This is a genomic window from Rhodococcoides kyotonense (assembly GCF_900188125.1).
Classification (GTDB): Bacteria; Actinomycetota; Actinomycetes; order Mycobacteriales; family Mycobacteriaceae; genus Rhodococcoides; species Rhodococcoides kyotonense.
Window position 1 is genome coordinate 56,933 of record NZ_FZOW01000006.1, and the last position, 57,671, is coordinate 114,603.

Genomic DNA, 57,671 nt, shown 5'->3' on the forward strand with positions numbered 1-57,671 from the left:
CGGTTCTGACGTTCGTCATCGCGGCGTCGGGAATCGGCATCTTCGGCATCGGCTCGGCGTTCTGGGCGCTCGTCGTCGGCCTCGTGATTCGCTGGGTCCTGAAGCCGAAACCGATAGAGTAGGCCGATATGACAGCTTCTGCCGGTCAGCGCGCCGAACACAACACCGCAGCCGACTACCCGGCCCTCTGGCCCGTCGCGACGCGATGGGACGACAACGACCACTACGGGCACGTCAACAACGTCACCTACTACTCGTACTTCGACACCGCGGTGAACGGTTGGCTCATGTCGACCACCGGGGTCGACATTCGGGACCTTCCGGCGATCGGCGTCGTCGCCGAGACGTCGTGCCGATACAGGCGCGAACTGTCGTTCCCCGACCGACTTCAGGTGGGACTGTCCGTCGAGAAACTGGGCACGCGCAGCATCGTCTACTCGCTCGCGCTGTTCCGCGAGAGCGACGAGGACGAACTACAGTTGGCGGCGACGGGCAGGTTCGTACACGTCTACGTCGACGCCACCACCCGCACGCCGGTGACTATTCCCACCGAGATCGAGGCTGCCGCACGCACTCTCGTGGTACCGAGCTAGAGACCGATGTCGTCGGCGATCGATGTCGCGCGCGCGAGGATGTCGTCGACCAACGTCGTCGTGGGTGCGCCCGCAGCGGCACGGTTGCGCGCGTCGGCCTCGGCGCGGCGCATCACCCCTTCGGCGATGATCGCCAGCTTCCACAGTGCGAGCACCTGCCAGTAGTCCGCCGCGGACACGTCGCGGCCGGTGGACCGCGCGTATTCGGCGACCAGCTCGGCGCGCGTCGGGAAACCCGGAAGAGTCGACGCCATGAACGGGCCGGCGACATCGTCACCAGCCTCCGGCCAGTACGCGAGCAGACCGCCGAGGTCGGCCAGCGGATCGCCCAGCGTGCACAACTCCCAGTCGACGACGGCCACGATCGACCCGTCCGTCCGAGACGTGATGACGTTGTTCAAGTGGAAGTCGCCGTGCACGAGCGAAAGTTCGTGCTGTTCAGGTGCATTGGCCGCGAGACGCCTCGCAAGCGAATCGATCGCGGACACGTCGCGCGTCTTCGTGTGCTCCCACTGCGTCGTCCACCGCTTGAGCTGCCGCTGCGCGTAAGGCTTGTGACTGGCCAGATCGAGCAACCCGACACTCTCGAGGTCCACCCGGTGGATCTCGGCGAGCGCATCGGCCATGCCGAGGCCGACGGCGCGTCGAACATCGGTATCGGTTGTGTTCGCGACGGCGACGGAGTCGATCACGACACCGTCGACGTGACTCATCAACACCAGTGGAACGTCCGAGACCGCTGGGTTCTCCGACAGCGCCAACATCTTGGGAACCGGAACTGCCGTGTTCTGCAGAGCGGACAGAATCCGATACTCACGAACCACGTCGTGAGCCGACGCCAGAAGCGTGCCGAGCGGGGGCCGTCGCAGAACCCACCGCGACCCACTGGCGTCGGAGACCGCGAAGGTCAAATTGGATTGGCCGTTACCGATTCGCTGGAAGTTCAGCGGCGAGACCGCTCCGATTCCCAGCGACCCGATCCACTCCGACACCGCGGATTCGTCGACGCCTGCAGACGGCATTCAGTCCCCTTCTCACGACTACTCGTATCCCGAGTGGATGGTAGCCACTCGGGATACGTTCAGGGTCGTGATCGAAAAGGGTTGCTCAGCTTGCGCGCAGGAAAGAGGGAGAGTCCGACGCTCCCGCCGACGTCGTGTCACGACGGGCAGCGATCTCGTCGACATCCCCGACGAGAAGCGCGACGAGAGCCTCCGGCTCGCTGATCCAGGCCTGTGCCATTGCCCGAAGCTCGGACGACACGAAGAACCCGCTCATCTCCAACGCCCCAATCCACTCCGCCACCACCTCGGTGGTCGGTTCGGGGAGAGCGCTACGGTCGAGCCGAGCGACGTCGAACTCGTAACAGAAGAAGGCGCGCATCATGTCCAGCTGGCCCTGCGACAGCGAGGGCCCGGCCTCGGAGGGGGCCTCGACGGCAGGGGGTGCATCTGCCAGAGCGGGTGCATCTGCGAGAGTCATGGTTTCTCCTTCGATCGGCTTCGCTGAGCAATCGGCGTCGTTGCGCGACCACTTTCTGTGCGAGATCCGGTCAGTGCAATGTCCGGTCAGCCACGAGGCTGGACGTGCCCGGTACCGTTTTCAGATCGTTACGATCGTCGGTGTAACGATTTCTCAGTTGTCCGCGATGCTTCGAAGCTACGCTCTGCCCAACCCGCACCACCAGACCAAACCGGATGATGTGATAAGCGTCACAGTTTGTCTTTCCATCCAGTCACTTTCCAGTTACGAATCATCTGTCACGCTCGCCCGTTTCCGGAGGGACCGCCCCGATCCGTCGAATAGATGCAGGTAGCGTGGTTTCACGTGGTGAACGAAGCAACGACCCTCCCTGTTCGCCTACGCCGGGCCCGAGCAGCGATATTCGGCGTGTTCGCGGTCAACGGTTTCGTCTTCGCTATCTGGGTCGTGCACATCCCCAGCGTCGAAGATCGCGTCGGGATTTCGCATGCCACGCTCGGGTCACTGCTGCTCGTTCTCGGAGCCGGCGCGATCGTCGGGATGCAGACGGCGGGCCCTTTGTCGGACCGCTTCGGGAGTAACCGTCTCGTGACCATCGCGGGCATCGTGTTGTCGATCGCCGTGATGGGTCCCGCTCTGTCGACGAGCCCCATGGCGCTCGCGGCGTCACTGTTCGTGTTCGGGATGTTCAACGGTGCGCTGGACGTGTCGATGAACTCCCAAGCCGTCGACGTCGAGCGTCTCTACGAGCGACCGATCATGTCCGCGTTCCATGCCTTGTTCTCCGTGGGCGGTGTCGTCGGTTCACTCGTCGGCGCGGCGACGCTGGCCGCCGGCGTGCGCATCGAGGTCTCGATGGGCGCAGCGGCGATACTGGGCATCGCGTCGATCATGGTCTGCAGCCGCTTCCTGCTCCAGGCGTCCGAACACATCGCAGAGACACACGACGCGCCCGGCGGGAAGTTCACCCCTCGGGTCCTCACGCTCGGTGCGCTCGCGTTCTCCCTGATGTTGGCCGAAGGCGTCGCCAACGATTGGAGCACCCTGCAGGTCAAGGAACACCTCGACACCGCCGACGGCACGGCAGCGTTGGCGTTCGGATTCTTCGCCGCGATGATGACGGTCGGTCGATTCTGCGCGGACCGCGTCAGCGCGAGGTTCGGGCCCGTCGCCGTCGTGCGGTACGGAAACCTGATCGCGGCCGTCGGGATGCTGGCGGTCTTCTCGTCCGAGTGGCTGCCGCTCACCCTCGCCGGATGGGCGGCGTTCGGGCTCGGGTTGTCCGGCAGCATTCCGCAGATCTTCACCAGCGCGGGAAACCTGGGGTCCGGTCCGTCCGCAACCAACATGTCCCGCGTCGTCGGGATGGGGTACGTGGGTCTGCTCGCCGGGCCCGCCCTCATCGGGTGGCTGTCACATGCGATCCCGCTCACGACCGCGATGCTGGTGCCCTTGGCTCTGACGGTCGTCGCGGCCGCGTCGGCCGGCACTGTGAGACCGCCCCGAACGCACGTTCCCCAGTAGCCTCACGGCCGCTTCACATGCCGCGTTCAGACTCCTGCTGCATCCTCTAGAGTCGTGTCGCTTATGAATGAGGGGGTGTTCGGGGTATGAGCGCAGATACGGACAGCATGGAGCTCGTCGAGCTCGAGGAATCCGAGCTGTACGAGGAGGATTCGGACGCGATCGCACGGCGTCGACGAATACTGGCGAGAGTCGTCGCCGTCGGTGCGGCGGTCGCAGGACTGATCGTCCTGCTCGCGGTATTACCGTTGGCCGGCATCGACTATCCGCACTCGCGGGCCGTCGTTCCGAGTCTGGTGAGTCCGTCGGACGCTGTGCTGACGGCGTTCGGCATCACGCCGGTTCTCGTGGCCGTCGCGGCGCTGACCGTCGTCGCGTTGATGCGAAAACTTCCGTACGGGATCGGGGCGGTCATCACGCTCGTGATCGGCGCGTCTCTGACGACCGCCGGAGTTCGCGCGTGGGCGAACGGCTGGGTTCCGGCGTCGGCGTTACCGAACGGCTACGTCACGGCTGCGGTCGCACTCGTGTGCGCGACGACGCTCGTGGCGTCGAGCAGATTCCTGCCGATGGTGTGGGGGCTGGGCGGTGTCGGAGCTGCGACGGTATGCGCGGCTGCGGTCATCGGAGGCGCTACGTCGGTCGTGGGAGTTCTGACCACTGTGCTGATCGTGCTGGGCTGGTGGGCCGCGTCGTCGGCAGTGATGGTCTACTCCCCCGTCGCAGCGGAACGGGAGAAGCAGAATCCGTTCGATACTGCGGCGCTCGCGTTTCGCAGGATGCGCTAGCGCGCCTGTGCGTGCGTAGTTTGCCTATGGACCAACTACGCACGCACGGGCAGCGAAGCTGCACTACAGAGCTTTGAGCTCCTCGATGACCGAGTTGACGGACTTCTTGGCGTCACCGAACAGCATCGACGTGCGATCTGCAGTGAACAGCGGATTGTCGATACCGGCATAGCCGGAACTCATCGACCGCTTGAGCACGATCACCGAACGAGACTCGTCGACATTGAGGATCGGCATCCCATGAATCGGCGACGACGGATCATTACGCGCCGCCGGATTCGTGACATCGTTCGCACCGATCACGATGGTGACATCGGTGCGATTGAACTCACCGTTGATGTCGTCCATTTCCTTCATCGCGTCGTACTCGACATCCGCCTCCGCCAGAAGCACATTCATGTGCCCCGGCATACGACCGGCGACCGGGTGGATCGCGTACTTGACCTCCACACCCTTGCTCTCGAGGATCGACGCCATGTCCTTGACCGCATGCTGCGCCTGCGCCACCGCGAGCCCGTACCCGGGAACGACGATGACCTGCGAGGCGTACGCCATCTGAATCGCCGCATCCGCAGCCGAGGTGGACCTGACCGTGCCGCCCTCATCCCCCGGACCGCCCGCAGCAGCAGCGCCGCCGCCACCGAACGACCCGAACACGATCGCCGGGATCGAGCGGTTCATCGCCGTCGCCATCAGATTCGTCAGAATCGAACCCGACGCACCGACGATCATGCCCGCCACGATCATCGCGGTATTGTTCAGCGCCAAACCAGCTGCGGCAGCCGACAATCCAGTCAACGCGTTCAGCAGAGAAATCACGACAGGCATGTCCGCGCCGCCGATCGGGAACACCACGAACAAGCCCATCAGACCCGCCGCGATCAACACCACGACGATGGTCCACCACGCCGTACCACCACCCGGGGTCGCTTCGATGCCGATGTAAATCGACACCGCGACCGCCAGCACCAACAACACGATGTTGGTGAGCTGGAAGATGCGCGCGTTCTTCACGAACGCCTTCTCCACGTTCTTGTTCAGCAGTTCCTGCAGCTTGAGGAACGCCACCAGCGAGCCCCAGAACGACACCGAACCGATGATCGCCGCGAACAACGAACCGACGACGATGTGGACCGTCGGCTCCTCACCGTGATGGAACACCGAGAACCCGTCGGTCTCGATGAATTCGGCCCACGCGATCAACGCGACGGTGCCGCCGCCCACACCGTTGAACAGAGCCACCAACTGCGGCATCGCCGTCATCTTGGTGCGCTTGGCCGGCGGAACACCCAACAGCACACCGATCCCCAGACCGGCCGCGATGAGAATCCAGTTGATCGCGGCCGCGTCGCGCACCTCGATCAGGGTCGCGACGACGGCGATACCCATACCGACCGCCGCGATCCAGTTACCGCGCACCGCGGTCTTCGGGCCCGTCAGACCCATCAGACCGTAGATGAACATCGCAAACGCGACGATGTAGAGAATGTTGACCAGGTTGTTCATCAGGAATCAGCACCCTTCTCGACTGCAGCGGCAGGTGCCTTCTTGGACTTGAACATTCCCAGCATGCGATCGGTGACCAGGAAGCCACCGACGACATTCAAGGTGCCGAAGATCAACGCGACGAACGCGATGATCCGCACACCCCACGACGCATCCTCCGGCAACCGGCCGAGCACGATCAGAGCGCCGAGCACGACGATGCCGTGAATGGCGTTGGTACCCGACATCAACGGCGTGTGCAGCGTGTTCGGGACCTTGGAGATGACAGCGAAGCCGACGAAGCCGGCCAAGACAAGAATCGCGATGTTCGCGAGCAGAGAGGTGTACATCAGTTCTCGGCCTTCCGGGTGACGCAGGACTGCGCGAGGACCTCGTCCGAGAAGTCGGGCGCCACAGCCCCGTTCTCGTCGAGCAACAACTCCAGCAGCGCGGACACGTTCTTCGAATACAGCTCACTGGCATGCTCGGGCATCGTCGCCGGCAGATTCAGCGGCGAAGCGATGGTCACGTCGTGCTTGACGACGGTCTGCCCCGGCTCGGTCAACTCGCAGTTACCGCCCGTCTCACCGGCAAGATCGACCACGACACTGCCAGGCTTCATGCCCTCCACCGCAGCAGCGGTCACCAAGCGCGGCGCGGGACGACCCGGCACCAACGCGGTGGTGATCACGACGTCGAAACCCTTGATCGCCTCTTCCAGAGCCTGCTGCTGCTGCGCACGCTCGTCCTCGGTGAGCTCACGGGCGTAACCGCCCTCACCGGCAGCGTCGATACCCAGATCGAGCCACTGCGCACCGACCGAGCGGACCTGATCGGCCACCTCCGGGCGCACGTCGTAGCCGGTCGGGCGGCCACCGAGCCGCTTCGCCGTCGCCAAGGCCTGCAGGCCAGCGACACCGACCCCCAGCACCAGGACAGTGGCCGGCTTGACGGTGCCGGCCGCGGTGGTGAGCATCGGGAAGAACCGCGTCGACTCCGACGCCGCGAGAATCACCGACTTGTAGCCTGCGACATTGGCCTGCGAGGACAACGCGTCCATCACCTGGGCGCGGGAGATACGCGGAATCGCCTCCACCGCGAACGCCTGCACACCCGCATCCGACAACGCGCCGATCTTGTTGTCGGCGTTACGCGGCGCCAGGAAACCGATCAACGTAGACCCGGACTTCAGCTTGGCGATCTCCGCATCGGTCGGAGGCGCGACCTTGACCACTACATCGGCCGACCACGCATCACCGATCTCCGCGCCCGCCGAGGCGTACAGCTCGTCCGGAATCAGCGCCTGCACACCCGCGCCGGACTCGACGACGACATGCACACCCTTGCCGACCAACGACGCCACGACCTTCGGCACCAACGCCACCCGGCGCTCGCCATCTCCGGACTCGCGCACGACGCCGACACGCGTCGTCACCCCGCTGCTCGTCCCGCTCTCTGTGCTCTGCGATGTATCCAATTCTCCGACTTTCCTAAGTTGAATGGTGCCTGTGGATCGGCGAACGGGGGTAACCGTGCGGCGAAGAGGCGGAGCCCAGCGTCAAGGCACAAGGTCACTGATGATAGCCAGAGTAGGCATCCCTTAGGTAACCCACGCCACAGAGTTTTCGACTCTGAATCGAATCCGAAGCGGCCCCACGTGCGCCTAAGCAGCATGTTGTGATCGACATCATACGACGCGAAGCATCTACAGTTGCGGCCGTGGCCCACAACGAGGAGGACGACCGGTGAAGCTGTTCCTGGCGTCGTACCGCTTCGGCGCGCATGCCGAGAAATTCGTCGCGATGACGGGAACGCCCGGGCGCATCGCCGTCATCGCGAATGCCGCCGACAGCTGGCCGGATGCAGCGCGCGCATCGGCGGTCACGAGTGAAGTGCGGGGCCTTCGAGAACTCGGATTCAGTCCCGAGGAGCTCGATCTGCGGTCCGGCGACGTCGAATCCGCGCTCGATTCCGTTGCTGCAGTGTGGGTTCGAGGCGGGAACACGTTCGTGCTTCGGTCACGCCTTCGTCTCTCCGGGGCCGACGAAGAGATTGCCCGACGCGTCCGCGACGGCAGGCTCGTGTACGGCGGCTACAGCGCCGGCGCGTGTGTCGCGTCGCGTTCGCTGCGAGGAATCGAGGCTGCCGACGACCCGAACGAGGTTCGGCCCACGACCGGCTCCGACGTCGTCTGGGACGGGCTCGGATTCGTCGACGTGGCGCTGATTCCGCATTTCGGATCGATACTCGACGACACGCAGACGGGTGCAGTGATGGTCGACCGATACAGCCGCGACGGGACGCCCTACCTCACTCTCGACGACGACCAGGTCTTGCTCGTCGACGGCGATCGCCAGGAGAGGCTCTAGCCGGACTGCGCGAACGGTGCCAGACGGTCGAGCGAGATCCACGCCATGTCGCAGCGCTTGCGGGTCATCTCGTCGGCGTCGACGAGAAGGATGTCGAGCAACAAGCGCGGTTGACGCTTCCACTGAGTTCGCGCGTCGGCGATGGTTGCACCGTCGAACAGCCCCGAGTGCTCGAGCGCCTCCACCCATTCGCGGACGTCGCCGCGGTGCAGAGTTTCCAGGGTGTCGTAATCGATTCCGCCGCCTTGGAATTCGTACGAGAACATCGCGGCCACGTAATCCCACGACGTGCTGTGTGGATTCATCATGCTGGGCCTCCTTCATTCCACTTGCTGGGACGCTAGACCCCCGAGCCACACGATTCCGTGTCGTCGCCGCATCGATCAGGTAACAGAAGTGACTGATGTGACGATTGGGACTGACGCGCGGCTCGATGCGTCGGGCAGATCCGGCGTCGAATCGGTAGGGTCACTGCTCGTGTGGAAGCGTGGAATTCGCGTCGGCGCCTGCGTGCTGGTGGTCGTCGCGGCCGGATGCGGAACCTCGCCGCAGGACTCCGAGGACACGGCAACGACAACCCGGGTGCCGACACCCTCCACCGAGGAACTGTTCGTCGGCGAGTGCGGGTCGATGACCGACGCGCAACTATCCGACATCACCGCAGTTCCCGGCCTCACCGCGATTTCCAAGAACGGAATTCGGTGCCGCTGGGAAGCCGCCGACAGCGGCGCGTACGCGATGTTCACGTGGTACCGAGGCAGCCCTATCGCCCGCGAACGCACCGTCGCCCAATCCATCGGGCGCGAGATCGGGGTCATCGACGCCGACGGGCACCCAGGGTTCACCGCGAAGGGCAACGACGCATCGTGCGAGGCCGGGGTGGAATCCGGAGACGGGTTTCTGCATTGGTCGGTCAACTACGTGTACGCGACGCCTCCACGCGACATCTGTGAGGTAGTCACCGATCTCGCCCGTGCCACCGTGGCCAACGCGAAGTAGGAGCGCCGGACATGAAACGCCTTCTGATCGCAGCCGCGTCGTCGATGGCTCTGCTCGCCGGCTGCAGCACTGCCATCACCGGAACACCGACAGCCGAGGGCTTCGGACCGAACCCGGAATTCGACAAGCTCCTGCAGGAATGCACGGCCGTCCCCGACGACAAGATCGCCGAAACCGTGCAGGCGGACGCGGTGTTCCAGTACTTTTTCGGGGCCGTGTGCATGTGGGACGGCACCGGCCCGTCGGGGATCGTCGACGTCACGTTCGCATGGTTCGAGAACAATTCCCTCGGACGCGAGAAAACCCTGGCAGAGGAAGTCGGATACACCGTAGAGGACGCCTCGGTGGCCGGTGCCACTGCGTTTCTGTCGCGACGACCTGCGGATCCGGCGTCGTGCGGCATCACCGCGGCATATTCCGGGACGATCACGTGGTGGGTTCAGTACCGCAGTGGCGCGGGCGACCCGTGCGGCGCCGCGACTCGGCTCGCAGAATTGACGCTCCAGCGAAACCAGTGACGCCGTACGGCTCCTGCCAATAGTGTTTCTTCACATGACGCACTCTTTCGACGCGGCTCTCGCCGAGCTGCGAGACCTGCTCGCCGACGGGGCCGTGCTCGTCGATCCCGATGTGACCGAGCGCTACCGCCAGGACTGGGCGAAGGACCCGAACGCAGGTACCCCGATCGCCGTGGTCCGGGCGCGCACCACCGCCGACGTCCAGAGCGTCATGAAATGGGCAGGCACACATGGCGTTTCCGTCGTACCGCGTGGTGCCGGGTCCGGATTGTCCGGCGGCGCAACGGCAGTCGACGGTGGCATCGTGTTGACGACCGAGTTGATGCGCGACATCACTGTTGATCCGGTGACGCGCATAGCCGTCGTACAGCCTGGTCTGTTGAACGCCGAGGTGAAGAAAGCCGCAGCCGAACACGGTCTGTGGTACCCACCCGATCCGTCGTCGTTCGAGATGTGTTCGATCGGTGGCAACGCGGCGACCAACGCGGGCGGTCTGTGCTGCGTCAAGTACGGCGTGACGACGGACTACGTTCTCGGCCTCGAAGTCGTGCTTGCCGACGGTACCGCCGTGCGCTTGGGCGGGCCGAGACTGAAAGACGTTGCGGGACTGTCGTTGACGAAACTGTTCATCGGTAGCGAAGGCACGCTGGGGATCATCACCGAGATCACCGTCCGACTGATTCCCGCGCAGCCGCCGGCGAGTACCGTCGTCGCGTCGTTCTCGTCGGTGCGGGATGCGACGACGGCCATCCTCGCCATCACCCGATCACTTCGTCCCGCGATGCTCGAATTCATGGACCGCGCGTCGATCGGTGCCGTCGAGGACGCGATGAACATGGGACTCGACCGCGACGCGCACGCCATGCTGATCGCCCGCTCGGACTCCCCCGGCGCCGACCGTGACCGCGAGATCGAGATCATGGCCAGCGCCTGCACCGCAGCCGGAGCGTCGGACGTCTTCACCACCGACGACCCGGAGGAAGGCGAAGCGTTCGCTGCCGCACGACGTTTCGCGATTCCGGCCGTCGAACGTCTCGGCAGCCTGCTGCTCGAGGACGTCGGAGTGCCGCTACCCGCGCTGCCCGATCTCGTCGAAGGGATCGAACGGATCTCCGAGAAGTACGACGTGCTGGTCGCGGTCATCGCACACGCCGGCGACGGAAATACGCACCCGCTCATCGTGTTCGACCCGTCGGACGCGGACATGGAACGGCGCGCGAACCTCGCGTTCGGGGCGATCATGGATCTGGCGATCTCGTTGGGCGGCACCATCACCGGCGAACACGGCGTGGGTCGACTCAAGAAGGCGTGGCTGCCGGATCAGGTCGGCGAGGACGTCATGAAGCTAACCCAGCGAATCAAGACGGCCCTCGACCCGGACGGCATCCTGAATCCGGGGGCTGTGCTGTAGGCAGCTTCGCTGCATGTGCATGGAAATACGTAGCCCTCTATGTATTTCCATGCACATGGGGTATTACCTTCTCCCCGTAGGCCTCCAGCGTCTCGGACTTGTTGTCGTGCTGCAGGTAGACCGCGAACTGATCGACGCCGAGCTTCCGAAGATCCTTCAGCTTCGCCACGTGCTCGGCGGGGCTGCCGAGGAGACAGAACCGATCGATCACCGAATCCGGGACGAACTCGGCGTGGGTGTTGCCCGCCTTGCCGTGCTCGCTGTAGTCGTAACCGGTGCGCGCGTCTATGTAGTCGGTCAACGCGTCGGGCACGCCGCCACCGTGGTGTCCGTAGCGGGCAACGATGTCGGCGACGTGGTTGCCGACCATGCCGCCGAACCACCGGACCTGATCGCGTGCGTGGGCCAACGCCTCCTCACTGCCGTCGGTGACGTACGCGGGTGCCGCGACACAGAACTTGATCGACGACGGGTCCCGCCCGGCCGCGTCGGCAGCAGCGCGCACCCGGCCGATCATCCACGACGCGATGTCGGGGTCGGCGAGCTGCAGAATGTAACCGTCGGCGACCTCGCCCGTCAGGTCAAGCGCTTTGGGCCCGTAGGCCGCGACCCAGACGTCGAGAGTCGACCCGTGAGCCCACGGGAAGTGGACGCTGGTGTCACCGAGGTTCACGGTTCGCCCGTTGGCCAGCTCTCTGATGACGTGGATCGACTCACGAAGCGTCGCAAGAGTCGTCGGCTTCTCACCGAGTGTCCTGACGGCCGAATCACCCCGGCCGATACCGCAGATCGTCCGGTTGCCGTACATCTCGTTGAGTGTCGCGAACGTGGACGCCGTGACCGTCCAGTCTCGCGTTGCGGGATTGGTGACCATCGGCCCGACCATCACTCGACGCGTCTCCGCGAGAATCCGGCTGTGAATGACGTACGGCTCCTGCCACAGCAGGTGCGAGTCGAACGTCCACACGTGCGTGAATCCGTGTGTCTCTGCACGACGAGCGAGATCGACGACGCGCGACGACGGTGGCGTGCACTGAAGGACCACTCCGATATCCATGTCTCACAACAGATTCTGCGCTAGGGAGCGCTTGACGAACCGGCCGTGGCCTGCGCTGCCACGATATTCACCGTCGTCGACGATCACCCTGCCTCGGGAGATGACGGTGTCCACGTGTCCGTCGATCTCGAATCCCTCGTACGCGGAATAGTCCATGTTCATGTGATGGGTCTTCCCGAGTCCGATGCTGGTGTGCCCGTTCGGGTCGTAGATCACGAGATCGGCGTCGGCCCCGGGTGAGACGATGCCCTTCTTCGGGTACATGCCGAACATGCGCGCGGGCGTCGTGCAGCACACCTCGACCCACTTCTCGAGGCTGATCTTGCCGCTGACGACACCCTGATACATCAGGTCCATGCGATGCTCGACGGACCCGATTCCGTTGGGAATCTTGGAGAAGTCGCCGATGCCGAGTTCCTTCTGGTCCTTCATGCAGAACGGACAGTGATCGGTGCTGACGGTCGAGACGTCACCGGTGCGCAGATAGCGCCACAGTTCGTCCTGATGCCCCTCGGCGCGGGCACGCAGCGGCGTCGAGCACACCCACTTCGCGCCGTCGAAACCCGGCGCGCCCAACTGTTCTTCGAGTGAGAGGTAAAGGTACTGCGGACATGTCTCACCGAACACGTTCTGCCCGTTGCCTCGTGCGCGTGCGATCTGCTCCAGCGCCTGCTTGGCCGACACGTGGACGACGTACAGCGGCGCGCCCGTGACGTTCGCGAGCATGATCGCGCGGTGCGTGGCTTCTTCTTCGAGTTGCCACGGTCTGCTCGTGCCGTGGAAGTAGGGCGCCGTGTCCCCGCGAGCGATCGACTGCTCGATCAGAACATCGATCGCAATTCCGTTCTCCGCGTGCATCATCAGAAGCGCGCCGGTGTCGGCGGCCGTCTGCATCGCGCGTAGGATCTTCCCGTCGTCGGAATAGAAGACGCCCGGGTAGGCCATGAACAGCTTGAAGCTCGTCACACCCTCCGCGACGAGCTCGCTCATGGCTTTCAAGGAATCGCTGTCGACGTCACCGATGATCTGGTGGAATCCGTAATCGATGGCGCAGGACCCCGCGGCCTTCTCGTGCCATTGCGCGAGCGTGTCCTGAACCCGTTGTCCCGGAGTCTGAATCGCGAAGTCGACGATGGTCGTCGTGCCACCCCATGCCGCCGCGCGTGTCCCCGTTTCGAACGTGTCGGATGCGAACGTTCCGCCGAACGGCATCTCCATGTGGGTGTGGCCGTCGACTCCGCCGGGCAGAACATATTTGCCCGACGCGTCGACGACGGCGTCCGCGGACTCCGTCAAGTCCGCCGCGAGCGCTGTCGAACCCGGTTGCAGCACAGCGACGATGGACTCGCCGTCGATCAGGACGTCGAGCAGTTGCGAACCGGTCGGCGACACCACCGTGCCACCGCGGACGAAGGTGATCACGGCTCCACCAGGGGTCCATAGGCATCCGGTCTGCGGTCCCGGTAGAACGCCCAGCGATCGCGTACGACCTTGATCAGGTCCATGTCCAGATCGCGGACGAGCAATTCGGGTTCGGTGTCCGATGCGACATCGCCGACGAACGAGCCCTCGGGATCGACGAAGTAGCTGGTGCCGTAGAAATCGTCGTCGCCGTAGTCGGCCTCGACACCGACACGGTTGATCGCGCCGATGTAGTACTCGTTCGCGACGGCGGATGCAGGCTGCTCGAGCCGCCACAGGTAGTTCGACAAGCCGCGCGACGTCGCCGAAGGATTGAACACGATCTCCGCTCCTGCCAGTCCGAGTGCGCGCCACCCTTCGGGGAAGTGCCGGTCGTAGCAGATGTAGACACCGATTCGGCCGACGGCGGTGTCGAACACCGGCCAGCCGAGATTGCCTGGCCGGAAGTAGAACTTCTCCCAGAACCCGTTGACGTGCGGAAGGTGGTGCTTGCGGTATTTGCCGAGGTACGTGCCATCCGCGTCGACGACGGCGGCGGTGTTGTACATGACACCGGGCATCTCCTGCTCGTAGACCGGCAGGATCATGACGATGCCGAGCTCCTTCGCCAACGCCGCGAACCTGTCGACGGTCGGGCCTGGAACGGACTCGGCGTAGTCATAGAAGGACGCGTCCTGCAACTGGCAGAAATACGGTCCGTAGAACAGCTCCTGGAAGCAGATGACCTTCGCGCCCTGTTCGGCGGCGCTCCGGGCGTAGTCCTCGTGAGCTTTGATCATCGTTTCTTTGTCCCCTGTCCAGTTGGTCTGGACCAGGGCCGCTCGAACCGTCGACATATGCGTCACTCCATCCTCAGCTGGCTGGCCTCCTCAACATAGGCACTCGGCGAGACAAACGTCGGTGCAATCGTGTTACAACATGGCTCGATCGGTTTCGGACGGGTAACACCTCACGACGGCAACAGCGCGCGGACGGCGTCGATGGTGTCGGCTTCCGCATGCGTCTTGTCGGGCCGATACCGCAGAACCCGCGCGAACCTGAGCGCAACACCGCCGGGATAGCGAGAGCTGACCTGGACTCCGTCGAGTTCGATCTCGACGATCAAATCCGGTTCGAGGTACACCGTGTGCTCGTCGCGACTGCGTTCGTGTTTCGGGAATTCGTCGGTCTGCCACTGCAACAGGGCATCGGTGAGTCCCTTGAAGGTCTTGCCGACCATGATGGGATCGCCGCCGTCGGGGTCCCTCGCACCGAGGTGAAGGTTCGACAACCATCCTGTCCGACGGCCGTATCCCCACTCGGCACCGAGGACCACCAGATCCAGCGTGTGCTCGGGTTTCACCTTCTGCCACGTCCGGCCGCGCCTGCCTGCCGCGTACGACGACGACAGCGCCTTGATCATGACACCCTCGTGGCCTTCCTGGAGAGCCTGATCGGCGTGTGCGGCGGCCGCGTCGGCGTCGGGCCTGATCAGTGCGGGAATCCGATGCCGAGGCGCGACGCGCTCCAATGCGTCGAGCCGACGTTCGAGTGGTTCGTCGATTAGGTCGACGCCATCGAGATGGATGCAGTCGAAGAAGTACGGCTGCAGAAGGAGGTCGTGCGCACTCTGCGCGCCGAATCTGCTCATCGTCTCCTGGAACGGCCGCGGCCGACCACTGTCCGTCAATGCAAGCGTTTCACCGTCGAGGACCACACTGGTACAAGGTAATTCGCGGATCAGCTCGACGAGTTCCGGCACGCTCGACGTGATGTCGCGCAATGTGCGGGTGTAGACGTGCACGTCGTCGCCCGACCTGTGAACCTGGATGCGCGCGCCATCGAGCTTGTACTCGACACTGACGTCACCACCGAACTCCGTCCAGGCCTGCGACAGCGACTCGGCGGGCGAGGCGAGCATCGGGCGCACCGGCCTGCCGACCGTCAGGACGAACTCGGCCAGCGCCGACTCACCCCCGGTCAGTGCGGCCGTCGCCGTCACCGACAGATGTCCGGACAGCATGAACGCGCGTCGGACAGGCTCGACTGGCAGGCCCGCGGCCTTGGCGATGGCGTCGGTCATGACACCTTCCAGCGCTCCCTGACGGAGCTCGCCTGTCATCAGTCGAATCAGGAAGTCACGTTCTCCCCGCGTGCAGCGACCGAACAGGTCGGTGAGCAGGTCACGGCGACGTGTGGTGGACCCGGCACCCGACGTCGACGCCACCGCGGTGATCGCGTCGTGAACCTCGGAGACCGTGAGGACTGCATCGTCCGTGGACGGCGCATCGATGTCGGAGAGGGTGCGCCAGCCGATACCGATGCGGCCTTGCGTCATCTCACCGGACAACCACGCGACGACGGTCTCGACCTCGGCCGGCTCCGCATCGGCGAGCACAGTCTGCAACGCCTCGGTCTTCGCCTTGCGTGACCGCGTCGCACCCACTGCCGCGGACGTGTCGACGATTCGTGTGAACAGCACGGTGTCAACGTAACCCGAAGCACCGACACCTAACCCCGCGTTCTTCGATCAGCTGAAGCCGAGCACCCTGTCGCCCCACGCAGCTCGCAGCGCGGCGTCGGGATCGTCGACGAGTTGATCCTGTGAGTCGATCACCAGCGTCGAACGGGTCGGTTCGGCGTAGGGAGCCCAGTGCTTGGCCCCGTCGAGCGTCGCAGGCACGCCGTGACGCGCGAACGCGACCCACCGCTTCATCATGCGAGCCGACACCGCCATCGCGGATTTCCTGCCGCCGAGCCAGAACGTCGGATCGCGGTTCAAGGTTCCGAAATTGCCGAACACATAAGGCAATTCGGTCGCATGGCCTGCGCCGATGCGCGCCGCCTTCAACATCGGAGTCGCGTGGTCGAAGCGGTACATCCAGACCGGCGCGTGCCTACTGTGCGCGTCGGCGATCCACAGACTCGGCATTCGGAAGCCTGCATCGCGCGACATCGCCAGTGCGCCTGCGGTTTTGGACCGGTCCGGGTATGCCGACATGATCTCGGCGACGCGGAACGCCGGGAGATCCGCGTGGTCGTTGGCGATGGCACGAAACATCTCGGACACGGTGTCGGACGTGACGGGCATCAACGGCGATTTCATGAGCCGAAAGATGGACGCCTCGTCGTGATTCGTGCCGATCATCAACGGAATTCGATGCGCGTACCCCTTCTGGAACGCAGCCACCGGGTACCGCGGCACTACGTCACCGTCGACGACGGGTGCAAGACCGAGCGTTCCCGGCGCGCGCGTCGGGACTTCGTAGCAGAGCGTGTCGCTCGCGGCGACCAGCGTCATGAAGTCCATCGTCTTCAGCTCGTGGATGCGCTCGGGTGTGACGTCGATCAGTTCGAGAAAACGAGAGGCGACGACGGCAGCTCGCTCCGGCCCGTAGACGGACGTCGCCGGCGCGCTCTGAACGATGGCCTGCGCGAACAGCCCTTCCGCCTTCGGTGAGGTCATGAGCGACGTGATCGATGCGCCACCCGAGGATTCACCGAACACCGTGACCTGCGCCGGGTCTCCCCCGAACGAGGCGATGCACTGCTGCACCCACTGCAGCGCGGCGATCTGGTCGCGGAGGCCCAGGTTGGTCTCGAAGACGTCGTCTTCGGTGGAGAACGACGACAGGTCGAGAAATCCGAACGCGCCGACGCGGTAGTTGACCGTGACGAGTACGAGATCGCCGAGCTCGGCGAGGTGTCTGCCGTCGTAGACGCTTTGCGCCGACGACCCGATGGAGTACGCGCCGCCGTGGATCCAGACCATCACCGGCCGCGGCGTGCCGTCGGGCTCGGGTGCCCACACGTTCAGGGAGAGGCAGTCCTCCGACATCGGGATGGACTGATCGATCGGAACGGGACTGTTGCGGCTCTGCGGCGCGATTGCTCCGAAAGAGCGGCAGTCACGCGGTTCCGTCCACGGCTCCGGCGGGCGCGGTGCTCGAAAGCGATGTTCGCCGTCGGGCGCGGCCGCGTACGGAATGCCCTTCCACGCGAAAACGTCGCCGTCGCGGTGGCCGATCGCCTCCCCGTACGGTGTGTTGACCGACCGCGTCGTCTCGTGAGTTGTTTCGACTTCGGTCATGACACCTCCCCCTTCGGACCGACGTTCGCCAACGTACCAACTCCGGCCGACATGACGATCTGTTTAAGCTGTGACGATGTATCGACGTCAGGTTCACGGTTGTACCGCGGCAGCCGTGTTCGCGGTACTTCTCGCTGGATGCGGCGGAAGCGTCGACGGCAGCGCGACGGCCCCGTTGGCCACCGTCGATACCGATCCGCCGTCGGTCGTTCGCACGACGACACCGCATGTCACGACGACTCCCCCGAGTACGACGGCACCCTCGACGACCAGCCCGACGACGAGCACGACGACAACCACTTCGGCACCTCGGACCGCCGACGCCTCCCGATTCCAGGCCCAGCCGGGCTTCTACTTCTTCACCAGCCCGAGCGGCAAGTTCGAATGCGGGATCGCCGTGACCGACACCTCGGTTGCCGGATGCCACGGCGACTTCCCGTCGACCGCCCCGCGGGTGGAAGGAAGCGGCGCACCGGGTTCGACGGTCGCGCCGAACACCGTCGAACTCACCGTAGGGTCCCCCGCTCGCTTCCTGAGTTCGGGCGATCCGCGGTTCCATCGGTTCGACGGCGCCGCAGCCGCGCTCGACTACGGCGACACTCTGTCCATCCCCGGAAGCGGCGAGTCGAACGGTCTGTACTGCCGCGTCGACGAGAAGACCGGCGTCACGTGCCGAGATCAGGTCGGGCACGGATTCACGGTGTCCGACTCTGCATTCGAGCTGAAGTGACGGTGTTTCGCACAGCGAACTATCGGGCATAAGGTGACTCGGTGCGTCGAACTCGGCGTGCACACTTGTCGCGGCCGAGAGCGCTGAGCTTCCCGACCGGGAAGGAGAGCATCCCCATGTCAGAGCAGCCGACGCGCCCCGCAACGGGCAATCACAGTGCGAAGGTCATCGGCGTCAGCGTGGCCGCCGCGGTCGGTGGATTTCTGTTCGGATTCGACAGCTCGGTCATCAACGGAGCCGTCGACGCGATCGAAGGACGCTTCTCGCTCGGGTCGTTCACCACCGGATTCGTCGTCGCGATCGCACTCGTGGGTTGTGCCGTCGGCGCGTGGTTCGCCGGTTCGCTGGCCGATCGGTGGGGTCGCAAGAAAGTAATGGTGCTCGGCTCGGCGCTGTTCACCATCTCGTCACTCGGGTCCGGTCTAGCGTTCAGCGTGCCGGACCTGATGCTGTGGCGCATTCTCGGTGGCCTGGGCATCGGTATCGCATCCGTCATCGCACCCGCGTACATTTCCGAGATCGCGCCGGCCAAGTGGCGTGGCAGCCTCGCGTCGCTTCAGCAGCTCGCGATCACCGTCGGCATCTTCGCGGCGTTGCTGTCCGACGCGCTGCTTCAAGGTGCGGCCGACGGCGCGTCGAACGACCTGTGGCTGGGCCAGGAAGCATGGCGCTGGATGTTCCTCGTCGGCGTCGTTCCCGCCGTCGTGTACGGGCTGCTCGCAGTGACCATTCCCGAGTCGCCCCGCTTCCTCGTCGGCAAGCACCTCGACAAGGAAGCAGCCGAAATCCTCGCCAACATCACCGGCGAACTGCACCCCGACGAGCGCGTCCACGAGATCCGACTGACTCTCCGCAAGGAAGAGCGGTCGTCGATCCAGGACATCCGCGGACCGAAATTCGGGCTGCAGCCCATCGTCTGGGTGGGTATCACGATGGCCGTGCTGCAACAGCTGGTCGGTATCAACGCGATCTTCTACTACTCGACGACGCTGTGGAAGTCGGTCGGCTTCAGCGAGGACCAGTCGTTCGCGACCTCGGTGATCACGTCGATCATCAACGTGACCATGACGTTCGTCGCCATTCTGTTCGTCGACCGAATCGGTCGACGAAAGTTGTTGCTGGCCGGGTCGATCGGCATGTTCGTCGGTTTGCTGATGGCAGCAGTGTCGTTCTCCCAGCAGATCGGTAGCGGCGACGACGTCTCACTCCCCAGCCCCTGGGGTGCAGTCGCGCTGATCGGTGCCAACCTGTTCGTCATCTTCTTCGCCGCAACGTGGGGTCCCATCATGTGGGTTCTGCTGGGCGAGATGTTCCCGAACCGCATGCGCGCCGTCGCCCTCGGCATCGGTACCGCAGCGAACTGGGTCGCCAATTTCGCTGTGACGCTCGCATTCCCGCCGCTGACGCAGGCAATCGGGCTGTGGGCCATCTACGGCTTCTTCGCGTTGATGGCGGCGGTGTCCTTCTTCTTCGTGAAGTCGAAGATCCCGGAAACCAAGGGCATGGAACTCGAAGACATGAAGTAGGACGCTGCCGACGGTTCTTGTCGGTGGTGGGTGAGGGAGGTCCGGGGAAACTCCTTCACCCGATGCCGGGGATGAATCCTGGGTAGACGAAGTGCTGCGGACCTCCGCCAGGCAACGACGAACCGGTCACGTTCGGGAAATCGAACGGCAGCGAGATCAGTTTGTGCGGGTTGCCGTTGCTGTCCGCCTGCCAGCACTCCAACAGCACACCGTGGAATCCCGTGCACACGATTCGCGTGCTGTTGCCGTACGGCGACGTCAGACGATTCGCGGCGATGAAGGGGTTCCAGTAGTCGGGATCGGTCGGCGTCAGAAACCCGGTGACGTCCATCGGCGCAGTGGGGCTCGGGTACGGCGGAACGGGTGGCCACTCGTCGGCAGCAGCCACCCCGCTCCCGGCGATCATCACTGCTCCCGTGAATCCCAGTGCCGCCGCGAGTTTCGTCCACGTGCGCATAGTGCTGCCCTTCGTCGTCGGGATGACGTGCCTACCGTATGCCTCACCGACGGACCTCCGCAGGATATCGAGCACCGCCGGAAAGTACTCCTTCGGCCAACGTCTGCACCGAACAAGCCAGAACGACCGATTTCGGCGATCGGAGCATGACCGGGGCCCGGTGCACGCACTAACTTCCACTCGGTAGCTCGGATTCCACTAGAGAAAGTCGGCAACGGATGCCATCCTCGTTCCGCGTCAACGCCTCGTTGGCCCTACTCGCCGTCGTCGGCCTCTCGCTCACCGCGTGCAGCTCCGACACCGGCGACACAGCTGGCGTGCAGTCTCCGGCCTCGAGCATCACGGAGCCCGGCGCGTATCCGGCAACCATCGAGCACGCGTACGGGTCGACCGTCGTCGAGGAGAAACCCGCCCGCGTCGTCACGATCGGGTGGAGCAGCCAGGACGCCGCCCTGGCGCTCGGAACCATTCCGGTTGCGATGGAACGGTTCTCCGGTGACGGAATCGAGAACGACGTACTCCCCTGGGACGCCGAGATCATCGGCGACGCACCCGTCGAGCTACTGACCACCAACCCGGACGTCCCGTTCGAGCAGATCCTCGGCCTCGAACCCGACCTCATTCTCGCCGTCTATTCCGGAATCAGCGAGGAGGCATACCAGCGTCTGTCCGACATCGCTCCGACGGTCGCGTTCCCCGAAAGCCGTTGGGAGACGAGCCTCACCGACCAGACAACGATGATCGGTGCAGCCCTCGGCCGCCCGGCCGAGGCACAGAACCTGCTCGACGGCGTCGACGACTACCTCGCCGACGCAGCCGCCTCGCATCCCGAATTCGCCGGCAAGACAGTCACTTTCGGTATGCGAACGGATGACGGGCTGATCGTGTTCTGCCCCAACGATCCCCGCATCGAACTGCTGGGACAGCTGGGGATCGTCTCGTCGCCAGGCGTCGTCGCGGCGTGCAGTTCCGGCGACTCGTCGGTATCCGTTGCAGGCGAGGAGGTCGACACACTCGATGCCGACGTCCTCGTACTCGTCGACGCCGACGGAACGAATCTCGACAAGGCGATGGCATTCGCACCGTTCGCGAGATTGACCGCCGTCAGCGAGGGCAGGCTGGTACGTCAGGTCGGTATGGATTACGCGATGGCCGTGTCCGCTCCGACCGTCCTGAGCATTCCGTACGCTTTCGACACCTTCATCGGGCAACTCGAGGACGCGCTTGCCTGAATCGGTCAGCCCAGGGCGTCGGCGATCGGTGTCTTCCCGTTGTCGAACTCGATGAATCGCCGTGCCGTTCCGGGGCTGTCGATGGTGGCTGCCACGGCGGCTGCGACGTCGTCGCGCGTCACCGACGACCCGGTCGCACCGGCCTCCTTGGTGTCGATCAGGCCAGTGCCCGGATCGAGCGTCAGTGCACTCGGACCGAGGATCGTCCAGCTGAGCGACGTCGACTTCAGATAGTCGTCGGCCTCTGCCTTGGCCTGCGCATAGGCGTGGAACGCATTCTCGGAGTCGACGCCGTGGTCGAGGCCGGCACCGAAGTAGGAGACCATGACGTAGCGCGAGATACCTGCTCTACCTGCGGCGTCCATCGACCGGATCGCGGCATCACGATCGACCGCGTACGTCCGCTTCGGGTCACCGCCACCGGCACCCGCCGACCATACGGCGACGTCGTACCCCTCGACCAACGCGGCGATCTTCGCGACGTCCAGGTATTCGATGTCGGCCACGATGGGCGTCGCACCAGCGTTTGCGACGTCACCGACGTGCTCCGGATTCCGCACGATCGCGCCGACCTCGTGGCCTGCTGCGACCAGCAACGGCGACAGCCGGAGTGCCACTTTCCCGTGACCTCCGAAGATGACGACTCGTGACATGAACGCTCCTTCGACGACGAATGGGACCTCGGGTCCACGGTAGCCGACGATCACACGCGACCACGGCCTCACCGTCGTCGATCGACTCCCCCGTCGTGAAATCCGTTGATCGGCAACTCTTTCGAGCCTTTCGGTCCGGACGGCATGGTCCACATCTCGGTACCGACGCCGTCGCCTGGAGACGTCTTCCTGTCCGCGTCGGCAGCCAACCACCCGTTCCACGCCCCGGCCCGAACCTCGCCCACCGTCGCGCGACGGGCCGTCGGCAGTGGTGAGTCTGCGAACAACTCCTCCTGCGGCGGATCGAGGTCGACGGGCGCCCAGTCCGACACCGTCGTGGTGCCAGGATCGACGGACACGGATCCCGGCTCGATCTCGAGCGCCTCCAACATGGTCCACAGGCTGCTCATCGCGGCTGTCGGATCGAGCCAGTACTCGGATTCACGCACCCGCCAGAACGTCCATCCGCATCGCTTGAGCTCCTGCTCCCGCTGCAGGTCGGCCACCCTGCGCTCCGGGGTGGTCAGCACGACGTCACCGTCGCATTCGACCGCCAACCTTGCGGACTGCCCGGTCACGACGAGATCGATTCGGCGATTGTTCACCACCACACCCGAGTTGACGTGGTACCCGCGGTCGCGCAGTTCGACGAACACCTGTTGCTCGAACAAGGTGTCGAACTCGGGGTGGCGTGTCTCGGCGGTGACCGACTGCGGCATCGGGTCGGCGGGGGTCGGTGACGTGGACGACATGTAGCCCAGAAGCGAGTTTCGCAGATCGGCCCGCTTCAACCGGTCGACGGTCACCGAGTGGAACAGCCACAGCTGATCCTGCGCCCGCGACGCCGCGACGTTGAACCGCCGCTTGTACTGATTGGCCGTCAGCGCAACGAAGTTCTGCGCCGGTGCGACGACCATCGACAGCATGACGACGTTGCGTTCGTCGCCTTGGAAGTCCGGCGGTGTGCCGATCCGGAGCCGCCGATCCTCCCACTGCTCGATGCCGATGCGCTTGATCAACTCGTTTCGGATCTCGTCGACCTGTGCCGTCCCCTGCAACACGACGACGCCGAACGTCTTGCCGTCGTACACCGGATCGGCGAGGCATTTGACGATCTGCCCGACGATCGCGAGCGCTTCCGCACGGTTGATCAACGAAGCTCCCGATCCTGCGACCTCGGCGAAGGGTACGAACGTATGACGCAGCGGCGGAAGCCGATTCGCTCCGAACTGCCTCACCGGCACGAGCGGCGAATCACCGTAGAACTGCTGCGACGACCAGTTGATGATCTCGGGCATGGACCGGAAGTGCTCACGCAATCGGACGACCTGGCCGAAGCGTGTCCGCAGCATCGAGAACAAACTGGAACGCGGCGTGAGCGTTGCACGAACATGCTCGGGCAGGTCGGGAAGATATGCGCCGAGCCTCGTGAACACGTCCTCGAGCGACCCGGCCTGCGGGACATCGGCTGGGGCACACTGCCGATCGTCTCCGACGACGATCACGCGCGGCGCGAGGTACAGCAGGAACAGGCTACTGATGTCGGCCTGACTGGCTTCGTCGACGATCACGACGTCGAAGCTGTCCTGAATCGGCGGAATCGACGCCAACACCTGCTGCAACGGCATGACCCACGCCGGCACCGCGGTCTGCGCGTCGCCCATCGCCGAACGCGCTGCGCTCCTGAAGGTTTCGGCGTACTTCCCGGCGCCCGCGCCGATTGCCGACACGTGCTCGCGATACGTCTGCAGCGCCCTGACTTCCACGGCCGTCATGCGTTCGAGGCAGTCGCGCCACGCCATCGCCGCAGCCAACCGGCCGGTGAGATAACCGATGTCGGCGTCTGCGGCGTTCAACTCCGCCTCGAGCTTCTGCTCCAGCCCACCCTCGTGCTGCTCGGTCACCCATTCGCGTGCCCGCCGCCACGCCCACGCCTTCGACATCTGCCAGCTGAGTTCGTCCCAGTCCGAGTCGCCGGCTGTGTCGACGACCAGGTCGTACAGCGCGGGCGCCGCCTCGGACAGCGTGGTCGCGAGTTCGTCCTGCTTCTGCTGGTCCTCCTGCTCCTGACAGGCAGCGTTGTAGGTCGCGACGGCGTCGACGACGGCGTCCTCGTCGGCATCGCTCAATGCCGTCACCAAGGCGGTCCCTTCGGGGGACGGCCCGGAATCGATCTGCGTGGCAAGCGAATACATCGCCTGATCGAGTTCGGCGCGTGCGACGTCGGCGTCGATGCGGGTCGCGATCGCGCCTGCGGATCCCGCGAACGCGGACGCGTCGTCGAGGCTTCTGATCCACGGCGCCGACGGTGACACGGCGTACAACCGCTCGACGAGCGCATCACGTGCGTGCAGCGCTGCCGCTACTCGTGTCAGTTGGCTGGTGACGAGCCCGAGGTCATTGACCTGCCGCGAGCGAGAACCTTCCGTGGACACGGAGATTCGCAGATCGGCCAGCAGGACCGCTGCCGTCGCGACGACGTCGAGAGCCCGAATGTGTTCGGCAACGAGCCGTGCCGCGAGAGCGGTGGTGGGCGCCATGCCGTCGACAGACGCGGTGATGCCGATATCCTCGACGGCCTTCTGCTGCTCGCTCTTCCTGAAGCGACCCTTCCACTCGATTCCCGATTCCAGCGCCACCGCAAGCGATTCCATCGCCTGCAGCGCCGCCGTCGTCGTGGACGAGCACTGCACGTCGTGCGCTCCGACGAAGCGGTCTGCCCGCGCGGCGGTGTCGACCATCGACACGATGCCACTGACCCTCGACCACAGATGCGCGGATTCACCGGACAGCACGGAATCGGTGAGCTGCCGGTACACCGCGTCGAGCTCGAGGACGTCGCGCACCCGCGCGTCGAGCTCGTCGCACAGTCGTTTGATCTCGAACGCAGCCGCGGGATCGACGCCGCCGAGGAACTCGACGAGGTGTGCGGATTGCTCAGATCCCGTGGCCACGCGTGCGCTCGCACGCTGGCACAGCGACCGTAGTTCGGCAGAGTTGGGCAGCACCGTCTCCAGCCGAGGGAGCGACTGCCGCGCCCTGAGGGTCCGCCCGTTCGGCGCGGTGGCGACGAGTGTTCGCAGCGTCTCGACTTCGGCGCCGGTCAGCGGCGGCCGATCGGTGAACAGCGGACCGGGGAGCCACTCGTGTGCCTCGCGCGTGAGCACCATCTTGCGCACGACCGCGGCGGCGGTGCCCTCGAATCCGTCCGACACGAAAGGATGTACGACGGTTTCGGCCTCTCTCAGCTCGGACACCGACTGCAACAGACCGGTGCGTCGTGCCAGCGCTTCTTCTCGTCGCGCGCGCAGCGACTCGATCTTCTCCGACTCGTCGACCTCGTTGTACGACGCCTTGCGATCGGCGATTCGAGAGACGCTCCGGCTGAGCTCCTCGGCTCCACCGCGGGACAGGTCGGTGATCGCGACACACAGTTCCTGCAGCTCGGGAGGCAGTTTGTCACGGAGGACCCGCAGAGCCTGTGACTTCTCGCTGGTCACGAGAACGCGCTGACCTCGAGCCAACAACGCGGACAGCAGGTTGGCGATGGTGTGTGTCTTGCCGGTGCCGGGCGGCCCCTCGACCACGACACCGCTGTCGCTGCCCAGTCGGCGGACGATCTGCGACTGTTCGGCGTTGGCAGGCAGCGGGAACAGCGGATCCTCGGCCAGTGACGTCGCGTCGGCAGACCCGGTGCGCGCAAGCCACGCCAGCCGATCCTCGGGTTCGATGGGCTCGACCAGCTGCGCGAGACCGAGCGGGACACCCGCGTCGGACGCCTCGAGGTCGGCGATCATCCGCTCGTAGTAGTCGCGCAGCGCGAACGAGTCCCGCTTGCGCAGGACGAGCGCGGGAGAGGCGGTGAGCGTCGTACGATCAGGCGTGCCGAATGTCGTCGGCCGATCCAGGTCCGGTCGCACGTCCACCGGGAACGCGAGAGTCTCGTCGGCCCACTCCACGAGGAACGGAACGACCTCCGGCGACACAGGCGATGCGACGCGTGTGCCGAGCGCCTGCTGCAGTTCAGCTGACCGCGACGCGTCGAATCCTGGTCTGCCGGTGAGCAGCTGCGTGTCCTCGAGCCGAGGCTGACTGTTCGACGGCAGCTTGACCAGCAGATCTCCGGTGCGCACGTCGCGTTCGACGGTGGCCGTCTGCGTGACGAGGTGGGTACACACGTCCGAGCCCGAGTCGGCCGACGCGAGTGTCAGCAGGCCCGACGCGATGACGAGTTCGACGGACTCGGGCCGCGTCGACAGCTCGTGCATCATCAGTTGGAGGCTCTCGTAGAGCGATGCCTTGGGCCGCGACACCCGATCGGTCTCGGCCCACCGGCGCCACTGCGCCGAATACGCAGCGAAGGCAGTGCGGATCTCGTATGCCCTGCGTACGTCGAAGTCGGCGTCGGATTCTGCGTCGTCGGTGGTCGACGGTAGCGCCGACTCGGTCAGTTCGAGGGCACGGTACCTGCTGTCGGTGACCATCGACGGCTCGATGGACCCGACCAGGACGTCGGGCAGCGCGGGTGGCTCGGTGACCTCGACGGGTCGCACCCGAAGCAGCACACCTCCGGGCTCGACGGACGAGTCGACGCTCGGAGTGGACGCCCCGTCGTGCAGCCAACGCGTGCGGAGATGGCTGTCGAAATGCAGGATCGGTTCGGTGCGGGCGACGACGATCTCGCGGAGGAACCGCAGCAGACGCAGCACCCTGCCGTCGACGTCCCCACCCTCGGCATCACCTTGCGCGCGGGCGCGAGTGGGCTCGGGGCCTGGAACCGATGCAGTCGACACAGTTGAACCTCTGAACTCTTCGAGATGACCTAGTCTTCGAACGGGGACGGAGCTTGCGTGCTCGGATCAGACTAGTGCCATGGACTCGTTTGTTCACGATCTCCGAACCATCGGTTTCTTTTGTCGTGGTTTTTCACAAGAACGACGCGGTTACGGCGGTCCGTCGTCACAGCCGAACGCGGCCACGGAAGGGCACCTCGAGGGGCTTAGGGCGTCGAACATGCTCGTGGGCTCGAATCATGTTGCATCGGAGCCGAATTCGGACGAAAGCGACTCGTTCGGCCACAGGACGGCGCGGAACCGCCCGAACGACCGTGTTCAACAGGCGCGTCGGAGAGGTGCGAAAAATACCCGGAGTCCCGTCGTCGCGCAAATCGCGTACCTGCCGTCGAGCAAGTATCGAATACACGAACCGATACCGAGCGGTAACGTACCCACCGGTAAGTAAAGACATGACGCGGAGCGCGAAATGTCAATTCCACCAACGCTACTCGTCAGTATTCCGTCAAGAGTTCAGTGGCTTTTCACAAGCAATCCGTCGATACTCGGTGAAAATCACTGTGGTGGTTCATCTTTGAACGAAGCGATATCAATCACACTTTGCCCGAAAGCCGTTGACATGGAAAAACACGGTCGAGCCGCTAGAATGAGTTCTCGTTCAGCCAGCGCCTGAAGATTTCGCGGGGCAGCGGGGAGAGAACCGAATCGGATGGACGGCACGAGCAGATAGAGGGTTGCAGGGGGACAGCGCCGGGGTGATCCACTCCCCGCACTCTCTACTTCTGCTTTCTCGGCTCGTACGTGCGTGCGTCGACGATTCACTTCGTCCCCGGGGCTGGCGGTCGAACCTCGACCGACGACGATTCCACCACCTGACGAAGAGAGACACGTTGTTCAAGCGGATAGCAGTAGTCAACAGAGGCGAAGCGGCCGTACGCCTGATCAGAGCCGTCAAAGAACTCAACGCCGAGCACGACTACGGCATCCGGACGGTCGCACTCCACACCGAAGCCGAGCGTCGGGCGATGTTCGTCCGTCAGGCCGACGAGGCTGTGACACTGAACAAGCCTGCCTCCGGGTCTGCCTACCTCGACTACGACGTGCTCGAGGCTGCACTCGTCGAGTCCCGCGCGGACGCCGTCTGGGTCGGCTGGGGATTCGTCGCCGAGGACCCGCAGTTCGCCGACATCGTCGCGCGACTGAACATCACGTTCATCGGCCCGTCCGCTGCAGCGATGCGTCTGCTCGGAGACAAGGTCGAAGCCAAGCTGCTGGCCGAGAAGGTCGGCGTCCCCGTCGCACCGTGGTCGGGTGGACCCGTCGAGACTCGCGCCGACGCCCGTCGTCATGCGCAGGCCATCGGTTACCCGCTGATCATCAAGGCTCGAAGCGGCGGTGGTGGCCGCGGTATCCGCAAGGTCTTCCACGAGGACGAGCTCGAACTCGCCCTCGAACGCACCCAGGGTGAGGCCGAGCGTTCCTTCGGTGACCCCGTCGTGTTCATCGAGCGCCTCGTCACCGATGCCCGCCACGTCGAGGTGCAGGTCATCGCCGACAACCACGGCAACGTGTGGGCTCCGGGCGTGCGCGACTGCTCGATCCAGCGCCGCAACCAGAAGGTCATCGAGGAGTCCAGCTCTCCCCTGCTGACCAAGGAACAGGCCGATCACCTGCGGGCAGTGTCCGCCGAACTGGTTCGGGCGGCCGAGTACTCGGGTGCAGGCACCGTCGAGTACCTCTACCAGCCCGAGCAGAAGATCTTCACGTTCCTCGAAGTCAACACGCGCCTGCAGGTCGAGCACCCGATCACCGAGTACACGACGGGTATCGACCTGGTCAAGCTCCAGATTCTCGTCGCAGACGGTGAGCGCCTCGAAGGCGACTGCCCGACCGAGTTCGGTCACGCCGTCGAAGCTCGCCTCAACGCCGAGGACGCCGACAACGGATTCGCGCCCGCACCGGGCAGCGTCGAGCTGCTGAAGTTCCCGCTCGGATCCGGCATCCGCGTCGATACCGGCATCGCACAGGGCGACGTCATCCCGCCCGACTACGACTCCATGGTCGCCAAGATCATCGCGTGGGGCCGCGACCGCAGCGAGGCATTCGCCCGCCTGCGCACCGCGCTCCGCGAGACCACCGTCGTCATCGACGGCGGCACGACCACCAAGTCCTTCCTCCTCAGCCTGCTCGACAAGGAAGAGGTCATCACCGCCTCCGCCGACACCGGCTGGCTCGACCGCACCGACGCCGGCACCGCAACCGGTCCGACGGCAACCGCCGACATCGCGATCGTCGCCGCCGCAATCGACGCGTACGACGCCGAAGAAGCCCGTGAGCGCGCCGCGTTCCTGACGTCCGCCCGCGGTGGACGTCCTCGCGCGAGCCACACCATCGGCCGCACCGTCGAGCTCAGCTACCAGGGCCAGTCGTACAAGCTCGGCGTCAGCCAGATCGGTCCGCACCGCTACCGCGTCGACGGTGACAGTGGAGACCTGCAGGTAGACGTCGAACGTCTCGGCGATTTCCAGAGCCGTCTCGTCCTCGGCGACCGCCGCTACCAGGTCGTCACGGTCAAGGGCGCCGCGCACTTCCTCGTCGAGGTCGACGGCATCAGCCACCAGATCAGCCAGGACGAGGCAGGCCTCGTTCGCGCTCCTGCACCCGCCGTCGTCGTCGCCGTTCCCGTTGCCGTCGGTGACGAGGTCGAGGCAGGCCAGACGCTCGTGGTGCTCGAAGCCATGAAGATGGAGACGGCGGTTCGGTCGCCGTACGCGGGCCGGGTCAGCGAGGTCCTCGCATCGGTCAACGGTCAGGTCGACTCCGGCGCTGCACTGCTGCGTGTCGATCAGGAGGGCGAACAGAAGTCCTCGGCGCAGACCGCACGCGTCGAATTCCGCGCTGCGACGCGCCCCGAGGGCGAGACCGCGAGCTGCGCCGCATTGGCGCAGCTCGACGAATTGGCCGCACTCATCACGGGATTCGACGTCAACGCATCGCGTGCTCGATCGCTGCTGTCGGACTACGAGAAGTTCCGTAGCCAGGTTCCGCGCGACGATCGCCAAGTCGTCGACGCAGAGTTGGCGCTGCTCAACACCTTTGCCGACATCTGCGAGTTGGCCCGTAACCGTCCGACGATGGACGAGGAGAACAACGACGAGCGCGTCCACTCCCCTCGCGAGCATTTCCACTCGTTCCTGCAGTCGCTCGACTCCGACATCCAAGGCCTGCCGGAATCGTTCCGCGGCAAGCTTTCTCGCGCACTGCGCCACTACGACGCCGAGGATCTCGAGCGCGGGCCCGAGCTCGAAGAGGCCGTCTACCGCGTCTTCCTCGCGTTGCAGCGCATCGAGAACCAGGTTCCCGTCGTCGCAGCTCTTCTGGATCACTGGCTGTCCGACTCGTCGGCTCAGCCCGGCGTGGGATCGGCCATCGGCGAGGTCCTCGAACGGCTCATCGTCGCGACGCAGGCCCGCTACCCCGTCATCGGCGACGTCGCACGTAACCTGCGTTTCCGTCTGTTCGACGCCCCGCAGATCGCGCGGGCTCGCGAGCAGGTGTACGACGGCGTCCGCGGCAGCCTGCAGTATCTCGCCGAGAACCCCGATGCAGCCGATTACGCAGCCCGCATCGATGCCCTCGTCTCGACACCCGAGCCGCTGCTCGACCTGCTGGCGTCGCGCATCGCCGATCCGGGCGCACTGCTCGAGGTCGTCACGCGCCAGTACTACGAGATCCGTACGCTCGAGGACGTCAAGGCGTTCGATCGAGACGGCAAGCACTTCGTCACCGGCAACTTCGAGCTGAACGGCGAACGCCTGCAACTGGTCTCGACCGCAACTGCGTTCGACGACCTGGCCCTTACGATCGACGCGATCGACGACATCGCCGGTCCCGCACCCGAGCACCTCGCCGTCGACCTCTACCTGGCATGGCCGGATGCGCCGAAGGACGGAGACGAGATCTCGTCGACGGTCCACTCGGTTCTGTCCGCGCACCCGCGCACCAGCGGCTGGCGTCGCATCACGATCACTGTGTGCGGCAGCGATGTTCGCCACGTGACGTTCCGTCGTCCGACGACCGAGGGCGCGCAGCCTCTCGCCGAGGACATCGTCATCCGCGACATGCATCCGCTGACCGGTCAGCGCCTCGACCTGTGGCGTCTGAAGAACTTCCACGGCAAGCGCCTGCCCGCAACCCCGGGCACGTACCTGTTCCAGCTGCAGGCCAAGGAGAATCCGGCCGACGAGCGTCTCATGGCACTCGCCGAGATCCGCGGCGTCACAACGCAGTTGGACGAGAACGGTGACGTCGTCGCCGTTCCGGAAATCGAGCGCACCGTCGCGGCGTGCCTCGACGGCATCCGTCGCGCCCAGGCGGGCCGCAAGAAGCGCCTCGACGCCAACCGCATCACGCTGTACGTGTGGCCGGTGCTCGAGGTGTCCGAGAACAAGCTCGCGACGATCGCCCGGCACATCGCGCCGTCGACCATCGGTGCAGGCCTCGAAGAGATCACGATGATCGCGCGGCTCAAGAGCGGCCAGGACTCCCCCGTCCGCGACGTCGCGATCCGCTTCTCGTACCGGTCCGGTGCAGGCGTCGTCGCGAAGGTGACCGCCAAGCCCACCGAACCGCTGCGTCCGCTCGACGAGTACACGCAGAAGGTGCAGCGCTCGCAGGCACGCGGCACGGTGTACCCGTACGAGCTGATCCCGCTGCTCACCGGCTCGGGTGGATCGTTCACGGAGTACGACTTCGACGACAGCGGCGTCTTCGCAGCCGTCGACCGCCCGTACGGTCGCAACAAGGCAGGCATCATCGCCGGTCTCGTCACGACGCCGTCCGAGCGCTACCCCGAGGGCGTCACTCGCGTCGCACTGTTCGGTGACCCGACCAAGGCACTCGGAACCGTCGCCGAGGCAGAGTGCTCGCGCATCGTCGCCGCGATCGACCTGGCCGAGAAGATCAGCGCTCCGGTCGAGTGGTTCGCACTGTCGTCCGGTGCCACCATCTCGATGTCCACCGGTACCGAGAACATGGACTGGGTCTCCCGCGGTCTGCGTCGCATCATCACGTTCACGCAGGCGGGCGGCGAGATCAACATCGTCGTCGCAGGCATCAACGTCGGCGCACAGCCGTACTGGAACGCCGAGGCCACGATGCTCGCGCACACCAAGGGCATCCTCGTGATGACCCCGGACAGCGCAATGGTGTTGACCGGCAAGCAGTCTCTCGACTACTCCGGTGGCGTTTCCGCCGAGGACAACTTCGGTATCGGTGGTTACGACCGCGTCATGGGCCCCAACGGCCAGGCGCAGTACTGGGCACCGAATCTCCGTGCGGCAGTGGAGGTTCTGTTCGCTCACTACGACCACGCCTACGCATTGCCGGGCGAGCGCTTCCCGCGTCGGGCACTCACCGCCGACCCGTCGGACCGCGATGTCCAGAGCTACCCGCACGTGCACCCGTCGAGCGACTTCACCACCGTCGGCGACATCTTCTCGAGCGTGACCAACCCGGATCGCAAGAAGCCGTTCGACATTCGCACCGTGATGCGTGCCGTCGTCGACCAGGACCACTCGGTGCTCGAGCGGTGGGCCGACATGGCCGACGCCGACACCTCGGTCGTCTTCGACGCACACCTCGCCGGAATCCCGGTCAGCGTCATCGGTATCGAGTCGCGGGCAATCCCTCGTAAGGGATGGTTCCCGGCCGACGGACCGGATCAGTGGACGTCGGGCACGTTGTTCCCGAGCTCGTCGAAGAAGACGGCTCGTGCCATCAACGCCGCCAGCGGATCGCGCCCGATCGTCGTGCTGGCCAACCTGTCCGGCTTCGACGGCTCCCCCGAGTCACTGCGGAACATCCAGCTCGAGTACGGCGCCGAAATCGGTAGGGCCATCGTCAACTTCGACGGTCCGGTCGTCTTCTGTGTCGTATCCCGTTACCACGGTGGAGCTTTCGTCGTGTTCTCCGGAGCGCTGAACGACAACATGGAGGTCCTCGCCGTCGAGGGATCGTTCGCCTCGGTGCTCGGTGGCGCTCCCGCCGCGGCCGTCGTGTTCACCCGCGACGTCAACGCTCGTACCGCTGCCGACCCGGCGGTCAAGGATCTCGAAGCCCGCCTCGCAGCGGCCGAGTCCGACGCCGACCGTGCTCACCTGCGCGTCGAGCTGGCATCGGCTCGCACCGACGTCCGCAACGCGAAGCTGGGCGAGGTGGCGTCGGAGTTCGAGGCGATCCACAACATCCAGCGCGCTCAGGAGGTCGGATCGGTGCACCACATCGTCCCGGCCGCCGAGCTTCGCCCGCAGCTCATCGCGGCGGTCGAGCGCGGAATGGCTCGTACGCAGGCGTAGGTAGTTCTACTCCCGCACCCCCGGCCTCGATGAGGTCCGGGGGTGCTGTCGTTTCCGAGGGATTCGGCTCGGCACAGGCGCTCACCATGTGGTCAGACGCACGCCCACTGGCTAGCGATCTGGCGTGCGCCTGACGAACAGGTGAGCACCTACCCTGCGAGGCTGCGGCGGCTTTCGAATCGACGACGCGCACCGGTGATCGGGTCGTCGAACTCGACCGCGCGGGCCAGGAGCTGGAGTGGATTACCGAAGTCGTCGGCGGGCGTTCGGGTGTACACCGGATAGTACGGGTCACCCTTGATGGGGATTCCCAACGAAGACAAGTGGATTCGCAACTGATGGGTGCGACCTGTATGCGGGAACAGTCGGTAGCGCGCGTCGTCGCCGAGCGTCTCGATCAGTTCGATGCGTGTCTCGCTGTTCGGCTCACCCGGCTCCTCCCTGGCCACCATGACGCCGTGATCCTTGAGGATGCGACTGCGTACGACGCGGGGAAACTCGAGCGACGGATCGTAGCCCGCGACCGCCTCGTACTCCTTCGTGACCTGCCGCGACGAGAACAGCTCCTGGTACGGCCGTCGTAATTCCTTGGTGCGGGTGAAGATCAGCACGCCCGCGGTCGCCCGGTCGAGGCGGTGCGCCGGCGTCAGATCGGGGCAGTCGAGGAGGCGTCGCAACCGCACTGTCGCAGTTTCGGTGACGTGCATGCCCCGTGGGATCGTCGCGAGGAAATGCGGCTTGTCGACGACGACGATGCCGTCGTCGTCGAACAGCACGTCGAGTTCGAACGGTACCCGCACCTCGGGAGCCGGTTCACGATAGAAGTAAACGAAACATCCTGCTGCATAACGTGATTCGACGCCCCACCGTCGACCTTTCTCGTCGACGACCTCACCGGCCTCCATCGACGACGCCCAGTCGTCGTCGGGGTGCTCACGGACCAAGAACTCGATCAACGACGCGGCGGCATCACCGTGGGGGAGTCGAATACGCAACGGCGCCAAACCGTCTCGATAAGGAAGGGGTTCAGAAGGCACAGTCAGTGCACACCAGACGCAGGCCGCGACCATCGTCGTCGTCGAAATCCTGGTAACGCGACGTGGGGTTGGCGCATATCGTGCAGCGCCCGATGACCTCCGTGTGGTCGGAGAAGTTCATCGTCATACGCTTGTCGAAGACGTAGAGCGAGCCCTCCCACAATGCGTCGTCGCCGAAAGCTTCTCCGTACCTGACGATTCCACCGTCGAGCTGATAGACCTCCTCGAACCCGCGTGAACGCATCAGCGAGGAGAGCACCTCGCATCGGACGCCCCCGGTGCAGTACGTGACGACCGGCTTGTTCTTGAGGTGGTCGTACTCGCCGGAGTCGAGTTGGCTGACGAAGTCCCGGGTGGTGTCGACGTCGGGCACGATCGCGTTCTTGAACTTGCCGATCTGCGCCTCGAACGCGTTGCGACCATCGAAGAAGACGACGTCGTCGCCGCGCTCACCGACCAGTTCGTGAACCTGATGCGGGCTGAGGTGTACTCCCCCGCCGACGACGCCGTTCGCGTCGACCTTCAGCTCCTCGGGTGCACCGAATGTGACGATCTCCGAGCGAACCTTGACGCTCAGCCGCGGGAAGTCGTCGCCGAGTCCCTCGGACCACTTGATGTCGGCATCCTTGAACGGCGCGTAGCTGCGAGTGCCGCGGACGTACTTCTTTACGTCATCCAGGTCACCGCCGACCGTCGCGTTGATCCCGTGTTCGGAGATCAGAATCCTGCCGGTCAGGTCGTTCGACGCGGCAAGGGTGTGCTGCCAGAGCCGAATGGCCTCGGGATCCGGCAGCGGGGTGAACACGTAGAACAGGACGATTTTCGGTACAGCCATGGTGGCAAGTATGCCGTGGGCGCCCGAAGCACCCGAACCTAAGGTGAGCGAGGGCCTCATTCGGTCACTCTGAGTGACCGAATGTCACATTCGCTCCGATCGGGGGGTGGGGCCGAACGGGGGTGGGCTGAACGGGGGGTGGGCCGAACGGGGGGGTGGGCCGAACGGGGGGTGGGCCGGTCAGGCCCTCATCGGCAGGGGAGCCACCTCGACCCGCGGGACCCCGTTGGCGACGGTGAACCCTGCACCCCAGTAGACCCCGGTGAGCGGGTCTTCCTTTGCGTCGAGGTACCAGTGATCCATCTGCACACCCTGAGGCGTCACCTCGAAGACCCCGAAGCCGTGGCTGTCGAGGTCGACGTAGCGGATGTGCCGGTTCAGCGTGGTCAGCGCCCCTTCGGCGACGCGGCCGAGGGTGTGCGGCGGGGTCTTGGTCAGGTCGTCGACGTTGGCCGAGGACACCGATGTCACGACCAGTTCGGTGGCGACGCCTCCGGTCTCGAAGTAGCGCGACGCGTCCTGCGGGATGTCGCATGCCCATGAGGAGTGGATGTCACCGGTGATGAAGACGGTGTTGCTGACCCCGTTGTCGGCGATCGCTCCGAGCAAGCGCTTCCGGTCGGCGGTGTAGCCGTCCCACGGGTCGGCGTTGTACGGCAGTCCACCTGTGGGGATGTTCAGCAGAGCTGTCACCGCTCGCGCGGCTTCGCTTTCGAGCGGAGGCAGCAGGACCGGCGTGATCATGACGGGATTGCCGACGATCTTCCAGCGCGTCGGCGAGCTCACGATGCCCTCGGTGAGCCACTCCATCTGGTCCTTGCCGGTGATGGTGCGGTTCGGCGAATCGACGTCGGCGCCCTGGAACGGCAGTACCTGCTGGGAGCGGTAGGTACGCAGGTCGAGCATCGACAGCTCGAGCAGGTTGCCGAAGCGCAGCCGTCGGTACAGGTGTCGGTTCTGCGGCGTGCCTGCAGCGCGGACCGGCATCCACTCGTAGTAGGCCTGCACCGAGTTGGCCTTGCGCTCGGCCCACGGTCCCTCGGTCTCGGGCTGATGGTTCTCGGCGCCACCGTCGTACGCGTCGTTTGCGCTTTCGTGGTCGTCCCACGTGCAGATCCACGGCACCCCGAGGTGCGCTGCCTTCAGATCCGGGTCGCTCTTGTACTGACCGTGACGGGTTCGGTAGTCGGCGAGACTGACGATCTCATGTGTCGGATCATGTTGGCGGACAACACCGTTCTTGCCCGCGAAGCCACCTGTCTCGTATTCGTAGATGTAGTCGCCGAGATGGACGATCGCGTCCAGGTCACCGCGCGCCGCGAGATGCCGGTACGCCCCGAAGTATCCCGACTCCCAGTTGGAGCACGAGACGACGCCGAAGCGAACGCGGTCGAGGTCGGCGTCGTTGCTCGGTGCGGTCCGCGTGGTCCCGACGGCCGATTGAGTGCCGACGGCCTCCCCGCTCTGGATCTCGAAGCAGTAGTGGTACGTCGTCGCGGGCGACAAGCCGTCGACATCGATCTTGACGGTGTGATCGGAGTCGACATCGGTCGTGACGGTTCCGCTGCGCACGAGCATCGTCAGTTCCGGATCCGTCGCCACACGCCACCGGACGGTGGTCGCAGGCCCGAGGCCCGACCCGGGCGTCGCACCTGGAACCGGGGTGACGCGGGTCCACAGGATCACGGCATCCGGCGTCGGATCACCGGAGGCGACGCCATGCTGGAACGGAACGAACTCGGTTCCCTGCGCATGGGCGACTGCAGGGAGCGCCGAGGCTGCCCCTGCCGCTGCGATGGCTACGGATGACGAGCGGAGAAATCCTCGCCTGGACACACCCTGTCTGTCGCGCACCGAGTCAGTTCATGCGATCGCGGCCCCGCGGTCAAGTCGACCTGGCCACCGGGGTGGGAAGTTCACTCAGCCGACGACCGGAGTACGTACCGACGTGACGTGCGATCGCTTGCGCAAAGTGAATCCGATGCCGAGATACAGGCTGATCGCGGTCGTGTTCGACGCCAGGGCATGCAGAAACGGAACCTCTCCACGCGCCCGGATGCCTGCCCCGACGTCGCGCACGAGCCTTGTCGCCAGACCGCGACCACGAAACGCGGGATCCGTGCATACCGCGCTGATCTCGGTCCAGCCCGGTGGGTGCAACCGCTCGCCTGCCATCGCGACCAGCCGGCCGTCGACGCGGATGCCGACGTAGCGGCCCATCTCGATCGTGCGAACTCGGTACGGACCGGGCTTGGTTCGCTCGACGAGATCGAGGATCTCCGGGACGTCCGACGGCCCGAGCGCGACGGCGTCCGCGTCGTACGCGATGTCCAGCCCACTGCCGTCGAGCTGCACGGAATCGAACCCACCGAGCGTCTCCCACCCGGCAGGCACCTCGTGTCCGAACCCGCGTACCGACGTCTGCTCGCCCGGCCCGACCAGCGCGGCGAGATCGGTCCAGTCCTGCGCCTCCAGTGCGACCGGATGCCCGAGATGACCCGCGACCTCCGGGTCGTACCGCCCGATCCGTCCCGACCACTGTGCGAAGCGCGCATGCTCGCCCAGCAGAGACGTCCGGACGGCGTCGTCGAGCGGGTGGGTTGTGGTATCCGGCGTTGGCTGGAGATCGACAGTCACGCTTGGACACGGTATCGACCGCGTCCTGCGACGTCACCGGTTGCAATCAGCGAGATTCTTGCCCCGGGTCTGTACCGTCGACGGCGGGTTTGCCGGGATGACGATGTGAGCATCCTCGATGCCATGACCTCCCCTCTGTGGCTGTTCGGAGATCAACTCGGACCGCATTTCCATTCGACCGAAGAGCATCGCCGACGCGACGTCCTGCTGGTCGAGAGCGCGCGTGTGCTGCGGAGCCGCAGGTTCCACCGGCAGAAGCTGCATCTCGTGTTGTCGGGGATGCGTCATCTGGCCGACGAGTTGGGTGACCGTGCGACGTATCTGCGCACCGAGACCTATCGGGAGGCGCTCGAAGAGTTCGGCAGACCCGTTCTCGTGTTCGAACCGACATCGCACGCGGCCGAGCGATTCGTCGAGAGGCTATTCGAGGAGGGCCTCGTCGAAGATGTCCTGCCGACGCCGATGTTCGCTCTCTCGCGTGCCGATTTCGCCGAATGGGCGGGTAACCGCAACCAGTTCCGCATGGAGACGTTCTACCGCGATCAACGACGGCGATTCGATGTGCTGATGAAGGGCGACGACCCCGTCGACGGCAGGTGGAATCTCGACGAGGACAACCGCGAGCCGCCGCCGAAGAAGCGCGTCACGCTCGGCGTCGATCCGCCGTGGTGGCCCTCGGAGGACAAGATCGACGAGCAGGTGCGCGCTGACCTCGATGCCATGAAGCTCGACACCGTCGGCTCCGACGGGCCACGACTGTTCGCGGTGACGGCATCCGAGGCTCGAAAAGCTCTGCAGCACTTCGTGTCCTACCGTCTGCCGGACTTCGGCAAGTACGAGGACGCCGTCATGACCGACGACTGGACGATGGCACATTCGCTGTTGTCGGTGCCGTTGAATCTGGGGCTTCTCCAGCCGCTCGATGTCGCCGAGACTGCCGAGAAGGCGTGGCGCGACGGCGATGCCTCGCTGGCGTCGACCGAGGGCTTCATCCGGCAGATCCTCGGCTGGCGCGAATACGTGTGGCATCTGTACTGGCATTTCGGACCCGAGTATCTCGACCGGAACGAACTGAAGGCGCACGAGCCGTTGCCGGGGTGGTTCCGAAATCTCGACGGCGACGAGCCAATTGCCGCATGCCTGTCGCACAGCCTGTCCGAACTGCAGAAACGCGGCTGGGTGCACCACATTCCGCGGCTGATGATCCTCGGCAACTTCGCGCTACAAAGGGGCTACGACCCCAAAGCGTTGACGGAATGGTTCGCGACCGCGTTCGTCGACGGCTTCGCATGGGTCATGCCCGTCAACGTCATCGGCATGAGCCAACACGCGGACGGCGGCCTGATCGCGACGAAGCCGTACGCGTCGGGCGGGGCGTATCTGAACCGTATGACCGATCACTGCGGCGGCTGCGAATACAACCCGAAGAAACGCCTCGGACCGGACGCGTGCCCGTTCACTGCGGGGTACTGGGCCTTCGTGCATCGGCATCGAGATCGGTTGGCGCAGAACCACCGAACGGCGAGGCAAGTGTCGTCGATGAACCGGCTGGCAGATCTGGATCAGGTGCTCGAACAGGAAGCACAGCGCGACACCTTCTGAAAACGGTCGTGGCACACTCTTCTTCGTCGTGGATTGTCGGGAGAAGGGATGGGGATGTCCGAGCAGTTTCCGGACTGGTTCGTCGAACGCTTCGCCGATTACTGGCAGTCCGGCGGCGCGTCGCGCATCGAGGGCCGCATCATGGGCTACCTGCTCATCGACGAAACCCCCGGCGTCAGCGCTGCGGAACTGGCCGAGGCGCTGGGCATTTCGCGCGGTTCGGTCTCGAGCTATGTACGACGACTCATCGCCCGTGGCTTCGTCAAACAGGTACGACGACCGAAAGACCGTGTGCACTACTACGTCATGGATTCCGACGTGTGGGGCGGGTTCCTCGAGAACGAACACGCGTATCTGGAGAACCAGCGTGCGCTGGCGACGGAAGCGCTGAAATACGCCGACCCGAGTGGGCCGGCGTACCTCCGCGTCCTGAACATGCGCGACTACATGGGGTGGATCATCGACAACCGGATGCTCCGCAGTGAATGGAATCGGTTCAAGCAGGAGCGGGACGGGCGCTGACGCACCCGTGAGTGCATAGTTGGCCTCTGGACCAACCATCCACACACGGGCGGCGCAGCCGCACTACAACTTGCCGACGGCCTCGTCGATCATCGGCACATAACGCTCGAGTGCCCACGGGACGGTCAGCGGATTGATGATCGACGACCCCGTCACGAAGGGCTGCTCGGTCGGCGCGACGACGGATCCCCTGGAGACAGCCGGGATCTGGTTGTACGCGGGCTGCGCCTCGGTCTCCGTGCGGTTTTCGGGGTCCGAATAGAACGTGAAGATCAGGTCCGAATCGTTCAGCAGGTTCGCGTTCTCCAGTCCGATGACGGACGAGTCGGTGCCCTCGGTCTCGTCGAGCGTGTAGACGACGGGATCGACCTGGAGGCCGAGCGCGCGGACCATCGCCACTCGCTGCTCCTCGGCGAGGAACACGCCGAGCGTCCCCGGACCCGTGTTGTAGATGTAGGAGAACGTGACGTCCTTGTACTCCGGGTGAGCCGCGGTGGCGTCGTCGAACTGGGTTTTGATCTTCTCGATCTCGTCGGCGGCCTTGGCTTCCTCACCCATGGCCTTGCCGATGACGGAGATCTGGTCTTCCCACGTGATCGTCCACGGCTGCTCCTCGTAGGCAACGACCGGCGCGAACGCGTTCAGTGCGTCGAACTGCTGCTGTGTGATGCCGGACCACGGCGCGAGGATCAGATCCGGGTCGAGCGCGAGGATGGCCTCGATGTTCAATTCGGTTCCGCCGGTGAACTGTTCGGGCAGCTGGTCGTCCTCCAGGGCCTCGTCGATCCACGGCAGGTAGCCGGACTCGTCGCTCCCCCACGGATATTCCTCGACGCCGACGGGCACGGTACCGAGCGCGATGGCCGTCTCCGCGGAACCCATTCCGAGGGTCACGATGCGCTCGGGCTTCTCCGTGATGACTGCCTGGCCGAGTGCGGAGTCGATCGTCACCGTCTCGAAACTGCTGCCCGACGCGTCGGCGGTGGCCTCGTCGGTCGACGAGCTGCACCCCGCGAGTACGAGGGCTGCTGCCATGAAGCCGGACACCGCTGTGCGCCGGAGGAGGAGGTGTCGCATCGAAACCCTTTCGCTAGTCGTGAGTGCTTATGTATAGCCCTCTATACATTTCTGCTCACGAGGGGTTTACCCTAGGCTTACCTACCCCGAAATTTCAAATACTGTGAAACTTCACGCCCGCTACGGTGGATCCATGAGCCTGCCCACTCCAGCCCCCGATCGCACCGCAGTGGTGACCGGCGCGTCGTCGGGAATCGGTGAAGAAATCGCGCGCGAACTCACCCGCCGTGGCCACGGCGTCACCCTCGTCGCGCGGCGCGAGGACAAACTGGCCGCGTTGGCCGCCGAGCTCGGCGACCGCGCTCACGTTCTGGCGGCCGATCTGTCGAACAGATCGGAACGCGCCGGCCTGCTCGGTCGGGTCGAGGCCCTCGGTCTGACGCCGGACATCCTGGTCAACAACGCGGGCTTGTCGACGCTCGGGCCCGTCGCCGCGTCCGATCCCGACGCAGAACTGAACATGATCGAGGTCGACGTCGCATCCGTCGTCGACCTGTGCAGCCGTTTCCTGCCCGGCATGACTGCCCGAAAGCGCGGCGCCGTGCTCAACGTCGCCTCGACCGCCGCGTTCCAGCCGCTGCCCGGCCAGGCCGGATACGCCGCGTGCAAGGCGTTCGTGCTGTCCTACACGCAGAGCCTGACCGGCGAGCTGAAGGGCACCGGCGTGACCGCGACCGCATTGTGCCCCGGCCCCGTCGACACCGGATTCGGTGAGGCTGCGGGCTTTTCGAAGGAAGACGCCGACGCGGCGCTGCCGAAAGTCATGTGGGTGCCCGCCGACGTCGTGGCGAAAACCGCGGTCGACGGCATGGACAAGGGTCAGATGGTCGCCATACCGGGAACCGTCAACCGTGTGGCATCGATATTCGCGTCCATGACGCCCCGTACGTTGTTGGTACCCATGCTCGCTCGCAACCACCCAGGACTCCGGAGGGGACAATGACCCGTGAGATGACCGTCTCGGACAGCGTCGTCGTGCATGCCGACGCCGAGACTCTGTACGCCGCGATCAGCGATCCGACTCGAATGGGAACCTGGAGTCCGGAGAACCTCGGAGCCGTCGTCACCGCACCACGCGAGAGCGCTTATGTGGGTATGGAATTCGTGGGCCGTAACAAACGCGGAGGAGCGACGTGGGTGACGCGCTGCACCGTCACGGTCGCCGACCCGGGTAAAGCGTTCGAATTCCGCGTCCATGCGATCGGGGTCAAGAAGCCGCGGCTGAACGCCGCCAACGCAACTTGGCGCTACGATTTCGAGCCCGCGGACGGCGGCACCAAGGTCACCGAGACCTGGACCGACGATCGCCGAAAGTGGCCCGACGCAGCCGCATTGGTATTCGACAAGATCGTCACACGCGGCAAGACGTTCCCACAGTTCCAGCGTCGAAACATCCGGAAGACGCTGGACAACCTCCGGCAGGCCTACGCCCGAACGTAGCCGTCGACGAGGAAGTCGATGCCCTGCATGTAGGTCTCCTTCGTGGCGGCATCGGGCCGATCCTCGATCGCCGCAACGAGATTCGGCAACTGCCCGGCACCGATGCTCCACACTCTGACGGTCATCGGTGACGGGTCGCTGTCGGGCCGCGGTGCCGTCGCCGACAGATTCAGAATCGCGCCGAGCGTGTAGTTCCACAACGCTCGGTACATGATCATGCCCTGACTCGGCGTCATACCCAATTCTGTTGCAGCGCCCAGGATTCGGTCCACAAGCCACAGCGCGCCCGCCCCTCCCCTGTTGCCTGTTCGCAGCACGTCCGCGATCCACCGGTCACTCGCGAGGACGTCGAACACGTCGCCGATCAGAGTCCTGATGCGTTCGCGGGGATCCTCGGGGAGCTCGATCGACGGAAACGACGTCGACACCTCGTCGAGCACGAGCGACAACAGTTGCTCGCGATCCCCGACGTGCCGATAGATCGCCATCGGCGATACCCCCACGTCCGACGCCAACGAGCGCATGCTGAAACCGTCGACCCCTCCCGACTCGAGTTGAGCCTTGGCCGCTGCGACGATCTGCTCGCGTGTCACCGTCGGCGGCCTGCCGCGTCGGGGCGTTCGGGGAGTCACGTCTGCAGTCAATCACGGTTGCGTCTCAGTCGTAGGTAAGGTAAACCTTCTTCATTATGAGAGACCGTCCACTAAATCCAAGCCTGGTGCTGACCGCAGCCGCACTGGCCCAGTTCCTCGTCGCATTCGACATGTCCGTCATGAACGTTGCACTGCCCGATATCCAGTTGTCGCTCGGCTTCACCGACGCCGACCTGTCGTGGGTCGTGGGCGCCTATGCGCTCGCGTTCGGCGGGTTGCTGCTTCTCGGTGGGAGGTTGTGCGACCTCGTCGGCACCCGTCGGGTATTGCTGGCAGGTTTCGCCGTGTTCGGCGTGGTCAGCGCCCTCGGCGCGCTTGCGACCGAGCCGTGGATGTTGATCGCGGCTCGCGCAATTCAAGGTCTCGGGGCGGCACTTATCGCGCCGGCTGGACTCGCTGCGTTGAGCGCGACCTTCCCCACGGGCAAGGAACGCGCCAAGGCATTCGGCATCGGAGCGATGGCGTCGGCAGGCGGCGGTGCGATCGGCGTCGTGCTCAGCGGCGTGCTCACCGACGCCGTCGACTGGCGGCTCGTGATGTTCTCGGCGGTGCCGTTCGTCGCCGTCGCGGCGATCGCGGCCTACGTCGGAATGCCCGCGCACGCCTCGGCGCGCACCGGGACGCTGGATGTCGCCGGGGCCGTGCTGGTGACCGCGGCCTTGGTGATGCTCGCGTACACCGTCATCCAGACCGAGGACCGCGGCTGGTCCGACGGGCTGATACTCGCCGGATTCGCTCTGACCGTCGTACTGCTGGTTGCTTTCGTCGTCGTCGAGAATCGCGTCGCCGAGCCGTTGGTGCGGTTCGAGACTCTGAGGCGCCCCCGCATCGCCATGGCGAACGTCATCATGTGCGTGCTGTGCGCCGCGCAGTTCAGCGGCTTCTTCTTCGTGTCGCTGTACTTGCAGCGTGGGCTCGGATATTCGCCTACCAGAACGGGTCTCGCATTTCTGCCGTTCTGCGTCGGGCTGGTCGTCGCGATCATCGCCTCGACGAAGTTGCTACCACGCGTAGGTGCGAAGCCGTTGTTGACGGTCGGCACCGCGATGGCGTCGGTCGGGCTGTTCTGGTTCTCCCGCATGGACGTCGGCGGCGACTTTCTCGCGACGCTGCTCGGCCCGTCGCTGATGCTGAGCCTCGGCGTCGGACTCAGTTTCATGCCGTTGTCCAACATCGCCACCGCCGACCTGCCCGCCGACGAGGTCGGGATGGCGTCGGGACTGCTCAGTACGTCGCGGCAGATCGGCGGCTCGATCGGCTTGGCGGCGTTGGTGTCCGTCGCGGCGGCGGCGACGGCGCGCTACGACGGGCCTGCCCTGGACGGACTGGTCGACGGCTATGGCGCCGCACTGCTCGCGTGCGCCGGGCTGCTCGCCGTCGGGTTCGTGCTGTCGCTTGTGTTCCCGAAAGCTCAGGTCCTCTCGGACAGCCCGCGCACGTAGGCCGCCTGGCCCGCGTGTTGAAGGTCGTCGGAGATGACCGACACCAGACGCGTACCGAGTGTGACCGGCGGATCCCAATTCTCGTCGACGACGCGGTCGAGGTCCTCTGCCGTCAACGATTCGACGTAGGCTGTCGTCTTCGCGTGCACGGCGTCGTGGTAGTTGCGCAGCAGATCGGCGCTGCTCGTGACCGCCGCGACGTCGTCGGAGCTCTGTCCGTAGCCGATCGCGTCGTCGTCGAACGGCAGAGCAAAGCGATCGTTCCAGCCGTCGGCGGTCCAGACCTGCTCGCTGCCTGCGACCCCGGCGACGTGGTCGTCCTGCACTCGGGTGAGGTGCCAGATCAGCCAGGCGACCGTATTGGCGTCGGGATCCGGGCGGTAGGTCAGGGCTTCGGCGGGGATGTCGTCGAGGGTGTCGTGGACGACGCCTTTGATGCGTTCGAAGGCGTCGGCGAGTACTGCTGCGTGGTTCATCGGGCTCCTTTCAGTCGCATGTGCACGGAACTACATAGCGGGCTATGTAGTTCCGTGCACATGGGGTACCCGGGTTCGGAATTTCCAAGACCGCCGGTCCCGTTGCACAAGAAATGAAGGCAATCACCTATTCCGAGACCGGCTCCTCCTCCGTCCTACACCTCGTCGATCGAGAGCCGGGTGAGCCAGGGCCGGGTGAGGTCAGGGTGAAGGTCGCCATCTCCGGCGTGAACCCGACCGACTGGAAGAACCGCTCCGGCGCCACGGGATCACTGGCATTCGACGAGGCCGTACCCAATCAGGATGGCGCGGGCATCGTCGACGCGGCGGGTCCGGGTGTGGAGGGCCTGGCCGTCGGCGATCGGGTGTGGCTGTATTTGTCGCAGTACCAGCGGCCGACCGGAACGGCGCAGGAGTACACCGTTGCCCTCGCCGAGCACGTCGTACGACTACCCGAGGGCGTCTCGTTCGACGTCGGTGCCAGCCTCGGCGTTCCTGCCATGACCGCGCACCGTGCGTTGACGGTGTCCGAGGACGGGCCGTCGCGTCTGCACCCGGGAGCATTGCAGGGCAAGACCGTGCTGGTCGCGGGTGGTGCGGGAGCCGTAGGACATGCGGCGATCCAGCTGGCCCGCTGGGCAGGCGCGACGGTCGTGACGACCGTCAGCGGCCCGGAGAAAGGCGCGCTCGCGACGGCAGCAGGTGCCCATCACGTCGTGAACTACAAGACCGGCGATGCGGCCTCCGAGATTCGCACGATCGCACCGGACGGCGTCGACCTGATCGTCGAGGTCGCGCCTGCACAGAACGCTGAGTTGAACGCGTCGGTCGCCGGTCCCCGTGCGTCGATCGCGGTGTACGCCAACAACGGCGGCGATACCGTCACCCTGGACGTCCGGCCGAACATGGTCTCGAACGCTCGCTACCAGTTCGTGCTGTTGTACACCGTCGGCGACGCGGCGTTGAAGGCCGCGCAGGACGACGTCAACGAAGCGGCTCGAGCGGGTGTACTCGAGGTCGGGGAAGCGGCAGGCCTTCCACTACACCGCTATTCGCTCGCCGACACCGCAGCTGCCCACGACGCCGTCGAGAACGGCGCCGTGGGGAAGGTGCTGATCGACATCTAGGGGCCTTCGGCCCATGTGCACGGAAATACATAGCACCCTCTGGTCGCTCCGCAGGCTACGCTCCTGCCGCTATGTATTTTCGTGCACATGCGGCGAAGCCGCACTCCCGTGAAACTCGTCCTCCGCCTGCAGCATTCCGGAGAACCAAGCATCGAGGGTGGCGTCGTCGATCGACTCCGGCATCGCATCGACCTCGCGCGCCAACGCCTCTACCTGTGCGACGAAGGCCGGCTCGGTGTGCATGAGAATCCAATCCTGCAGGGCCGGTTCACGTTCGACGCCGGTAGCCAACGCCTCGCGGCACCACGACAGGTACAGCGTCTCGGCCGCGAACATGCCGACGAGCGCCGCAGCTCGACCGTGCTCGCGAGCCAGGCCCAATGCGTACGTCGACAGCACCGACGATTCGGCTACCAGCGCGTCGATGTCCCCGCCGTACGGGAACTTCTCACGCAGGTCGGCGAAGTACTGGCGCTGCTCGCCGACGAGATTGGACATCGAGACGACGTGATCTTTCGCGTCGTCCAACGACTCCGATTCGGCCACGACGAGACCGAGGATGCGCACGGCGGTCAGCACGAACGCCTCCTCGATGACGAGATACCGTCGAAAATCTTTGTCGGACAACGTCCCGGCAATGGAGTCGGCGATGAATTTCACGCCGCGGGACTTCGCGAGCGCGATCTGTTGCCGCTCGACCAGCTCGTCGGAACGGCTCATTCGCCCGCGACCCACGTGATCAGGCCGTCGAACAGATCGGTGTAGCCCGGCCACTGTTCGCAGAACTCGGGCGGTGCCCAGTGCGGCGAGCAATCGGAGGTGAAGACCACCGAGCGGCCCGAGCCGTACTCCCCCGCCACGACGAGCGGGTCGCCGTTGATCGTCGCAGGCACTGTCGTTCCGTCCTTCGCGACGACGCGGTTGTATCCGAGCAGCGACGGCCACTCGCCTCCGCTGCCACCGAGTGCGGCGTGCGACGGGTCGTCGACCTGGGGAGTCATGCCGCCGGGGGTTTCGACGCGATCGTCCTCCGGCAGCATCGTGACCGGAAGCGCGTCGGCCAGCGCGGTCTGACGGAACGCGCCGCGCGCTTGGAACCCGGAGAACGACAGGTACCCGCCGATCATCATCAACGCGCCACCGCCCGACACCCAGTCGCGCAGTGCGACGAGCCGATCCTCGCCTGCCTGGAATCTGTCGAACACACCGGGCGCCAACTGAATCGAGTTGGCGCCGATGTCGGACAGTACGACGACGTCGTACTCGGACAGCGCCTCGGCGGTGCCCGGAAACTGCGTCGGCACCAGATGGGCCGGCATGTGTACGACGTCGTGTCCGCGGGACGTCAGTGCGTCCTTCAGCGGCCCGACACCTTCGACGTAGGAATGCACGGTGAACTCGTCGACGCCCTTGACGTGCGTGGATGTGGTCATCCAGCTCTCGCCTGCGATCAGAACTTTCTTGCCCATCAGTCTTCTCTATCCTTTTCCGGCGTGCTCGAAGAGCGCCCTGGGGTTGTCTCGCATCAGCGAGGACACGTGCTGTGGGTCCATTCCGCTACGCACGAGGCGCGCAGCGAAAGAGACAGGTACATAGGCGAATCCGTTGCCACCGTGTTTCCGGAGCATCGATTTCAGAAAGAGGTCGTGGCTCAGCAACAGCTGTTCCCGATAGCCGCCGCCGACCAGGCCCTGAATCGCGAGTGCTGTTTCCGCTGGATGCGGCGATTGCCCTTCTCCTGGGAATTCGAACGGCATTCCGATCATGTCGAATTCGAGGTAGACCCCGCGGTCGGCGATCGAGCACTGGTAGTCGGGATCGCTGCCCGACGGGTCCATGTGGCACAACACGACCGCGGACGGATCGACGCCCATTTCGTCGACGACGATATCGAGGACGTCGTGGCCGAATCTCTTCCATCCCGGAAGGTGAACGAACAGAGGAACATTCACTTCGCGCTGCGCAACACATGCAGCTCGCAGTGCCTTCGCTTCGTTCGGCGTGAACGACGGCGACACACCGATCTCTCCGATCACACCCGGGCTCGGCAGGTCACTCGGCGCGAATTCCTCGATCAACGACGCGGCCAGCATGTCGACGCCGAGCTCGTCGACCTCGGCAGGGTGAGTGGATTCCAGGTACCACCCGGATCCCATCACGACCCGTACGCCGGAAGCCTCGGAGTACTCGGCCAAGACCTCGGGTCGACGCCCGATCCCCGGCGGGGTCAGATCGACGATCGTCGTTCCGCCGATGTCCGCGAACCGTTTCAGGTCGTCGAGCACCGCTGCCGCGTCGTCGACCCGGCAGTTGTCGAGGCTGTTGTACGGATTGTCGTGCAGCAGCCACGCGTCTTCTGCTCTCACCTGCCCCTTCAACGTGCGTGCGACGACCGGATCCAGCGACTCGGTGTAGGCAACCGACGCGTCGTTGTGCAGATGTTCGTGCGGCAGAACGAGTCCGAGCTCGGACGAATCGATCGGGCCGGTGACCGTCTGCACTCTCATCGGCGCCCCGGTGCGCTCTGCAGGTGCTTCCACAGGTGAGCGAGCGAGTGTCCACGCATGTTGATCCAGATCGCCACCAGCAGAACGATTCCCGTGATGATCGGCGTCAGGAACGGGCTGACGCCGAGCAGCGTGAGGCCGTTGGCGATGATGCCGGTCAGTACCGCACCGATGACCGTGCCGACGACGGTTCCGCGTCCACCGAACAGGTTGGTGCCGCCCAGCACGACGGCCGTGATGACCGTGAGTTCGAATCCGTTGGCGGAGTTGGCCGATCCCGATCCGAGGCGCGCAGCGATCAGCAAGCCCGCGATTCCGGCGGCGAGGCCGGTGAACACGAGCGTCATCATCAGCACGCGGCGGGTGTTGACGCCCGAGCGTCGCACGGACTCGACGTTGGAACCGATGCCGGTGACGTAGCGCCCGAACCTGGTGCGATTCAACGCCACTGCGCCGATCACGACGACGATCAATGCGATCCATGCGCTCGCCGAGAAGCCGAGCCACGATGCGGTGCCCAACTTCGCGAAGGCGGTTCCCGGCGTGATCGGAACGGAGAAGCCCTCGGTGCGATACAGCGCGATGCCGCGAATGATCGACAGCGTCGCGAGCGTGACGATGAACGGCGGAATGCCCTGGTACGCGGCAAGCCAACCGTTGACCAAGCCCCACGCCGCGCCCATGAACGGCGCGGCGACGAACACTACCGAGGAGTCGACGCCTGCCTGAATCAGTTCGGCGCTCATCGCGGCGACGAAGGCCACCGTCGCGCCGACCGACAGGTCGATCTGGCCGGTGGTGATCACGAACGTCATCGCGACCGCGATGATGAGCACCGGCGCAATCTGCGTCGCGAGGTTGGAGATGTTGGTGAACGTCAGGAACGACGACGTAGTCACCGAGAACACCAGCGCCACAGCCACTGTCACCGCGAGCATCGCGAGCGTCGGCTTGTTCAGGGACTGCCAGAACGTGGGCCTGGCCGCCAGCTTCTTCACCGACGGCTGCGCGTTCTTGTCGAGGGTGATCATGATTTTCCTCCCTGCGGAACAGGTGTGCGGGTGATCAGCCCGACGAGCGATTCGATGTTCAGGTCGCCGATGGGAACGTCGTCGACGCTCTCGCCCTCGTACATGACGGTGATGCGGTCACAGACACGGAACAAGTCCTGCAACCGGTGTGTCACGAGGATGACACCGACGCCCTGTGCGGCGACGTCGGTGATCAGCTTCAGTACCGACTCGACCTCGGCGACGGCGAGTGCTGCCGTCGGCTCGTCGAGGATCAGCACGTCCGGCTTGAACGACACGGCGCGAGCGATCGCGACGGTCTGCCGCTGCCCGCCGGACAGTTGGCCGATCTCCTGGTACGTCGACTTGACCTTGACGTGCAGGTCGGCCAGGATCTCCGCGGCCTTGGAATGCATGCCGTGGCGATCGAGGAACGGCCCCTTCCTCGGCTCGCGGCCGAGAAAGAGGTTGCTGGCGACGTCGAGCGTGTCGCACAGAGCCAGGTCCTGATAGACGATGCCGATCTTCTTCTGCTGTGCGTCGAGAGGCGTCGAGAACCTCACCGGCTCTCCGTCGACGCGCATCTCTCCGCCGTCGTGTTGGACGGCGCCGGCAAGGATTTTCATGAGCGTCGACTTGCCGGCGCCGTTGTCTCCGACGACCCCCAGCACTTCACCCTTGGCGAGCCGAAGATCGACTCCGCGAAGGGACTTGACGGGGCCGTACGATTTGGTGATTCCCGACAGCTCGATGAGAGGTGCCATCACTTCTCCAGGTAGTAGAGGTAGTCGTCGACGTTGTCCGGGGTGACGATCTGCGTCGGGACCGGGATGTCGGCGGGTGCGCCGCGACCACAGCCGAGGTCGATCGCCGCGTTCATGGCTTCGTAGCCGAACTCGAAGGTGTTCTGCTGCACGACGCCCTTCAGCCAGCCTGCGTTCAGTGCGCTGACTGCCTGATCGGACAGATCCCAGCCGACGGCCTGGACACGGTCTTGCGCGCTCTGGCTGTTGACGGCGGCGACGAGGCCGATCAGTGCGGGCTCACCGGTCGCGTAGACGTACTCCATGTCGGGGTTGCCGGTCAGCAGATTCTCGGCCGCGGTCTGCGCGTTCTCCTGGATGTTGCGGCCGTCGACGACGGTTCCGACCGTCATGCCCGCGGCGGAGACGGTGTCGGTGAAGCCCTTCTGACGCTCGAGCTGGATGGTGCTGTTGAGTGCACCGACGATGCCGACCGTCCCGGTACCGCCGGACAGCTCGGTGAGCGTGTCACCGATCTGGATTCCGCCTTGCTCGTTCGCAGTTCCGACCTGAGTGGAGACGGCCGGGTCGTCGACGGTCGCATCGACTGCGACGACGGGGATGCCGGCCGCGTCGGCCTTCACGATGGACGGCTTGATGCCGTCGGTGTCGATGGCGTCGACGATGATGGCGTCCACTCCGGACGCGATCAGGTTGTCGAATGCGTTGGCCTGCGTGACGGAATCGTCGTTGCCGCTGATGATCTGGAGATCGACGCCGGTCTGGTCGGCGATCTTCTGGGCAGCGGTGTTGATCTGGTTGAAGAACAGCGCCTGCAGGTTGATGGTCACCAGACCGACCTTGAGCGTGCCGTTCTTGCCCTCGCAGGTGTCGGCGACGCGGGCGGGCTCCGGAATGAAGGCCGCCGCAGCCGAACCGTCACCCGAGTCGCTGGGCGAGGCCGAGTCACATGCGGTGAGCGACAACGCCAATGCAGCGCCGACGACGAGCGGAAGTGCGCGTTTCATCATGGGATCTCCTGAAGGTCTAGTGAGCTGTGGGCAGTGAAAGCGAGCAGTTCGGTAAGAGTCGGGCAGCCGCGTGGGCCGGCAGTCGCGCACGCCATCGCGGCCGACGCACCGGCGAGGCGGGCGGCGTCGAGCGGGGTTCTCCCGCCGTCGACGAGCGCAATGTACGTGCCGCAGAAGCAATCTCCGGCCCCGACGGCATCGATGACGTCGACCTTGACCGCAGGTTCGGTGGTTCTTTCCCCACTCGGTGTGATGAGTGACCAGCCGCGGTCTCCATCGGTGAGGACCAGGTGGGTGTCGTGCTCGGCGGCAAGATCAGCCGATCGGTCGTCGTCGATGCCGAAGGCCCGTTGCCACAGGCTGCGGCCGACGATGACGTGATCGGCCAGCGCGAACGCACGCAACGCCGCGCCCTGATCCTCGCAGCCGTCGAGGTCGATGGCGACGCTGACACCGTCGGGCAGTCCATCGGGAAGGAATGCCGCGCGGTAGCCGTCGACGAACAGACGGCCGCCACCCGCGTCGGCGATTTTCCTGATCACCGCGGCGATGCGCGGTGCGTCGTTGGCGTCGTCCTGACTGATGATCGAGCGGTCGCCGCCCTCGGCGATGAGGACGACCGCCGTCGACAGGAACGCGTCGCGCGGTGCCCAGCTGGTGTCGACGCCGTCGCGCTCGAGGTTGCCGAGGAACTCGTCCGAACGGACGTCGGAACCGACGGCTCCGGCGAAGCGTACGGTGGCTCCCATCCGCGCGGCGGAAACCGCGGCGTTGGCGTTCATACCACCGTCGATCGAGATGATCGACGTGGCCTGGACACGCTCACCGAGAACCGGGACGTGCGGAACCTGCACCGTCACATCGTTGTTGGCGTATCCGCAGAAGACGATCACGTCATTTACCTGCCGCGCGAGCGAGGGTACGGACCTTGTCACCTGCGACGCGGCCCCACCAGCGGCTGTTCTCCTTGACCGAGGACGCGATGATCGCGCCGTCGCACTCCTTCATCAACGCCGCGACGTTCCCGGCGGTGATCCCGGAACCGATGATGACGGGGAGAACGGTATTGGATTTGATCAGCGACACCTCGTCGACCGACGCTGCGTCACCGGTGCGAGACCCTGTGGCGATGAGGACGTCGGCGTCGAAGAACTCGGCGTCCTCGGTCTGCTCGGCGATGGATCGGTCGGCGACGATGGCATGGGCACCGTGCTTGACGTGCACGTCCGCGAAGATGCGCACCGGATCGGCACCGATGCGATGACGGAACCGTGTGGTCTTGGCGGCCTGGCCTTCGATGAAGCCCTCGTTTGCCACGTAGGCGTTGGCCCACTGGTTGACGCGTACGAAGCTGGCCCCGGCAGCCCAGGCTGCGGCGACACCGCACTCGCCTGCGTTGGACAGAATGGAGACGCCGACGTTCTTTCCGAACTCGGCGACAACCGCCGCGGTGACGACGCCCATGCTGGCGGCCGTCTCGTACCCGTGCTCGCCGGGCTTGAGGAACGGTATGTCCCAATGGTTCTCGACGATGACACCGTCGAACCCGTTGTCGATGTAGGCGTGGGCCTCCTCGACGGCGAACGCGGAGATCTCGGACACCGGCATGCCCTTGTAGTGCGGACTTCCCGGCAATGCGGGGAGGTGGATCGCGCCGATCAGGGACGGACTGCCTGCGAACATCTCGGCGAGTGCAGATGGCTTTGCCGGGAAGACTCCCAGCGGGGACGTACTCACGAAACGACTCCTTGGACTGAACTTCAGAACATTGGATGTAATCGATTGCCTTGCGTATATGCACCGTAAGCGATCGTCACCCAGTTGTGTCAAGGTTTTCTCGAGTCGTTTATGTAAACGATTACCTCTACTGTGTTACATGCGGGGCAGAAGACCCCGCGGTTCGCTAACGTCGCACGCGAAAGGAGGCCCATGCGCAAGGCAACCATCCGTGACGTCGCGGAGCGTGCAGGTGTGTCGACGGCAACGGTGTCGAGGGCGCTGTCGGGCTCACGCCCTGTCTCCGACGAACTGATGAAGACCATCCGGCAAGCCGCAGACGACCTCGGTTACTCGGGCAACATCATCGCCAGCTCGCTGCGCCGCAGCCGCACGGACACTGTCGGCATGGTCGTACCCAGTATCGCGAACCCGTTCTTCACCTCGCTCGTCGAGAACGTGGAACACGTCCTGTCACAGCGCGGGCTTCAGCTGTTCCTGTGCGATTCACGCTCGGACCCCGACGTCGAGGCGCAGCGCCTCCGCAGCCTCGTCTCGCGCCAGGTCGACGGCATCATCATCAGCCCGTGCCACGGTGCACGCTCCGCCGAAGCAGTGCGCATCAGCGCAAAGGCGCTTCCCGTCGTACAACTCGACAGGTTCGCGCTCGACACACACACCGACTGGGTCGGGGTCGACGACGATGCCGCACAAGCGCTCGTCATGGATCATCTTGCATCCCTTGGTGTTCGGACCGCCGCGTTCGTCAGTTCGGAACTGACCAACTCCTCGACCGAGCTGCGTCGCGCAGGATTCTTCCGGCACGCGTCGCGCGTCGGAATCGAGACGCGGGACGAGTGGACCCTGCTCGGCGCCTACTCCATCGAATGGGGACGCGACGCGTCACATGCCTTGTTGGCCAGCGACTTTCGACCCGATGCGGTGGTCTGCGCGGACGATCTGATCGCGCTCGGCGTCCTGCAGTCCTGCCAAGCCCTCGGCCTGTCGGTACCCGAGGACGTCATGGTCACCGGCTTCGACGACATTCCGTTCTCGGCCCTGAGCAGTCCCCCGCTGACCACAGTCCGTCAACCCCAGGAGCGCATCGCGATCGAGGCCGCTCGGCTGCTCGACCAAGCGATGAACGACGCCGTCACGGGCGCGGCGCACATCGCGCTGAAACCCCAACTGGTGGTGCGTCAGTCGACCGTCGGCCAGGCCCGCGTCACGGCGGTGTAAGCATCGACGGCTGCGTCGATCTCGGCGAGCGACACACTCTCGTTCGCGGCGTGCATCAGCGCTGGGGTGCCAGGACCCCACACGACGATCGGTGCGGTCGGCGCTGCCGCCGCCAGAATCGACGCGTCCGTGAAGTACGTGACGGGGCCGTCCGCGAGGGTTGTCTGCAGTGACGTCACCCAGTCGTCGTCGGAGGGCGTGCGTACCCCGGGCAGATCGATCCGGGCCTCGACGCGATCCACTTCCGGTTGACTCGTCCACCAATCCAACAGGTTTCGGCCGTCGCCGACGGTGCGATGATCGACGACCACGTGTGCCGCGTCGGGCACGATGTTCGGGGCCGACCCGCCGTCGATCGTGCCGACGTTGAACGTCTCCGCGCCCAGGAACGGATCTTCTCCGAGTGGCAGTTCGGCGCGCGCACGGGCAAGAACGTCGACGAGCTTCATGATCGCGCTCTCGCCCTTCTGCGGCGTACTGCCATGTGCCGCAACGCCGGTCGTCGTGACGTCCAACCACAGCGCACCGCGGTGGCCGAGGTGGATGCTGTTGCCCGTCGCCTCGGGAACGATGACGGCACCGATCTTGTTTTCTGCCACTGCATGCCTCGCCGCCTGCGCGCCCAGTGAGCCGATCTCCTCGTCGCTCGTCAGCAACAGTGCGACCGGTACGCCGCGCTCGGCCGCATCGATGACCGCTGCCGTCGCCGCGACCACGCCTGCCTTCATGTCCGACGTGCCCCGCCCCTGCAGCACGCCGTCCTCGATGGACGCGGCGAACGGGTCGAACTCCCAGTGCCCGAGGTCGCCCGGCGGCACAGTGTCGACGTGGCATGCGAAGACGAGTCGCTTCGCCGACGGCGGCGCCTCGTTGGTCAGCAGCAGCCAGGGGTGAGCGCTGTCGGGTTGACCCTCGACCGTGACCTGCACGCGAGACGCGATCAGCGAGACGATCGTGTCCATCGAAAGACGCTGTGGGGCCGGGTCACCCGACACCGTACGTTGAGCGACGAGTTCACGGAGCAGGCCGGTGGAATCCATGACTCCAGTATGCGGCTTCGCCGCATGTGCACGAAAATACATAGTGGGGTATGTATTTTCGTGCACGTGCGTTCATGCCTTCGAGATGGTCGGCAGCGTGGACCACGGGAAATTTATCCAGCGATCGGTCTCGCGCCAGGAGAAATCCGGGGCAACGATGGACTGCGGCTTGGTATAGATGACGGCCGACTTCACGTCGTCCGTGTGCTTCTTCAACAGCTCGACGACGAGCGCGAGGGTGCGTCCCGAATCCGCGACGTCGTCGACGACCAGCAGTCGCTTGCCGACGACCGAATCGGTGTCGAGGAGCGGTTCGAGCACGATCGGGTTCGGCAGGGTCTCCTCGATGTCGGAGTAGAACTCGACGTTGAGAGTGCCCGCAGCCTTGACTCCCATCGCGTAGGCGATCGCCCCTGCAGGAATGAGGCCGCCGCGTGCGATCGCGATGACGATGTCGGGGACGAAACCGCTGTCGACGATCTTCGTCGTCAGCTCGCGCGAGGCGGCGCCGAACGTGTCCCAGGTGAGCACTTCGCGAGCAGGTTCGGTCATGGGGCGATTATGCGCCTGTAGCGTCGTGTTTGCTGAATCGGCAAACGATGTTGCGCATCGACGACAGCGCTGGCAGTCTCGTGTCATGCACACACACGACGAGCAGCCCGTCTTCGATCAGCCGTTCTGGGACAACCTGTACACCGAACAGGCGCAGCGCTGGAGCGGCAACGCCAACCCCGTCCTCGTCACCGAGGCATCCAAACTGACCCCGGGCACCGCGCTCGACATCGGAAGCGGTGAGGGCGGCGACGCACGGTGGCTCGCCGACCACGGCTGGACCACCACCGGCGCCGACATCTCGGAGGTCGCCATCGATCGGGCCCGCGCGGAGCAGGGCGACCGGAACATCGAATGGCTGCACCGCGACCTGCTCACGTGGGAGCCGGAGACGCAGTACGACCTGGTCACCGCTCACTTCTTCCAGCTGCCTCCGCACCAGATCGGGCCGGCGTTCCAGCGATTCGGCAGCGCCGTCGCGCCCGGTGGCCACCTCCTGATCGTCGGACACAGCCCCCACGACCACCTCGCATCGCAGCACCAGCACGCGCAGATGCTGTTCGGCGTCGAGGCGATCACGTCACTGTTCGACGACGCGCACTGGACGACCGTCGTCGCCGAGGACCGCCCGCGTCCCGGCATCGACCCCGACGGCACCCCTGCCGAGCGAAAGGACACGGTGGTTCTGCTGCGGCGAGCCTGAGTGTGCGTGAGCGAATGTGGCCTTCGGTCACTTGAAGTGACCGAATGTGACATTCGCTCACAAACCAGCGCAGGTCTGCTGGTCGCAGCTCGATTCGTCGGAAGTCGGTCGTCGGTCTGACAGCGCTGCGGGGGCGATAGACTGGCCGTACGCTCCGGGGGTCCTCGGTACGCCCACCCCCTGGAAGGCTTCGACATCACACCACCGTCCTCACCCCACGACATCTATCTCGTACCGCCCGAGAACGAGTCCGAGAACTCCGTCTCCGGTGGATCCGCGCGATCCGTGGCACGGCTGACCGACCGCGACGACGTCATCCCGTTCGACGGCCGGTTCGCGCTTGCGATCACGTCGACGACGCCCCACCAGGCGATGGTCGAGGACCTGCTCTTCATCCGGAACGTCCTCGACGACGCCGACATCGCGTACCTCCTCGTCCGCGGCAACGACGAACGGCCCGTCATCGCCGTGGACAGCACCGTGCGGGACGCTCTGCGCGAAGCGCTGGTCGCGGCGTGCCGAAGCGAGCCGTTCTACTGCAAGACCGTCGACGTCAAACGCGGGAAAGCAGTCCTCGTCGCCGACGGCATGCCCATCGACGCAGCCGATGCTCGCATCTTCCGCCTGTATCGACCGCGCGCCGAACCCGTCAGCGGACTGAACTACGGCGCATCGACGGCGGTCCAGATCGAACTCTGGACATTCTCCCCGACCGAAGTCGTTCTGCCCGTCGAGAATTCGCTGACGCGTCGTACCATCGAGCGAAGCGAGGCAGTCCGCGGAACCGTCGAGCGATTCGGCAAGACGTGGCCGACCAT

General features: G+C 65.1%; 52 protein-coding genes (2 of these 52 running past the window's edge). 21 read left to right on the forward strand and 31 right to left on the reverse strand.

Annotation, left to right across the window (positions count from 1 at the left end; all coding sequences use genetic code 11):
- Nucleotides 1-122: the end of a benzoate/H(+) symporter BenE family transporter gene (locus CHB96_RS11720; protein ID WP_089246291.1), read on the forward strand. 1,051 nt of this gene lie to the left of the window's left edge; 122 of the gene's 1,173 nt are visible here — the last part of the coding sequence; its start codon lies off the left edge, out of view; its stop codon occupies nt 120-122.
- 6 nt (nt 123-128) lie between these two features.
- Nucleotides 129-593, forward strand: a complete 465-nt coding sequence (locus CHB96_RS11725; RefSeq protein ID WP_089246293.1) for an acyl-CoA thioesterase — start codon at nt 129-131, stop codon at nt 591-593.
- On the opposite strand, the gene CHB96_RS11730 is transcribed toward CHB96_RS11725, so the two are convergent.
- Nucleotides 590-1,615: a phosphotransferase family protein gene (locus CHB96_RS11730; RefSeq protein ID WP_089246295.1), complete on the reverse strand. Its 1,026-nt coding sequence runs from the start codon at nt 1,613-1,615 to the stop codon at nt 590-592. The genes CHB96_RS11725 and CHB96_RS11730 overlap by 4 nt on opposite strands.
- Before the next feature lie 85 nt (nt 1,616-1,700).
- The gene (locus CHB96_RS11735; protein WP_089246297.1) at nt 1,701-2,075 is read right to left on the reverse strand and encodes a hypothetical protein; all 375 of its coding nucleotides are present in this window, start codon (nt 2,073-2,075) and stop codon (nt 1,701-1,703) included.
- A gap of 324 nt (nt 2,076-2,399) precedes the next feature.
- Between CHB96_RS11735 and CHB96_RS11740 the strand changes: the two genes are divergently transcribed.
- Together CHB96_RS11740 and CHB96_RS11745 are read left to right on the forward strand one after the other, a co-directional pair.
- Complete coding sequence (locus tag CHB96_RS11740; RefSeq protein ID WP_089246299.1) at nt 2,400-3,599, forward strand: MFS transporter; 1,200 nt, start codon at nt 2,400-2,402, stop codon at nt 3,597-3,599.
- A gap of 86 nt (nt 3,600-3,685) precedes the next feature.
- Nucleotides 3,686-4,387 carry a hypothetical protein gene (locus CHB96_RS11745; RefSeq protein WP_089246301.1) on the forward strand — a complete coding sequence of 234 codons (702 nt, stop codon included), beginning with the start codon at nt 3,686-3,688 and terminating at the stop codon, nt 4,385-4,387.
- A gap of 63 nt (nt 4,388-4,450) precedes the next feature.
- Here the strand turns inward: CHB96_RS11745 and CHB96_RS11750 are convergent, their stop codons facing one another.
- From CHB96_RS11750 to CHB96_RS11760, 3 genes are read right to left on the reverse strand one after another with little or no spacing between them, the layout of a single operon-like run.
- The gene (locus CHB96_RS11750) at nt 4,451-5,893 is read right to left on the reverse strand and encodes an NAD(P)(+) transhydrogenase (Re/Si-specific) subunit beta (RefSeq protein WP_089246303.1); all 1,443 of its coding nucleotides are present in this window, start codon (nt 5,891-5,893) and stop codon (nt 4,451-4,453) included.
- Nucleotides 5,893-6,222, reverse strand: a complete 330-nt coding sequence (locus CHB96_RS11755) for an NAD(P) transhydrogenase subunit alpha part 2 (protein ID WP_089246305.1) — start codon at nt 6,220-6,222, stop codon at nt 5,893-5,895. The genes CHB96_RS11750 and CHB96_RS11755 overlap by 1 nt, the downstream gene beginning before the upstream one ends.
- Nucleotides 6,222-7,349 (reverse strand): Re/Si-specific NAD(P)(+) transhydrogenase subunit alpha, encoded by a 1,128-nt coding sequence (locus tag CHB96_RS11760; RefSeq protein WP_089246307.1) that lies wholly within the window; start codon nt 7,347-7,349, stop codon nt 6,222-6,224. Before CHB96_RS11760 ends, CHB96_RS11755 begins: the two co-directional genes overlap by 1 nt.
- Before the next feature lie 268 nt (nt 7,350-7,617).
- Here CHB96_RS11760 and CHB96_RS11765 point away from each other — a divergent pair, with 268 nt between their 5' ends.
- A complete protein-coding gene (locus tag CHB96_RS11765; RefSeq protein ID WP_089246309.1) occupies nt 7,618-8,241 on the forward strand; it encodes a Type 1 glutamine amidotransferase-like domain-containing protein in 624 nt (207 codons plus the stop codon).
- Here the strand turns inward: CHB96_RS11765 and CHB96_RS11770 are convergent.
- Nucleotides 8,238-8,549 (reverse strand): hypothetical protein, encoded by a 312-nt coding sequence (locus tag CHB96_RS11770; RefSeq protein WP_089246311.1) that lies wholly within the window; start codon nt 8,547-8,549, stop codon nt 8,238-8,240. The two genes, CHB96_RS11765 and CHB96_RS11770, sit on opposite strands and share 4 nt — an antisense overlap.
- Nucleotides 8,550-8,646: 97 nt before the next feature.
- Between CHB96_RS11770 and CHB96_RS11775 the strand changes: the two genes are divergently transcribed.
- Genes CHB96_RS11775 through CHB96_RS11785 form a run of 3 tightly spaced genes read left to right on the forward strand, consistent with a single transcriptional unit; the run spans nt 8,647 to nt 11,169 of the window.
- Nucleotides 8,647-9,240 (forward strand): DUF3558 domain-containing protein, encoded by a 594-nt coding sequence (locus CHB96_RS11775; RefSeq protein ID WP_245865514.1) that lies wholly within the window; start codon nt 8,647-8,649, stop codon nt 9,238-9,240.
- Between the two features lie 11 nt (nt 9,241-9,251).
- A complete protein-coding gene (locus CHB96_RS11780) occupies nt 9,252-9,758 on the forward strand; it encodes a DUF3558 domain-containing protein (protein ID WP_089246315.1) in 507 nt (168 codons plus the stop codon).
- A 34-nt stretch (nt 9,759-9,792) separates the two neighbouring features.
- Nucleotides 9,793-11,169 carry an FAD-binding oxidoreductase gene (locus tag CHB96_RS11785; protein ID WP_089246317.1) on the forward strand — a complete coding sequence of 459 codons (1,377 nt, stop codon included), beginning with the start codon at nt 9,793-9,795 and terminating at the stop codon, nt 11,167-11,169.
- Nucleotides 11,170-11,206: 37 nt separating this feature from the next.
- On the opposite strand, the gene CHB96_RS11790 is transcribed toward CHB96_RS11785, so the two are convergent.
- From CHB96_RS11790 to CHB96_RS11810, 5 genes are all read right to left on the reverse strand, one after another.
- Nucleotides 11,207-12,226, reverse strand: a complete 1,020-nt coding sequence (locus CHB96_RS11790; protein ID WP_089246319.1) for a TIGR03842 family LLM class F420-dependent oxidoreductase — start codon at nt 12,224-12,226, stop codon at nt 11,207-11,209.
- A 3-nt stretch (nt 12,227-12,229) separates the two neighbouring features.
- Nucleotides 12,230-13,648 carry a dihydropyrimidinase gene (gene hydA / locus CHB96_RS11795; protein ID WP_089246321.1) on the reverse strand — a complete coding sequence of 473 codons (1,419 nt, stop codon included), beginning with the start codon at nt 13,646-13,648 and terminating at the stop codon, nt 12,230-12,232.
- Nucleotides 13,645-14,484: a nitrilase-related carbon-nitrogen hydrolase gene (locus CHB96_RS11800; protein WP_089246323.1), complete on the reverse strand. Its 840-nt coding sequence runs from the start codon at nt 14,482-14,484 to the stop codon at nt 13,645-13,647. The genes hydA and CHB96_RS11800 overlap by 4 nt, the downstream gene beginning before the upstream one ends.
- Nucleotides 14,485-14,597: 113 nt before the next feature.
- Complete coding sequence (locus CHB96_RS11805) at nt 14,598-16,109, reverse strand: ATP-dependent DNA ligase (RefSeq protein ID WP_089246325.1); 1,512 nt, start codon at nt 16,107-16,109, stop codon at nt 14,598-14,600.
- 48 nt (nt 16,110-16,157) lie between these two features.
- Nucleotides 16,158-17,717, reverse strand: coding sequence for a carboxylesterase/lipase family protein (locus CHB96_RS11810; RefSeq protein ID WP_089246327.1), 1,560 nt, complete (start codon nt 17,715-17,717; stop codon nt 16,158-16,160).
- 76 nt (nt 17,718-17,793) lie between these two features.
- Between CHB96_RS11810 and CHB96_RS11815 the strand changes: the two genes are divergently transcribed.
- Both CHB96_RS11815 and CHB96_RS11820 read left to right on the forward strand, forming a co-directional pair.
- Nucleotides 17,794-18,447 (forward strand): hypothetical protein, encoded by a 654-nt coding sequence (locus tag CHB96_RS11815; protein ID WP_089246730.1) that lies wholly within the window; start codon nt 17,794-17,796, stop codon nt 18,445-18,447.
- 116 nt (nt 18,448-18,563) lie between these two features.
- Nucleotides 18,564-19,973: a sugar porter family MFS transporter gene (locus CHB96_RS11820; RefSeq protein ID WP_089246329.1), complete on the forward strand. Its 1,410-nt coding sequence runs from the start codon at nt 18,564-18,566 to the stop codon at nt 19,971-19,973.
- Nucleotides 19,974-20,028: 55 nt separating this feature from the next.
- On the opposite strand, the gene CHB96_RS11825 is transcribed toward CHB96_RS11820, so the two are convergent.
- Nucleotides 20,029-20,379, reverse strand: a complete 351-nt coding sequence (locus tag CHB96_RS11825) for a hypothetical protein (RefSeq protein WP_245865556.1) — start codon at nt 20,377-20,379, stop codon at nt 20,029-20,031.
- A gap of 269 nt (nt 20,380-20,648) precedes the next feature.
- On the opposite strand from CHB96_RS11825, the gene CHB96_RS11830 reads away from it, so the two are divergent.
- The gene (locus tag CHB96_RS11830) at nt 20,649-21,662 is read left to right on the forward strand and encodes an iron-siderophore ABC transporter substrate-binding protein (protein WP_089246331.1); all 1,014 of its coding nucleotides are present in this window, start codon (nt 20,649-20,651) and stop codon (nt 21,660-21,662) included.
- A 5-nt stretch (nt 21,663-21,667) separates the two neighbouring features.
- Here the strand turns inward: CHB96_RS11830 and CHB96_RS11835 are convergent, their stop codons facing one another.
- Together CHB96_RS11835 and CHB96_RS11840 are read right to left on the reverse strand one after the other, a co-directional pair.
- Nucleotides 21,668-22,315 (reverse strand): SDR family oxidoreductase, encoded by a 648-nt coding sequence (locus CHB96_RS11835; protein ID WP_089246734.1) that lies wholly within the window; start codon nt 22,313-22,315, stop codon nt 21,668-21,670.
- Nucleotides 22,316-22,383: 68 nt separating this feature from the next.
- Nucleotides 22,384-27,024: a PDDEXK-like endonuclease domain-containing protein gene (locus CHB96_RS11840; RefSeq protein WP_089246736.1), complete on the reverse strand. Its 4,641-nt coding sequence runs from the start codon at nt 27,022-27,024 to the stop codon at nt 22,384-22,386.
- 974 nt (nt 27,025-27,998) lie between these two features.
- Between CHB96_RS11840 and CHB96_RS11850 the strand changes: the two genes are divergently transcribed.
- The gene (locus CHB96_RS11850; protein ID WP_089246738.1) at nt 27,999-33,464 is read left to right on the forward strand and encodes an ATP-binding protein; all 5,466 of its coding nucleotides are present in this window, start codon (nt 27,999-28,001) and stop codon (nt 33,462-33,464) included.
- 149 nt (nt 33,465-33,613) lie between these two features.
- Here the strand turns inward: CHB96_RS11850 and CHB96_RS11855 are convergent, their stop codons facing one another.
- The 4 genes from CHB96_RS11855 to CHB96_RS11870 form a co-directional block, all read right to left on the reverse strand.
- Nucleotides 33,614-34,501 carry a pseudouridine synthase gene (locus CHB96_RS11855; protein WP_089246740.1) on the reverse strand — a complete coding sequence of 296 codons (888 nt, stop codon included), beginning with the start codon at nt 34,499-34,501 and terminating at the stop codon, nt 33,614-33,616.
- Nucleotides 34,491-35,336: an oxygen-dependent tRNA uridine(34) hydroxylase TrhO gene (gene trhO, locus CHB96_RS11860; protein WP_089246335.1), complete on the reverse strand. Its 846-nt coding sequence runs from the start codon at nt 35,334-35,336 to the stop codon at nt 34,491-34,493. The genes CHB96_RS11855 and trhO overlap by 11 nt, the downstream gene beginning before the upstream one ends.
- Nucleotides 35,337-35,516: 180 nt before the next feature.
- Entirely contained in the window at nt 35,517-37,190 is a 1,674-nt protein-coding gene (locus tag CHB96_RS11865; RefSeq protein ID WP_089246337.1) for an alkaline phosphatase D family protein, read from the reverse strand.
- Nucleotides 37,191-37,256: 66 nt separating this feature from the next.
- Nucleotides 37,257-37,973 carry a GNAT family N-acetyltransferase gene (locus CHB96_RS11870; RefSeq protein ID WP_176444258.1) on the reverse strand — a complete coding sequence of 239 codons (717 nt, stop codon included), beginning with the start codon at nt 37,971-37,973 and terminating at the stop codon, nt 37,257-37,259.
- 123 nt (nt 37,974-38,096) lie between these two features.
- On the opposite strand from CHB96_RS11870, the gene CHB96_RS11875 reads away from it, so the two are divergent.
- Together CHB96_RS11875 and CHB96_RS11880 are read left to right on the forward strand one after the other, a co-directional pair.
- A complete protein-coding gene (locus CHB96_RS11875) occupies nt 38,097-39,575 on the forward strand; it encodes a cryptochrome/photolyase family protein (RefSeq protein WP_089246742.1) in 1,479 nt (492 codons plus the stop codon).
- A 54-nt stretch (nt 39,576-39,629) separates the two neighbouring features.
- Complete coding sequence (locus CHB96_RS11880; RefSeq protein WP_089246744.1) at nt 39,630-40,097, forward strand: GbsR/MarR family transcriptional regulator; 468 nt, start codon at nt 39,630-39,632, stop codon at nt 40,095-40,097.
- Nucleotides 40,098-40,160: 63 nt separating this feature from the next.
- Here the strand turns inward: CHB96_RS11880 and CHB96_RS11885 are convergent, their stop codons facing one another.
- Nucleotides 40,161-41,174: an iron-siderophore ABC transporter substrate-binding protein gene (locus CHB96_RS11885; RefSeq protein ID WP_089246341.1), complete on the reverse strand. Its 1,014-nt coding sequence runs from the start codon at nt 41,172-41,174 to the stop codon at nt 40,161-40,163.
- Nucleotides 41,175-41,307: 133 nt separating this feature from the next.
- Between CHB96_RS11885 and CHB96_RS11890 the strand changes: the two genes are divergently transcribed.
- Entirely contained in the window at nt 41,308-42,117 is an 810-nt protein-coding gene (locus tag CHB96_RS11890; RefSeq protein ID WP_089246746.1) for an SDR family NAD(P)-dependent oxidoreductase, read from the forward strand.
- On the forward strand, nt 42,114-42,614 hold the full coding sequence (locus CHB96_RS11895; RefSeq protein WP_089246343.1) for an SRPBCC family protein: 501 nt from the start codon (nt 42,114-42,116) through the stop codon (nt 42,612-42,614). The genes CHB96_RS11890 and CHB96_RS11895 overlap by 4 nt, the downstream gene beginning before the upstream one ends.
- On the opposite strand, the gene CHB96_RS11900 is transcribed toward CHB96_RS11895, so the two are convergent.
- The gene (locus CHB96_RS11900; RefSeq protein ID WP_089246345.1) at nt 42,599-43,246 is read right to left on the reverse strand and encodes a TetR/AcrR family transcriptional regulator; all 648 of its coding nucleotides are present in this window, start codon (nt 43,244-43,246) and stop codon (nt 42,599-42,601) included. The two genes, CHB96_RS11895 and CHB96_RS11900, sit on opposite strands and share 16 nt — an antisense overlap.
- Before the next feature lie 86 nt (nt 43,247-43,332).
- Between CHB96_RS11900 and CHB96_RS11905 the strand changes: the two genes are divergently transcribed.
- A complete protein-coding gene (locus CHB96_RS11905) occupies nt 43,333-44,709 on the forward strand; it encodes an MFS transporter (RefSeq protein WP_245865516.1) in 1,377 nt (458 codons plus the stop codon).
- Here the strand turns inward: CHB96_RS11905 and CHB96_RS11910 are convergent.
- On the reverse strand, nt 44,679-45,185 hold the full coding sequence (locus tag CHB96_RS11910; RefSeq protein ID WP_089246349.1) for a mycothiol transferase: 507 nt from the start codon (nt 45,183-45,185) through the stop codon (nt 44,679-44,681). The genes CHB96_RS11905 and CHB96_RS11910 overlap by 31 nt on opposite strands.
- 113 nt (nt 45,186-45,298) lie before the next feature.
- On the opposite strand from CHB96_RS11910, the gene CHB96_RS11915 reads away from it, so the two are divergent.
- Entirely contained in the window at nt 45,299-46,312 is a 1,014-nt protein-coding gene (locus CHB96_RS11915; protein WP_089246351.1) for an NADPH:quinone reductase, read from the forward strand.
- A gap of 69 nt (nt 46,313-46,381) precedes the next feature.
- On the opposite strand, the gene CHB96_RS11920 is transcribed toward CHB96_RS11915, so the two are convergent.
- From CHB96_RS11920 to CHB96_RS11955, 8 genes are read right to left on the reverse strand one after another with little or no spacing between them, the layout of a single operon-like run.
- Entirely contained in the window at nt 46,382-47,032 is a 651-nt protein-coding gene (locus tag CHB96_RS11920) for a TenA family protein (RefSeq protein ID WP_089246353.1), read from the reverse strand.
- On the reverse strand, nt 47,029-47,781 hold the full coding sequence (locus tag CHB96_RS11925; RefSeq protein ID WP_089246355.1) for a glutamine amidotransferase: 753 nt from the start codon (nt 47,779-47,781) through the stop codon (nt 47,029-47,031). The genes CHB96_RS11920 and CHB96_RS11925 overlap by 4 nt, the downstream gene beginning before the upstream one ends.
- A gap of 9 nt (nt 47,782-47,790) precedes the next feature.
- Nucleotides 47,791-48,819, reverse strand: coding sequence for a phosphotriesterase family protein (locus tag CHB96_RS11930; protein ID WP_089246748.1), 1,029 nt, complete (start codon nt 48,817-48,819; stop codon nt 47,791-47,793).
- Nucleotides 48,816-49,850: an ABC transporter permease gene (locus tag CHB96_RS11935; protein WP_089246357.1), complete on the reverse strand. Its 1,035-nt coding sequence runs from the start codon at nt 49,848-49,850 to the stop codon at nt 48,816-48,818. Before CHB96_RS11935 ends, CHB96_RS11930 begins: the two co-directional genes overlap by 4 nt.
- Entirely contained in the window at nt 49,847-50,593 is a 747-nt protein-coding gene (locus CHB96_RS11940; RefSeq protein WP_176444259.1) for an ATP-binding cassette domain-containing protein, read from the reverse strand. The genes CHB96_RS11935 and CHB96_RS11940 overlap by 4 nt, the downstream gene beginning before the upstream one ends.
- On the reverse strand, nt 50,593-51,603 hold the full coding sequence (locus CHB96_RS11945) for a substrate-binding domain-containing protein (RefSeq protein ID WP_089246361.1): 1,011 nt from the start codon (nt 51,601-51,603) through the stop codon (nt 50,593-50,595). The genes CHB96_RS11940 and CHB96_RS11945 overlap by 1 nt, the downstream gene beginning before the upstream one ends.
- The gene (locus CHB96_RS11950) at nt 51,600-52,496 is read right to left on the reverse strand and encodes a carbohydrate kinase family protein (protein ID WP_089246363.1); all 897 of its coding nucleotides are present in this window, start codon (nt 52,494-52,496) and stop codon (nt 51,600-51,602) included. Before CHB96_RS11950 ends, CHB96_RS11945 begins: the two co-directional genes overlap by 4 nt.
- Before the next feature lies 1 nt (nt 52,497).
- A complete protein-coding gene (locus tag CHB96_RS11955) occupies nt 52,498-53,340 on the reverse strand; it encodes a BtpA/SgcQ family protein (protein WP_089246365.1) in 843 nt (280 codons plus the stop codon).
- A 192-nt stretch (nt 53,341-53,532) separates the two neighbouring features.
- Between CHB96_RS11955 and CHB96_RS11960 the strand changes: the two genes are divergently transcribed.
- Nucleotides 53,533-54,558, forward strand: a complete 1,026-nt coding sequence (locus CHB96_RS11960; RefSeq protein WP_089246367.1) for a LacI family DNA-binding transcriptional regulator — start codon at nt 53,533-53,535, stop codon at nt 54,556-54,558.
- Here the strand turns inward: CHB96_RS11960 and CHB96_RS11965 are convergent.
- Together CHB96_RS11965 and CHB96_RS11970 are read right to left on the reverse strand one after the other, a co-directional pair.
- Complete coding sequence (locus tag CHB96_RS11965; protein WP_089246369.1) at nt 54,519-55,598, reverse strand: M20 family metallopeptidase; 1,080 nt, start codon at nt 55,596-55,598, stop codon at nt 54,519-54,521. The two genes, CHB96_RS11960 and CHB96_RS11965, sit on opposite strands and share 40 nt — an antisense overlap.
- A gap of 72 nt (nt 55,599-55,670) precedes the next feature.
- A complete protein-coding gene (locus tag CHB96_RS11970; protein ID WP_089246371.1) occupies nt 55,671-56,150 on the reverse strand; it encodes a phosphoribosyltransferase in 480 nt (159 codons plus the stop codon).
- 85 nt (nt 56,151-56,235) lie between these two features.
- Here CHB96_RS11970 and CHB96_RS11975 point away from each other — a divergent pair, with 85 nt between their 5' ends.
- Both CHB96_RS11975 and CHB96_RS11980 read left to right on the forward strand, forming a co-directional pair.
- A complete protein-coding gene (locus CHB96_RS11975) occupies nt 56,236-56,853 on the forward strand; it encodes a class I SAM-dependent methyltransferase (protein ID WP_089246373.1) in 618 nt (205 codons plus the stop codon).
- 294 nt (nt 56,854-57,147) lie between these two features.
- A protein-coding gene (locus CHB96_RS11980) for a stealth family protein (RefSeq protein ID WP_371829008.1) crosses the window boundary here: on the forward strand, nt 57,148-57,671 show its 5' end (the start). The gene runs 970 nt beyond the window's last position; 524 of the gene's 1,494 nt are visible here — the first part of the coding sequence; the start codon lies at nt 57,148-57,150; the stop codon falls past the right edge of the window.

Bases quoted from the DNA above. Each gene is read 5' to 3' on its own strand.
- trhO (WP_089246335.1), bottom strand. From the start codon at position 35,336: ATGGCTGTACCGAAAATCGTCCTGTTCTACGTGTTCACCCCGCTGCCG.
- CHB96_RS11790 (WP_089246319.1), bottom strand. From the start codon at position 12,226: ATGGATATCGGAGTGGTCCTTCAGTGCACGCCACCGTCGTCGCGCGTC.
- CHB96_RS11970 (WP_089246371.1), bottom strand. From the start codon at position 56,150: ATGACCGAACCTGCTCGCGAAGTGCTCACCTGGGACACGTTCGGCGCC.
- CHB96_RS11750 (WP_089246303.1), bottom strand. From the start codon at position 5,893: ATGAACAACCTGGTCAACATTCTCTACATCGTCGCGTTTGCGATGTTC.
- CHB96_RS11810 (WP_089246327.1), bottom strand. From the start codon at position 17,717: ATGACCGAAGTCGAAACAACTCACGAGACGACGCGGTCGGTCAACACA.
- CHB96_RS11780 (WP_089246315.1), top strand. From the start codon at position 9,252: ATGAAACGCCTTCTGATCGCAGCCGCGTCGTCGATGGCTCTGCTCGCC.
- CHB96_RS11930 (WP_089246748.1), bottom strand. From the start codon at position 48,819: ATGAGAGTGCAGACGGTCACCGGCCCGATCGATTCGTCCGAGCTCGGA.
- CHB96_RS11730 (WP_089246295.1), bottom strand. From the start codon at position 1,615: ATGCCGTCTGCAGGCGTCGACGAATCCGCGGTGTCGGAGTGGATCGGG.
- CHB96_RS11745 (WP_089246301.1), top strand. From the start codon at position 3,686: ATGAGCGCAGATACGGACAGCATGGAGCTCGTCGAGCTCGAGGAATCC.
- CHB96_RS11735 (WP_089246297.1), bottom strand. From the start codon at position 2,075: ATGACTCTCGCAGATGCACCCGCTCTGGCAGATGCACCCCCTGCCGTC.
- CHB96_RS11940 (WP_176444259.1), bottom strand. From the start codon at position 50,593: ATGGCACCTCTCATCGAGCTGTCGGGAATCACCAAATCGTACGGCCCC.
- CHB96_RS11920 (WP_089246353.1), bottom strand. From the start codon at position 47,032: ATGAGCCGTTCCGACGAGCTGGTCGAGCGGCAACAGATCGCGCTCGCG.
- CHB96_RS11825 (WP_245865556.1), bottom strand. From the start codon at position 20,379: ATGATCGCCGGGAGCGGGGTGGCTGCTGCCGACGAGTGGCCACCCGTT.
- CHB96_RS11880 (WP_089246744.1), top strand. From the start codon at position 39,630: ATGTCCGAGCAGTTTCCGGACTGGTTCGTCGAACGCTTCGCCGATTAC.
- CHB96_RS11815 (WP_089246730.1), top strand. From the start codon at position 17,794: ATGTATCGACGTCAGGTTCACGGTTGTACCGCGGCAGCCGTGTTCGCG.
- CHB96_RS11875 (WP_089246742.1), top strand. From the start codon at position 38,097: ATGACCTCCCCTCTGTGGCTGTTCGGAGATCAACTCGGACCGCATTTC.
- CHB96_RS11830 (WP_089246331.1), top strand. From the start codon at position 20,649: ATGCCATCCTCGTTCCGCGTCAACGCCTCGTTGGCCCTACTCGCCGTC.
- CHB96_RS11800 (WP_089246323.1), bottom strand. From the start codon at position 14,484: ATGTCGACGGTTCGAGCGGCCCTGGTCCAGACCAACTGGACAGGGGAC.
- CHB96_RS11925 (WP_089246355.1), bottom strand. From the start codon at position 47,781: ATGGGCAAGAAAGTTCTGATCGCAGGCGAGAGCTGGATGACCACATCC.
- CHB96_RS11755 (WP_089246305.1), bottom strand. From the start codon at position 6,222: ATGTACACCTCTCTGCTCGCGAACATCGCGATTCTTGTCTTGGCCGGC.
- CHB96_RS11960 (WP_089246367.1), top strand. From the start codon at position 53,533: ATGCGCAAGGCAACCATCCGTGACGTCGCGGAGCGTGCAGGTGTGTCG.
- CHB96_RS11740 (WP_089246299.1), top strand. From the start codon at position 2,400: ATGCAGGTAGCGTGGTTTCACGTGGTGAACGAAGCAACGACCCTCCCT.
- CHB96_RS11890 (WP_089246746.1), top strand. From the start codon at position 41,308: ATGAGCCTGCCCACTCCAGCCCCCGATCGCACCGCAGTGGTGACCGGC.
- CHB96_RS11785 (WP_089246317.1), top strand. From the start codon at position 9,793: ATGACGCACTCTTTCGACGCGGCTCTCGCCGAGCTGCGAGACCTGCTC.
- CHB96_RS11835 (WP_089246734.1), bottom strand. From the start codon at position 22,315: ATGTCACGAGTCGTCATCTTCGGAGGTCACGGGAAAGTGGCACTCCGG.
- CHB96_RS11935 (WP_089246357.1), bottom strand. From the start codon at position 49,850: ATGATCACCCTCGACAAGAACGCGCAGCCGTCGGTGAAGAAGCTGGCG.
- CHB96_RS11975 (WP_089246373.1), top strand. From the start codon at position 56,236: ATGCACACACACGACGAGCAGCCCGTCTTCGATCAGCCGTTCTGGGAC.
- CHB96_RS11895 (WP_089246343.1), top strand. From the start codon at position 42,114: ATGACCCGTGAGATGACCGTCTCGGACAGCGTCGTCGTGCATGCCGAC.
- CHB96_RS11910 (WP_089246349.1), bottom strand. From the start codon at position 45,185: ATGAACCACGCAGCAGTACTCGCCGACGCCTTCGAACGCATCAAAGGC.
- CHB96_RS11820 (WP_089246329.1), top strand. From the start codon at position 18,564: ATGTCAGAGCAGCCGACGCGCCCCGCAACGGGCAATCACAGTGCGAAG.
- CHB96_RS11945 (WP_089246361.1), bottom strand. From the start codon at position 51,603: ATGATGAAACGCGCACTTCCGCTCGTCGTCGGCGCTGCATTGGCGTTG.
- CHB96_RS11885 (WP_089246341.1), bottom strand. From the start codon at position 41,174: ATGCGACACCTCCTCCTCCGGCGCACAGCGGTGTCCGGCTTCATGGCA.
- CHB96_RS11725 (WP_089246293.1), top strand. From the start codon at position 129: ATGACAGCTTCTGCCGGTCAGCGCGCCGAACACAACACCGCAGCCGAC.
- CHB96_RS11915 (WP_089246351.1), top strand. From the start codon at position 45,299: ATGAAGGCAATCACCTATTCCGAGACCGGCTCCTCCTCCGTCCTACAC.
- CHB96_RS11770 (WP_089246311.1), bottom strand. From the start codon at position 8,549: ATGATGAATCCACACAGCACGTCGTGGGATTACGTGGCCGCGATGTTC.
- CHB96_RS11965 (WP_089246369.1), bottom strand. From the start codon at position 55,598: ATGGATTCCACCGGCCTGCTCCGTGAACTCGTCGCTCAACGTACGGTG.